Raw genomic sequence first — 56941 nt, 5'->3', positions numbered from 1 at the left:
GGGTCTCAGTCGTCCGCCGCGACGAAGGTCCCGCCCGCCTTGTCGTGCCAGCACTGGCGGAGCGGCCGGTCGAAGAGGCACCACAGCGAGTCCAGGAAACCGCCGAGCAGCACCGCGCCCAGCAGCTGCTGCACCAGCCACCGGCGCACCGAGGCGCCGAGGCCCGGAGGCCGGCGGGACTCCGTGTCCAGCACCCGCACCCGCAGCAGGCGCTTGCCCGGAGTGCGGCCCCAGCGGGCCGTGGGGACGGCCTCGTAGAGGAAGCCGATGCAGAGGACCACCAGCAGGAACAGGCCCGCCTTGCCGAGCACCGTCGGGTCGATCAGCCACACCCGCACGGACCGGCCGGACGCCTTGGCGGCGTCGATCTTCTCCTGCAGGTGGTGCACGGCGGAGGACGCCAGCGGGATGCCCACGGCGGCGGCGAGGGCCGCGACGACGAGGGTGTCGACCGCGCGGGCGCACAGGCGCCTGGCGTACCCGGCCGGCCGGCCCCTGCGGCGCTCCGCGGCGGCCGCCTGGCGGCGGGCCGCGGCCTGCGACAGGGCGGGGCGCGGGGCGGCCGGCGCCGCGTCGGCGGCAGGGGTCCCGGGGGCCTTCGGCGGCGCGGCGTCGGAGGGGCGGGGGGCGGCGTCACGGGTGGGGATCCTCGTCCGGGTCGCCTGGTCGGCGGGAGCGGGTGCGGGGGCGGGAGCGGGGGCCGGGACGGCGGAGGACCGGGTGCCGGAGGAGCGGGTGCCGGAGGAGCGGTCGCGGGGCGCGGCGGGGGAAGGCCGGTCGGCAGCGCCGGCGCTGCCGGTGGCGGGCTTCCCCGGCGCCGGGGCGGTCGGGTTCGCGGACGCCGCGGGTGCGGGCGCGTCGGTCCCGGCGGACGCCCCGGCCCGGCCGGATGCGGACTTCCCCGGCGCGGCGGGGGCAGCGGCGGCGGCCGACGCGTCCTCGGTCCGGGGGGCGGCAGGACGGCCGGCCCCGGCGTCGGCGACCCCCCAGGAGACCCACCGGGGCGCCGCCTCGGACTCCATCAGTCCGCGCTGTCTCAGCGCGTCCGCCTGCCAGCCGGACCGGGCGTCCCGCCCCTCCGGGGAGCCCTGCGCACCGGCCGGGGGCCCCGGTTCGGCCCGGTCGGCGGCGGGGGCCGCCGCTCCGGCCGGGGTCGGGGGCGCGGCTGCGGCCGCGGCTGCGGTGTCGTGCCGGGCGGGGCCGCCGGGGGCCGGGGACGGCTCGGGGGTGGCGGCCCGGGGCCGGGGGGTGTCCGCGGCCGGGGGCGCCGGGGTCGGGGACGCCGGGGCCGCCGCGGCGGGGGACGCCTCCGGCGGCGCGGGCCGGACGACGGGGGGTGCCGCGGCCTCCGGGACGCCGGCCCCGGGGGTGCCGGACCGGGGGGCGTCGGCCGGTGCGGGCCCCGGCTCCTGGACCTGCACGGGGGCCGGGCGGCGGACGACGGGGTGGGCGGGGGTCGCCCAGGGGCTCTGCTTGCGGTCGTGGGCCGGGAACGGCGAGGCCGGGGCGCCCGACGGGAGCGCGGCCGGGACGGGCCCGGTGCCGGGGCCGGTCGTGAACGACGTGCCGCCGGTGGTCTCGTCGAAGAAGACCGGGCCGGACTCGTCGAGCCGGGCCGGTCCGGCCCAGCCGCGGGCGGGGACGGGCGGCAGGGCGGTCCGCCCGGCGGCGGGACCGGCCGCGGAGGCCGCCCGAGGGCCGGAGGACGCCGCCGCCCCCTCGGCCGTCGGGGGGTCCGCGGACTCCCCCGGGCCGGGGGGCTCGGCGGCGGCCGGGGATGCAGCGCCGTCCCGGGGCTCCGAGCCGCCACGCGGCTCCGCGGCGGCCGGGGGCTCCGCGGCGGACGGGGCGTCCTCCTGCGCGGCCCCGCCCTCCGTCCCGCCGGGGACCGCCGGGGGCGGGACGGGCCGCGCCGTCGGCGCCTGCCGCCGCGCCACCACGCGGGGCGGGGCGAGGACCTCCCCCGGCCGGGGCGCCGGCCGGGTGGTGCCCGGGGCCCAGCCGTGCCCGTCCCAGTAGCGGACGAAGCCGGGGATGGACGGGTCCGGGTAGTAGCCGGGCACGGGCGCCCCGGCCGTGGTGCCGGAAGAGGGTCGGTCCGTCATCTGTCCCCTGTCCCGTGGTCCGCTCTGGCTGTCGGGTGGTGGCCCCGCTCCTGGTACGCCCTCCCCCCGCCGCGGGTTCGAGGGCGGCGGCGACGGGGCGCGGGGACCGCCCGGGCACGCATCGGTACGGGACGCACCCGAGCAGTGACAAAGCGTAGTACCCGCACGCCTCCCGGTGGGGTCGTTGCCGAAGGAAGACCCGGTCGGGGGGCCCGCCGCGCCCCCGGTGGACGGCGGCCGTCCGGCGCGGTCCCGCCGGACGGGGGAGGTACCGGACGGCGGAAGGCGTGTAAGAGTGCTCCGTCCGGGGGCTCTCACGTATCACGGACCGGTGGCGGGGCAGACGCGTCATGCCGCCGGGAGGCTCCGGTGCAGAGAGGAAGTCACCCCATGGAGACCTTGGTCGAGCACGAGCTCGAGCTGAACCTCGTGCTCTCGCCCGAGCGGAGTGTCCCCGTGCCCGCCCGCCTGTCGTACGGCGCGCACGACCCCTACGCCGTCCACATCACCTTCCACCTCGGCTCGGAGACCCCGGTGACCTGGGTGTTCGCCCGGGAGCTGCTGGCCGAGGGGACCTTCCGGCCGTGCGGGCAGGGCGACGTCCGGGTGTGGCCGGGCCGCGCCGACGGGCGGGGGGTGCTCAACATGGGGCTGAGCTCCCCGGCGGGCGACGCGCTGCTGGAGGCGCCGCTGGCGGCGGTCACGGCGTGGCTGGAGCGCACGCACCGGCTGGTGCCGCCCGGCAGCGAGGGCGACACGCTGGACCTCGACACGGGGCTGGCGCAGCTGCTGGCCTGACCTGCGGGACGGCCGGGGCCCGCGGGACGGGCCCCGGGGTGCGACGTGCGGCGGCCAGGCCCCGGCCGCGCCGCCGTCAGCGGACGGGGGCGGTCTCGCGGCGCACGCCCGGCCGCTGGGCGGGCAGCGTCGCCGGGGTGCGGCGCAGGGCGGCCCGGCGGCTGCGGACGCGGGCCGCCGCGAGGGCGAGCACGGCGAGGCCGAGCAGCGGGTAGAGGGCGGCCGGGACCTGCTGCCAGACCGGCAGGTACAGGTCGCGCGGCCCGTGGTGCGGCACCAGCCACATGCCGTAGGAGCAGAAGCCGAGGAGGACGACGCCCAGGATCGGGCGCCACCGGAGCCTGCGGACGGCCTCCGGCCGGGACCTCTCGTGGGCGGCCTCGGCGCCGAGCAGGACGGCGAGCGGCACGCACCACACCCAGTGGTGGGTCCAGCTGATCGGGGAGACCAGCAGGGCGGTGACCGCGGTGCAGACGACGCCCCAGGCCTCGGCGCGCGGCAGGTGCGGCGCGCTGCGCCCCGCCCACACGGCGACGGCGAGGCCGAGGACCGCCGCCGCGGCGCCGGCCGCGAGGCCCGCGGTGCCGGGCTCGGCGGTGTGCAGGAGGCGGGCGACGGCGCCGCGCACGGACTGGTTGTCGACGATCTCGGTCTTGCCGACCCGGCTGGAGTCGAAGAGGTAGGTGGTCCAGAAGCCGTGGGAGGCCGCGGGGAGGGCGGTCCAGCCGATCGCGACGGTGGCGAGGTAGGCGCCGAAGGCGGTGAAGGCGGCCCGGACCCGGCCGGTGAGCAGCAGGTACACGGCGAAGAGGCCGGGGGTGAGCTTGATGCCGGCGGCGATGCCGATGCCGACGCCCTTGGCGCGGCCGGCGTCGGACCGGGTGAGGTCCCACAGGATCAGGCAGAGCAGGGCGAGGTTGACCTGCCCGTAGCGCAGGGTGGTCCAGACGGGCTCCAGCCACACGCCGAAGCCGGTGGTGAGCAGGACGGCGGCCGGGCGCAGCTCGCGGCGCGGCCAGCCGGCCAGCCGGCAGGAGAGCCAGGCGGCGGTGCCGAGGAGGAGGACGTTGCCGCCGGTGACGAGGAGGCGCAGCAGGCCGACGCCCGCCCACGCCGTCGGCACGAAGAGCATCGCGGCGAACGGCGGGTAGGTGGCGGGCAGGTCCCACTCGGAGACGCGGATGGTGTAGAGGTCCGTGCCGTCGAGCACGGCCCGGCCCTCCGCCCGGTAGACCAGCATGTCGATCATGGAGGTGCCGACGAGGTGCCGCACCACGGCGTACAGCGCCAGGGAGAGCGCCGCGGCGGCCGCGGCGGCCAGTGTGGGGCGGCGCGGCGCCTCGCGCAGCGCCCGGACGAACGCCGGACCACCGCCCGCACGTCCCGCTCCGGCCGTCCCTGCCGGCCGTTCCTGCTCCACCACTGCCACGTCCGTACTCCGTTCCCACGTCGAACCCCGCGACCCTACCCGATGGCTCCGGCGCACCCCGGGGCCCGTGGGGAGGACGGACAGGCCCCGCGGCCCGGTTCCGGGGCACGTCCGGGGGCGCCTGCCCCGGGGCGGCGGGACGCACACGGCGCCGGACGGGGCGGGCGGGCACCGGAACGGGGTGCCGGTACCCGCGGGCCCCGGCCTGCGGGCGGGCGGGGGCCGGCGGGCGGGCGGGGGCCGGCGCGGGCCGGCGGACCCGGTGCGGGTCCGGTACGGGTCCGCGCGGGCCGGGCCGGTGCGGACGGGTCAGCGGCGGGAGGCGGCCCGGGCGCCGCCGCCGCGGCGGCGGGAGGCGGGGCGGCGGGCGCGGGCCAGGCGGCGGCTGAGGCCCTCGGTGCGGGCCTCGGCGCGGGTACGGAGCCGCAGCCGGATCTCGGTGCCGCCGAGCAGGGCGGACCGTCCCACGGCCATGTCGCCGCCGGTGGCCTCGGCCATCTTGCGCACGATGTCGAGCCCCAGGCCGGTGGAGCCCTCGCCGCCCTGCCCCTCGCCGCGGCGGAGCGCGGCCTCGGGGTCGGCGATGCCGGGTCCGGCGTCGGAGACCATGAGGATGACGGCCTCGTCGCCGGTGTGCACGTCGACGGAGAAGGCGGTGCCCTCCTTGGTGTGCCGGAAGACGTTGCCGAGGAGCGCGTCGACGGCGGCGGCGAAGTCGCCGCGCTGCACGGGGACCGCGGCGGGGGCGTCGGCCCCGGCGAGCTGCCAGGCGCGGCCCTCGTCCTCGGCGAGCGCGGACCAGAAGCCGACCCGCTCGCGGATGACCTCGGCCGCGTCGCAGCCCACCGAGACGGCGGGCTGGTCGTCGACGGTGCGCCGGGCGGCGCGGATGATCTGGTCGACCTCGCGCTCCAGCTGGGCGACGGCGTGCCGGGTGGCCTCGGCGGCGTCGCCCTCGCCCAGGGAGGCGGCGTTGAGCCGCAGCACCGTGAGGGGGGTGCGCAGGCGGTGGGAGAGGTCGGCGGCCATCTCCCGCTCGGCGGCGAGGAGGTGGACGACGCGGTCGGCCATGGCGTTGAAGGCGACGGCGGCCTCCCGCAGCTCCTGCGGGGTGCCCTCGGCGCGGCGGCCCTCCACCGGCACCCGCACGGCGAGGTTGCCGGAGCCGAGCGAGCGGGCGGCGGCGGCCAGGCGGCGGGCGGAGGAGACGATGCGGGCGCCCATCCGGTCGGCGACGGCGACGGAGATGGCGACCAGGGCGAGCGCGACGAGGCTGAGGACGATCCAGGCGGTGGCGACGCCGCGGGTGAGGTCGTCCTCGGGGACGAACACCTCCACGACGGCCTTGCGGTTGATGTCGACCGCGATGGGCTGGAGGAGGGTGAACCCGCCGGGCACCCGGACGGTGAAGGAGCGGCCGCGGCGGATCGCGGTGGCCAGGTCGCCCTCGGCCGCGCGGGCGGTGCCGACGGTGGAGAGCGCCTGCGGGGCGACCGTGCCGCTGGGCGGGGGGATGTGGACGGCGACGCGGCGGTCGGCCCCGGCCTGGGTGGAGGCGACGGCGCGCTGGAGGGCCTCGCGGTCGGTGGTGATGGCGAGCGCGGGGCCGAGCGCGGCGGCCTGCCGCTCGGCCGCGGCGAACGCCCGGTCGCGGGCCGTCTCACGGACCATCAGGCCCAGCGGGATGAGGAAGGCGAGCGCCACCATGGTGGTGCCGGCGATGGCGGCCTTCACCAGGGCCCATCTCACCGGTGGTGCCCCCGGGCGGTGTCGGCGGGGGCGTGGGGGGCGTGCGGGACGGCGTCCGGCGGGGCCTCCAGGCGGACGCCGACGCCGCGCACGGTGTGCAGGTAGCGGGGGCGGGAGGCGGTCTCGCCGAGCTTGCGGCGCAGCCAGGACAGGTGCACGTCGATGGTCTGGTCGCCGCCGTAGGTCTGCCGCCACACCTCGGCGAGCAGCTCCTTGCGGGGGACGACGACGCCGGGCCGGGCGGCGAGGAAGGCCAGCAGGTCGAACTCACGGCGCGTCAGGTCGAGCATCGCGCCGTCGAGGGCGGCCTCGCGCCGCTGGAGGTCGATGTAGAGGCCGCCGACGCGCAGCAGCTGCGCGGTGGGCGACGCCCCGGCCCCGGCGCGGCGCAGCACGGCGGCCATGCGGGCGGAGAGGTGCTCGCCGGAGAAGGGCTTGGTGAGGTAGTCGTCGGCGCCGTCGTTGAGCAGCCGGACGATCTCCGCCTCGTCGTCGCGGGCGGTGGAGATGATGACGGGGACGTTGGTGAGTCCGCGGATCATCTTGAGGGCCTCGCTGCCGTCGAGGTCGGGCAGTCCGAGGTCCAGGATGACCAGGTCGCAGCCGACCTGGGCGACCTCCCTCAGCGCCTCCAGTGCGGTGCCCACGCTGCGGACGGCGTGGCCGGCGTCGGAGAGGTGCCGGATGAGGGCGGAGCGCACGAACGGGTCGTCCTCGACCACGAGCACAGTTGCCATGGCCCGCACCGTACGCCATACGGGTGATTCGCGTGCATGACATCGCGAGGCTCGCGATACGGCAGTATTGCGACGGTGCGGAGAGGGATCCTGCAGACCGGCGCGTGGGCGGCGGCCACCGGCGCGGCGGTGTCGCTGTCCTGGCTCGGTGTGCACGCGGTGCTGTCGGACGGCGCGTTCGACCCGCCGCGGACCCCGGCCGTCCCGGCGCCCGGCGCCCCGGACGGTCCTGACGCGTCGTCGACCCGGCTGCCGGAGGGCGAGCTGGGGCCCGCCACGGCGCGGGCGCCGCAGCCGTCGCGGACACCGCAGGCGCGCTCCTCCCCCTCGCTCGGACGGGCGGGGAGGGTGCCCGGCCCGCGGCGGCCGGGCGCCCCGCCGTCCGCGGGGGGCGCCTCCCCGGGGGTGCCCGGCGGCGACGTGCGGAGCGTGTCGGTGGACGGCGGGCGGGTGGCGGTGGAGTTCCACCCCGACTCGGCGGAGCTGGTGTCGGCGGCGCCCGAGCCGGGGTGGGAGATGCAGGTGTGGCACGGCGACGGGTGGCTGCGGGTGGACTTCTCCCGGGACGGCGTCACCGACTCGGTCTTCGTCACCTGGAACGGCCACCCGCCGGCGGTGCAGACCGTGGAGGGGTGACGGCCCGTCGGTCCCCCGGGTGTCCCGGACGCCCCGGGTGTCCCGGCCGGCCCGTCCCGCCTCGCCGGCCCGGCCGGCGGGGCGTCAGACGACCTTGCCGGGGTTGAGCAGGCCGAGCGGGTCGAAGACGGAGCGGATGCCGCGCTGGAGCTCCAGGCCGACCGGGCCCAGCTCGCGGGCCAGCCACTCCTTCTTCAGCAGGCCGACGCCGTGCTCCCCGGTGATGGTGCCGCCCAGCTCCAGGCCGAGGGCCATGATGGCGTCGAAGGACTCCCGGGCGCGGGCGGCCTCGGCCGGGTCGGCGGCGTCGAAGACGACCACGGGGTGGGTGTTGCCGTCCCCTGCGTGGGCGCAGACGCCGATGGTCAGGCCGTGGCGGTCGGCGATCGCGGCGACGCCGTCGATCATCTCCGCGAGCCGGGAGCGGGGCACGGCCACGTCGTCGATCATGGTGGTGCCGAGCCTCTCCATGGCGGGCAGCGCCTGGCGGCGGGCCTCCAGCAGCAGGTCCGACTCGGCGGCGTCGGCGGCCGGCACGACCTCGGTGGCGCCCGCCGCCCGGCACAGCTCCCCGACCGCGTCGAGGTCGGCGGCCGGGTCCGGGGTGTCGAACGCGACCAGCAGCAGCGCCTCGGTGGTCTCCGGCAGGCCCATCCGGGTCATGGCGTTGACGGCCCGTACGGTCGTGCGGTCCATCAGCTCCATCAGCGACGGGGTGTGCCCGGAGGCCATCACCGCGCAGACCGCGTCGCAGGCGGACGCGGTGGAGGGGAACTCGGCGGCCAGGACGAGCTGCGGCGCCGGGGCGGGCCGCAGCGCGAGGACCGCCCGGACGACGATCCCGAGGGTGCCCTCGGCGCCGACGAAGAGGCGGGTCAGGTCGTAGCCTGCGACGCCCTTGGCGGTGCGGCGGCCGGTGCGCAGCAGGCGCCCGTCGGCGAGGACGACGTCCAGGCCGAGGACGTACTCGGCGGTGACGCCGTACTTCACGCAGCACAGGCCGCCGGAGCCGGTGCCGATGTTGCCGCCGATCGTGCACGACTCCCAGCTGGAGGGGTCCGGCGGGTAGGCGAGGCCGTGCGCGGCGACGGCGCGGGAGAGGACGGCGTTGACGACGCCCGGCTCGACGGTGGCCGTGCGGTCGACGGGGTCGATGTCGAGGATGCGGTCCATCTTCGTGAGGGAGAGGACGATGCAGCCGTCGACGGCGTTGGCCGCGCCGGACAGGCCGGTGCGGGCGCCCTGCGGGACGACGGGCACCCGCAGCCGGGTCGCGGTGCGCATCACGTGCTGCACCTGCTCGACGGTGGCGGGGTGGACGACGACGGCGGGTGCGCCGGCGTCGCAGAAGCCCGCCATGTCGCGGCGGTAGGCGGCGGTGACGTCGGGGTCGGTGGCGACGGCGTCGGGCGGAAGGCCCTCGAGGAGCAGTTCGACCAGGTCGCTCATGGGTGCGTCGCCTCCCGGGCGCGGTGCGTGGGTGTCCCGGAGATCCACTCTTCCGTGCACGGCGGGTCCGGACAAGCCCCCCGGGTGGGCGGCGGGGCCCGGCGGTGTTCCGCCGGGCCCCGCCGCAGGCCGCTCACGCCCGAACGGCCGGCCAGAGGTCGCCGCGCCGACTCCGGTCGCTCGCGCGCGAGCAGCCGGCCAGAGGTCGCCGCGCCGACTCCGGTCGCTCGCGCGCGAGCAGCCGGCCAGAGGTCGCCGCGCCGACTCCGGTCGCTCGCGCGCGAGCAGCCGGCTAGAGGTTGCCGCGCCTCTCCTGCTCGCGCTCGATGGCCTCGAACAGCGCCTTGAAGTTGCCCTTGCCGAAGCCCATGGAGCCGTGCCGCTCGATCATCTCGAAGAAGACCGTCGGCCGGTCCTGGACCGGCTTGGTGAAGATCTGCAGCAGGTAGCCGTCCTCGTCCCGGTCGGCGAGGATCTTCAGCTCGCGCAGCTGCTCCAGCGGCACGCGGGTCTCGCCGACCCACTCCCCCAGCGTGTCGTAGTAGCTGTCGGGGGTGTCGAGGAACTCCACGCCCGCCTCGCGCATGGCCCGGACGGAGGCGACGATGTCGTTGGTGGCGAGGGCGATGTGCTGCACGCCGGGGCCGCCGTAGAACTCCAGGTACTCGTCGATCTGCGACTTCTTCTTCGCGACGGCCGGCTCGTTGAGCGGGAACTTCACCTTGCGGGTGCCGTCGGCGACGACCTTGGACATCAGCGCGGAGTACTCGGTGGCGATGTCGTCGCCCACGAACTCCTTCATGTTGGTGAAGCCCATGACCCGGTTGTAGAAGGACACCCACTCGTCCATGCGGCCGAGCTCGACGTTGCCCACGCAGTGGTCGATCGCCTGGAAGAACCGCTTGGCGGGCGGCGCGGCGATCGGCCCGCGGGCGGTGTAGCCGGGCAGGTACGGGCCGTCGTAGCCGGAGCGGTCGACCAGGGTGTGCCGGGTCTGGCCGTAGGTGGCGATGGCGGCGAGGACGACCGTGCCGTGCTCGTCCTTGAGCTCGTACGGCTCCTCCAGGGAGGTGGCGCCGTGCTCGACCGCGTAGGCGTGGGCGGCGCGCACGTCGGGGACCTCGATGGCGAGGTCGACGACGCCGTCGCCGTGGGCGGCGACGTGCTCGGCGAGGAACCGGCCGTGGTCGGTGTCCGGCTTGATCACCGAGGTGAGGACGAACCGGGCGCCGCCGGACTCCAGCACGTAGGAGGCGGTCTCGCGGGTGCCGGTCTCCGGGCCCGCGTAGGCGGTGCAGCGCATGCCGAAGGCGGTGGAGTAGTAGTGGGCGGCCTGCTTGGCGTTGCCGACGGCGAAGACCACCGCGTCCATGCCCCGCACCGGGAAGGGGTCGGCCTGGCCGGCGTGCGAGGGGCTGGTGAGCGGAGTGGTGTCGGTCATGGCGGCCTCCCTGTGGGGCGTACGCGTTCCGGTACCCGGGTTGTGCAGCTGTGTGCGCTCACCGTGGCGCCGCTCACACGGTTGCGCAACCGTTCGCCGGAGGACTGGTCAGTCTGTACAGCGCTACCGCGGCCGGTGCAGCATTCCTGTACAGGTTGCGCACCGACGGGAGACGCCGTGGACGACACCCCCCTGGACGGCCTCGACGGCCGCCTCATCACCCTGCTCGCCGAGGAGCCCCGGATCGGGGTGCTGGAGTGCTCCCGGCGGCTCGGCGTGGCCCGCGGCACCGTGCAGGCGCGGCTGGACCGGCTGCGGGCCCGGGGGGTGATCCGCGGTTTCGGCCCGGAGCTGGAGCCGGCGGCGCTGGGCTACCCGGTGACGGCGTTCGCGACGCTGGAGATCGCCCAGGGGCAGGGCCGGGCGATCCGGGCCCACCTGGCGTCGGTGCCGGAGGTGCTGGAGCTGCACACCATCACCGGGCAGGGGGACATGCTCTGCCGGATCGTGGCCCGCTCGAACGCCGACCTCCAGCGGGTGATCGACCGGGTCGTGGGGTTCGACGGCATCATGCGCGCCTCCACGGCGATCGCCCTGGAGAACCCGGTGCCGTACCGGGTGCTGCCGCTGGTGGCGCAGGCGTCCGGCACCGGCTGAGGGCGGGAGGGCCGGGGGCCGGAGGAAGGCGCCGGAGGGTCAGCAGGAAGGGACGGGGCCGCCGTTCCGCAGCGCCGCGAGGGCCTTCAGGGCGCCGTCCAGGGTGTCGACCGGGACCAGCCGCAGCCCCTTCGGGGTGTCCACCTTGGCGTCGGAGCACTCGGCGCGCGGGACGAGGAAGACGGTGGCGCCGTCGCGGGCGGCGGCCCGGGTCTTCAGCGCCACCCCGCCGACGGGTCCGACCCGGCCGGCCTCGTCGATGGTGCCGGTGCCCGCGACCACCCGGCCGCCGGTGAGGTCGCCGCCGTGGCCGTCGCCGTCGAGCCTGTCGATGATGCCGAGGGTGAAGAGCAGGCCGGCGCTGGGGCCGCCGACGTCGGCGAGGTCGAGGGAGACCTTCACCCGGCCGGGTGCCAGGTGCAGGTGGCGCAGGGCCACGGCGGTGGCCGCGTCCTGGGACTGCCGCATGTCGGCGGTGTTCTGCTTCTCCACCTCCTCGGTGGAGCGGCCGGAGGGGTAGACGGCCTCGCTGGGCACCACGGCGCGGGCCGGGTCGGGCCACGCGGCGAGGGCGTCGGTGAGACTGATCTCCTCGCCCGGCGCGGTGGCGGCGATCGTGGTCATGCGGAGCTGCCCGCTGGTGCTGCGCACGGGGGCGCCGGTGATGGTGATCACCTGCTTGCCCCGGTACCGGCCGAGGGTGTCGGCGGTGATGCCGGGCTGCATGATCGTGTACGGCAGCGGGGCGAGCGCCGCGACGGCGTACAGCGCGGCGAGCAGCAGGGCGCAGAGGGCGAGGGCACGGACGCGGGGGGAGGGCAGGGCGGCAGGCACGTCCGGCATCAAAACACAGCCGGCGCGGGAGTGTGCACGCGGACCGCCCGGCCCGCCGGTCACGGCGGGGCCCGGCGGCCGGCCGGACGGCCGGGCAGGCGGCCGGGCGCACCCCGGGCGGACGGCCGGGCGCACCCCGGGCGGGCCGGCACCCTGCGGGCCGGGGGCCCGGTGCGGGCGGCCCCGCGGGGGCCGGCGCCGGTCCGGGGCCCGGTGCGGCCCGCGGCGGTGGGGGACGGCCCGGGGGCGGCCCGGGGCCTCAGCGCAGGGCGTCCGCGACCTCGGTGGCGGCCTCGACGACGCGCGGGCCGACGCGCTCGGGGACGAGCCCGCTCAGCATGACCACGCCGACGCTGCCCTCGATGCCGCTGAGCCCCACCAGGGCGGCGGCCGCACCGCAGGCGCCGGACTGCTCCTCGGCCCGGGTGATGACGAACCCCGGGTCGGGCCGGTGCCCGTTGCCGGTGGCGCGGGCGGCGAGGATGGCGCGGCCGGCGGCGCTGTCGTCGAGGGCGTGGCGCAGGCCGGTGCGGTACGCGACGTGGAAGTCGGTCCAGCTGGGCTCGACGACGGCGACGGCGAGCGCCTCGCTGCCGTCGACGAGGGTGAGGTGGGCGGTGGCGCCGAGGTCCTCGGCGAGGCTGCGCAGGGCGGGCAGTGCGGCCTCGCGCAGCAGGGGGTGTACGCGGTGGGCGAGCCGCAGCACGCCGAGGCCGACACGGGCGCGGCCGCCGATGTCGCGGCGGACGAGGCCGTGCTGCTCCAGGGTGGCGAGGAGCCGGTAGACCACGGTGCGGTTGACGCTGAGTCGGCCGGCCAGCTCGGTCACGGTCAGGCCGCGCTCGGAGTCGGCGAGGAGCTTGAGGACTCTGACGCCCCTGTCGAGGGTCTGGGAGGTCTCGGCGGTCACGACGCTCGTTCCTTTCCGCGGCGGTCACCGGTCCCGACGGAGGGACAGGCTCCGTTCGGACGCGCAGGGGCAGGCGACGGCGTCGTCGGCGTCGTCGGCCCCGCGGCGCTTCCCCCGTGGAAGCGTGCACGAAAGGTAGTGAGCCGGAAGCACTCAGCGGAAGTGGTTGTCCAAAATTCGGTCATGATCGTGACACCGCAGCGGTTCCATCACGGACATCCCGGTCGAAACGTCCGGTCACCGAGACCTTTCCGTGTCCTGGGACGGCCCGGGGTCCGGAGTCCGGACAGGCGGCGGGCGGCGGCACGGTCCGCGGGAGGCGGGTCCCCGGGGGCCCGGTCCGCCGGGGACCGGGGTCACAGCAGGTTGCGGAGGACCGTCCAGGCGGCCGCGGCGCCCAGGACGGCGAGAGTGCCGGTGCGGCCGAGCCGCGGCCGGTACCGGCGCCCGCGCAGGCCGTGCCCGAGCCACCGCCCGTACAGGAGGGCGACCGCCGGCAGGGCGGCCAGCAGCGCGGCGTTGTCGTGCCAGGCGGCGGCACCGTGGCCGTGCATCAGGTCGTAGGCCATCCGGGTGCCGCCGCAGCCGGGGCACAGCAGGCCGGTGACGAGGTGCCAGGGGCAGGGCGGCAGGAGCTGCCCGGGGCGGTGGGGGTCGCGGTTCCAGAGGTACGCCGCACCGGCCGCGGCGGCGGCGAGCACGCCGAGCGGCCCGGCGGCGGGGTGGGGCCGCCGGGCCGCTCGGGGGCGCCCCCCGCCCGGCGGGCCGGGAGGGGGCGCGGAGGTGCCGGACACCGGGTCAGCCGCGCAGCACGCGGCCCTGGGCGTCGGTGCGGTCGTTGCTGACGAGGAAGAGGACACCGTCGATCAGCGCCCAGACGCCGAGCCCGCCGCAGGTGAGCAGCTGGGCGATGCCCATGCCCACGTGGCCGGTGTAGAAGCGGCCCACTCCGAAGCCGCCCAGGAAGAGCTGCAGCACGCCCGCGACGATCTTCGACTTGTCGGAGAGCGGGCGGCCGTTGGCGTCGACGGGCTGGGGGGCGCCGGGGGCGGTGGGGTGGGACACGGGGTTCTGGTCTCCTCGGGGTGGGCAGCACGGAGTACCGGACGCGGGTCCGGGCTCCGGGAAGGGTCGTGCCGCGTGGCGGCGACCGGCACACTAGCCGATCATCGGATCGGCTGTCTCCACCGTTTCTCCCCCGGTTCCGCACAGTCCCGCACACGGGCGCCCCGCCGCGCGCCCGGCCCCGTCACCGGCCCCGCCCCCGGCCGCGCCGCCGGTCACCGCGCGGCGGAGGCCCACTCGCGGATCTTGGCGATGCGCCCCTTGAGCTGGCCGGCCGTCGCCTGCGCCGTCAGCGGCCCGCCGCACACCCGCCGCAGCTCGTTGTGGATGGTGCCGTGCGGCTGGCCGGTGCGGTGGTGCCAGGCGGCGACCAGGGTGTTGAGCTCCTTGCGCAGCTCGCGCAGCTCCTGGTGGGTGACGACGGGCCGGTTCTCGGCGGGCACCTCCAGGAGGTCGGCCTCCTCGGCCGGCTTCGCCTTGCTGCGCTGGATCTGCCGGTGCTGCCGCTTCTGCAGCAGCATCTGGACCTGGTCGGGCTCCAGCAGGCCGGGGATGCCGAGGTACTCCTCCTCCTCCTCGCTCCCGGGGTGGGCCTGCATGCCGAACTCCATGCTGTTGTACAGCACCCGGTCGAAGACCGCGTCCGACTCCAGCGCCTCGAAGGAGAACCCCTCCTGCTGGCCGTCCGGCTCGTCCTTGGCCTGGTTGGCCTGGGCGACGAGGGCGTCCTCCTCGTCGAAGAGCCCCTCGCTCTCCTTCTTGGGCCGGTCCAGGACGTGGTCGCGCTGCAGCTCCATCTCGTTGGCGAAGCCCAGCAGCATCGGCACCGACGGCAGGAAGACCGACGCGGTCTCGCCGCGCTTGCGGGCGCGGACGAAGCGGCCGACGGCCTGGGCGAAGAAGAGCGGCGTGGAGATGGAGGTGGCGTACACGCCGACCGCGAGCCGGGGCACGTCGACGCCCTCGGAGACCATGCGGACGGCGACCATCCACCGGTCGTCGCTCTCCGCGAAGTCGGAGATCCGCTGGGACGCCTCGGCCTCGTCGGAGAGGACGAGGGTGGCGCGGTGGCCGGTGAGCTCGCGGATCATCTTGGCGTAGGCGCGGGCGGCGGTCTGGTCGGAGGCGATGACGAGGCCGCCCGCGTCGGGGACGGCCTTGCGGACCTCGGTGAGGCGCCGGTCGGCGGCGCGCAGCACGTTGGGCATCCACTCGCCCTGCGGGGACAGGGCGGTGCGCCAGGCCTGGGCGATGGCGTCCTTGGTCATGGGCTCGCCGAGCCGCGCCTCGACCTCGTCGCCGGCCTTGGTGCGCCAGCGCATGTTGCCGCTGTAGGAGAGGAAGATCACCGGCCGCACGACGTGGTCGGCGAGGGCGTGCCCGTAGCCGTAGGTGTAGTCGGCGACGCTCTTGCGGATGCCGTCGGAGCCCGCCTCGTAGCTGACGAACGGGATGGGGTTGGTGTCCGAGCGGAAGGGCGTGCCGGTGAGGGCGAGTCGCCGGGTGGCGGGCTCGAACGCCTCGAAGCACGCCTCGCCCCAGGACTTGCTGTCGCCCGCGTGGTGGATCTCGTCCATGATCACCAGGGTCTTGCGGCCCTCGGTGCGGTTGCGGTGCAGCATCGGGTTGACGCCGACGCCCGCGTAGGTGACGACGATGCCGTGGTAGTCCCGGGAGAGCGGTCCGGAGGAGTACGCCGGGTCGAGCCGGATCCCTATCCGCGCCGCCGCCTCGGCCCACTGCTTCTTCAGGTGCTCGGTCGGGGCGACCACCGTCACCTGCTGCACCAGGTGGTTGTGGAGCAGGTACGACGCCAGCGTCAGCGCGAACGTCGTCTTGCCGGCGCCGGGCGTCGCGACCGCGAGGAAGTCGCGCGGCTGGGTCTCGACGTACTTGTCCAGGGCCCCCTGCTGCCAGGCGCGGAGCTTCCCCGCCGTGCCCCACGGGGCGCGTCCGGGGAAGGCCGGGGAGAGGTGGTGGGAAGTGGTCGCGGTACTCACGGTCTCCGAGGGGTTCGTCGGGCATCGCCCCAGGTCAGAGGCGCAACACCCAGCCGGTCTGTCGTCGGACAACCCGCCAAGACTACCGGCCCCGCGGGCGTCGGGTGCCCGTCACACCCCGTCGGGCGCCTCCGGGGGCGGCGGCTCCGCCGGCGCACCGGCGGGCGTGCCGGGCACCGTACGGGCGGCCGCCGGGCGGGTGCGGCCGGAGAGCGCCGCGCCGAGCAGCGCGACCGCCGTCATCACGGCGAACACCACGGCGAAGCCGCCGGTGCTGCCCGTGCCCGCCCCCGCGCCCCCGGCGGTCGCGGCGGCCTGGGCGGCGCCGCCGAGCGCGGAGAAGAGCACCCCGGCGAGGCCGACCAGCAGGATGTTGCCGAGGGCGTCGCAGACCTGGAGGGAGGCCGAGTTGGCGCCCGCCTCGTCCGGGGCGGACAGGCTCATCATGAGGACGCTGATCGACGAGACCGCCATCCCCATGCCGATGCCGCCCACCGCCCAGGCGGCGGCGACCACCGCCGGCGGCACCGCCGGGACCAGGGCCAGGGCGGCTCCGGCGATGGCGGCCGCGGTCAGCGCGAACCCGGCCCGGATCATCGCGTGGCGGTGCCGCTGGGCGGCGGGGCGGCCCTGCAGCCAGGAGCCCAGCGCCCAGGTCAGGCCGCCGCTGGTGAGGGAGAGCCCGGCCAGGGTCGGCGTCAGGTGCCGCTCGGTGACCAGCATGAGCGGGATGAACGCCTCGGCCGCGAAGAACGCCCCCGCCGCCACGCCGCGCATCAGGATCACGGTGGGCAGCCCGCGGGCCGCCCGCAGGGTGCCGGGCGGCAGCAGCCGGGTCACGGCGGGCAGGAGCAGCGCGGCGCCCGCGGCGGCGGGCAGCAGTGCGAGCGCGTCTAGGCGCTGTCCGGCGTACTGGAGCAGCCCGGCGCCGACCGAGACGGCGAGGGCGAGGCGGATGCGGCGGCGGTCGAGGTCCCAGGAGGGCGGGGGCGCGTCGCCGCGCTCCCGCTCGGCCCGCTCGGCGCGGCGCAGCGCCGGGCCCATCACGGCGAGCGGCAGCAGCACGAGCACGGGGATGGCGAGGAAGACCCAGCGCCACCCGAGGTTCTCGGTGACGGTGCCGGCGACCGCCGGGCCGACGATCGAGGGCAGCACCCAGGAGGCCGAGAAGGCCGCGAAGACCGAGGGCCGCAACCGCTCGGGGTAGGCGCGGCCGACCACCACGTACAGGGCGACGATCACCAGTCCGGCGCCGAGGCCCTGCACCGCGCGGCCGGCCACGAAGGGCCACATGCCGACGGCGGTGCCGGCGACCAGCAGCCCGGCGGCGAAGACGGCGATGCCGGTGAAGAGCGGCGCCATGGGGCCGCGCCGGTCGCACCACTCCCCCGACACCACCATGGCGAGCAGGCTCGTGGTGAAGAAGCCGGAGAAGGCGAGGGCGTACAGGCCGAGGCCGTGCAGGTGCTGCGCGGCGACCGGCATGGCGGTGTTGACGGCCGTGGCCTCGAAGGCGATCAGCAGGACCACGGAGACGATGCCGAGGGTGAGGGCCCGGTAGGGGCCGGAGAGCACCCCGCCGGCCTCCGCCTCCGGTTCCGCCGCTGTGCCGGGGCCGCCGGAGGGGTCGTCGGGTCGGCGTCCGGTGCGCGGGGAGGAGGCGGTGGTCATGGGGAAAAGGGTAAGGCCTCACTGCACCTTTTGCTCCTGACCTTTGGTCCGGTCGGCTGTCGGTCCGCGGTCCTGGTCCCCCGGGCCGCGTCGGACCGGGACGGGCGGGGAAGACGAGGTCCCATGACCACGGAGCGCTACGCGTCGTACGACGGCACCTCCCTCGCCTACCGCGTGCTGGGCCCCGGGCCCGACGACGGCCCGCACGGCGGCACGGGGGACGGCGGCGGGGGCGCCGCGCCGGTCCTGGTGTGCCTGGCGGGCGGCCCCGGGCGGGACGCCGCCTACCTGGAGGACCTCGGCGGACTGGACCGGGCGCTGACGCTGGTCGTGCCCGACCTGCGGGGCACCGGCGAGTCCCAGGTCGGCGTCGACCCGGCCGGCTACTCCTTCCCCCGGCTGGCCGAGGACGTCGAGGCGCTGCGGGCGCACCTGGGCCTGGAGCGGATCGCCCTGCTCGGCCACTCCGCCGCCGCCGTGGTCGCGCAGGCCTACGCCGCCCGGCACCCGGAGCGGCTGAGCCGCCTCGTCCTGGTCACCCCCGGCACCCGGCTGCAGGACCGCCCGACCGCCGACGCGCAGGAGATCTTCCACAGCCGGTCGGACGAGCCCTGGTACCCGGAGGCGGTGGCGGCCCTGGAGAAGCTGGCGACCGCGCACGAGCTCGCCGAGATCAAGCGGCTGCTGACGCGGGTCGCGCCGGGGACGTACGGGCACTGGGGGCCCCGCCAGCAGGCGCACGCCGCCGCCGAGGGGGACCAGCTGCACCCGGTGCCGCGGGCCGCCTTCTGGCAGGGCGTCGACGACGCGGCGCGGCGCGCGGTCACCGACGCCCTGGGCGGCCTCGCGGTCCCGGTGCTGGTGGTGACCGGCGACCGGGACGGCGCGAGCGGGGTCGCGGCGGGCGGGGTGGTGGCGGCCCAGTTCCCCGACGCCCGCCACACCACCCTGCCCGGCTGCGGCCACTACCCGTGGGTGGACGAGCCGGAGGCCTTCCGGCGGCTGGTGGCGGGGTTCGTCGCGGGCGGGTGAGCCGGGCGCGGGGCGGGCGCGGAGGGCGGACGCGGCCGGCCCGCCGGGCCGCCGTCGAACCGGTGCGGGTCCGGCCGCGTACGTACGGGCAACGGTGTGGTGAAACGACAGTCCCGCAGGTCGGCCGGCGCAACGGTCAGACGACGGCGTCCTGCGGCCGGACAGGAAGGCGGGTGACGGGCCGTCCCGTGGCAGCACGGACGGCGGCGGCCACGGCGGCCGGGGCGACCACGGCGGGTGCAGCCCCGACCGCCTTGGCCCCGAAGCTCGCCACCACGTCGCGCTCCTCCAGCAGCGCCGCGATCCGCACCTCGGGGGTGTCCAGCGCGGTCGGCAGCCGGTAGCCGGTGAAGGACGGGTTGACCAGGCGGCCGTCCTCGGCCTGCAGCTCCTCCAGGAGCGCCAGGCCCACGCCCTGGGTGACCCCGGCCTCGATCCGGGCCTCGATCTGGCGCGGGTTCAGCGCCCGGCCCACGTCCTGGGCCACCGTCACGTCGACCACGCGGACCGCGCCCAGCTCGATGTCCACGTCGACCACGGCCCGCATCGCGCAGAAGGCGACGGAGACGAAGGCGTCGCCCTGCCCCGCGTCGTCCAGGGGCTCGGTGGGGTGGGGGCGGCACTGGGCGGTGGCCCAGAGCTCCTTGCCCTCCAGCGCCTCGGAGACCGGCATGCCGAGCACCCCGTCGTACGAGGTGATCTTGCCGTCGGCGATCTGGAGCAGCTCCGGGGACATGCCGAAGTTGGCCGCGATGGGCTGGAGCAGCTGGTGGCGGACCATCAGGGCGGCCTTCTCCACCGCGCCGCCCGACACCCAGGTCTGGCGGCCGCGGGCGGTGGGCCCGGCGGCGGGCTGGTCGGTGTCGACGGGCGCGATCCACACGTCGGTGACGCCCAGCACGTCCTGCACGACCTGCCGGGCCAGCGTGGCGAAGCCCTGGCCCGCGTCGACGGCGGCGCAGATCACGGTGGCCTGCTCGCCGCTCACGCGGACGGTGGCGGTGGAGACCTCGTCGGCGCCCTCGGCGCCCAGCATGTGCACCATGCCCACGGCGTAGCCGATGCCGCGGCGCACCGCGGCCGGGTCGCCGGCGCCGTGCGGGCCGCCCGGCAGCAGCCACTCGGTGTCGGGCTCGTCCACCGGGAGCGGCGGCAGCGGCTCGGCGGCGACCGCGTCCAGCAGCGCGCCCACGGGGGCGGGGCAGGTGACGGCCTGTCCGGTGGGCATCAGGTCGCCGGTGGCCATGGCGTTGCGGCGGCGGATCTCCAGCGGGTCCACGCCCAGCTTGGCGGCGAGCTTGTCGAGCTGGGACTCGTAGGCGAAGCACGCCTGGAGCGCGCCCTCGCCGCGCATGCGGCCGGCGGGCGGGTTGTTGGTGCGCACGGCCCAGGCGTCGACGAAGACGTGGGGGACGACGTAGGGCCCGGCGGAGAAGGCGGCGGCCGCGGCCAGCGCCTCGCTGGAGACGTCGGCGTAGGCGCCGCCGTCCAGCAGGATCTGCGCCTCCACCTTGACCAGGTGGCCGAGGGAGTCGGCGTGGTGGCGGTAGCGCAGCAGCGCCGGGTGGCGGTGGGCGTGGGCGTGGAAGGAATCCTCGCGGCCGAGCGCCATCTTGACCGGGCGTCCGGTGCGCAGCGCCAGCAGGGCCAGGGTGACCTGGAAGGAGAGGTCCTCGCGGTCGGCGGTGGCGCCGGGCACGCCGGTGACGACCAGCCGCACCCGGTCGGGCTCCAGGCCCAGGCAGGCGGCGGCGCGGTCGCGGTCGCCGTGCGGGTTGGTGGAGGCGACGTGCAGCTCCACGCCGCCGTCGGGGCGGGGCACGGCCAGGCCCGCCTCGGCGCCGATCGGCGCGGGGTCCTGGCGGCCGACCTGGTACAGGCCCTCCACCACCACGTCGCCGACGGCGTCCGGGTCGCCGAAGCGCAGCGGCAGGTGGCGGAAGAGGTTGCCGTCCGGGTGCAGCGGACCGGCGTGGAAGGACTTCTCCGGGTCGGTGACCGGCTCCAGCACCTCGTACTCGACGGCGACGGCGGCCGCGGCCAGCCGGGCGGTGTCGGGGTGGTCGGCGGCGACGGCGGCGACCGGCTCGCCCTGGTGGCGGACGACCTCGGCGGCGAGCACCGGCCGGTCGGCGATCACCGGGCCGTGCGGGGCCCCGGCGGCGCGGCCCCCGTGGTCGGACGGCAGGTCGGCGGCGGTCACCACGGCGTGCACGCCGGGCAGGGCCAGGGCGGCCGAGGCGTCGACGGAGACGATGCGGGCGTGCGGGTGCGGGGAGCGCAGCACGGCGCCCCAGAGCAGCCCCTCGGCCCACAGGTCGGCGGCGTAGGGGTAGACGCCCAGGGCCTTGGGCAGGGCGTCCTGGCGGACCGGGGAGCTGCCGAGGCCGAACGGCTCCGGCTCCGGGGCGGCCTCCTCCGCCGCGGCGCCGGCCGCGGGCTCGGCCGGGGCGGCCGGGGCTCCGAACACGTTTCCGAGGACGCCGCCGGCCGCGCTGCCGGGCTCGGGGGCGGGTCCGGCGCCCGGGGCGCCGGACGCGGTGTCGGTGGGGGCGGTCATGCGCGGTCATCCTGGGGAGTGGGGGTCCCCCCGGCCGGGGGCCGGGGGAGGCTGCCGTCGGGGGCGGGGGTGCCGTACGGCGGCGTCCCGTGGTCGGGGTGCGCGCCGTACTGCGGTCCCAGCCCGTGCGCGGGATCGTAGGCCGCCTGGCCGTCCGGCGTGTAGAGGTCGGGCACGGGGGCGGTGTCCGCGCCGTGGCTCTGCCGGTAGGGGTCGGGGTGGTAGGCGCCGGCGTACGGCTCCTCGGCGTAGACGCCCGTGCCGTAGGGGTCGGGCGCGTAGGTGCCGTAGGCGGCGGGGGCGGGCTCGCCGGCCTGCGGGGCCGCGGCGGCCTCCAGGACGGCGTCGAGGGGGCCGAAGAGGGGGTCGACCTCGGCAGGGGGCGGCGGGGCGGCGGCCGGGCCGCCGGGGGCGGGCTCGAACCCCGGGTGGGGGACGTCCGCGTACACGGGCGGCTCGGCGCCGGGGTCCGGAAGGGGGGCCGCGGGGACATCGGGGGCGTCGGCCGCGGGGGCGGCCGGGGCCGGGTCCGCCGGCGCGGGGGCGGCCGGGCCGCCGTCGGCCTGCGCGGGCGCCTCGGACGCGGGGGCGGTGTGCTCCGGCTCGGCGGCGGCCGCGGCGCGCTCCCCGGCGACCGTGCGGACGGCCCGCAGGACGCCCTGGTAGCCGGTGCAGCGGCACAGGTTGCCGCAGAGCGCCTCCCGGGCCTCCACGTCGCTCGGCCGGTGGTTGCGCTGCAGCAGGTCGTGGACGGCCATGGCGAGGCCCGGCACGCAGTAGCCGCACTGCACGGCGCCGCTCTCCGCCAGCGCCCGCTGCACGTCGGAGGGCACGCCGTCGTCGACGAGCCCCTCGACGGTCTGGATGTCGCCGCCCGCGGCGAGGGCCGCGGGCACGAGGCAGGAGGCCACCAGCTGGCCGTCCACCTGCACCGAGCAGGCACCGCACTCGCCCTGCTCGCAGCCGTCCTTGGCGCCGGCCAGGCCCAGCCGCTCGCGCAGCACGAAGAGCAGGCTCTCGCCGATCCAGGCGTCGGCCACCGGGCGGTCGGCGCCGTTGACCCGCAGCGTGTACGAGGCGCAGGGCCGCTCCGCGCCCCCCACCGGCGTCCCGTACGCGGGCGTGCCGTGCCCGCCGTGCTCCTCCGCGCCCGGCTCCTCCGCCGCGTAGGGGGTGTCGCCGTACGGGGTGTCGCCGTAGGGGGCGTCGGCGAACGGGGCGTCACCGAACGGGGGGGCGCCGTCGTACGGGCCGCCGGGGGCGGGCGTGCCGTACCCCTGCGCCGCGTCGGTGTCCTGCCCGCCGTCCGGGGTCGGGTGGTCCGTCACTTGAGCGCCCTCCCCAGTGCACGTCGGGCCAGAACCGCCACCGTACGCCGGAGCCGCTGGGCCGCGGCGGGCGGCCCCCCGGCGGGGGCCGGTCCGTCGCCCGCCCCGGGGGCGGGGCCGCCGGGGTCGGCCAGGGCCTGCGGGTCGGGCACGCAGGCGCCCGCGACGTACTCGCCGAAGGCGGTGAGGGCGGCCGGGTCGATGCCGCGCTCGCCGTCCCAGTCGATGCAGGTGGAGACCCACGCCTCGGCCTCCAGCGGCCGCAGCGGCACCGGGGCGACGGCGCCCACCGCGCAGCGGACGGCGCGGCGGGCCGGGTCGAGGACGAGGGCGACCGAGGCGGCGGCGCGGGCGGGCCCGCTGCGGCCGGTGGCCTTGAGGTAGACCTGCGGGGCGTGCAGCAGCGGCACCCGCACCCAGCCGAGGAGTTCGCCCGGGCGCATGGGGTCGAGGCCGGTGAGCAGGTGGCTGACCGGGACCTCGCGGGAGCCGGCGGGGCCGGTCAGGGTGACGGCGGCCTCCAGGGCGGCGAGCACGGGGAGGGTGTCGCCGGCCGGGTCGGCGGTGGCGATGTTGCCGCCGAGGGTGCCGGAGTTGCGGATCTGCGGGGGGCCGGCGGTGCGGGCGGCGTCGGCGAGGCCGGGGATGAGGGCGGCGAAGTCGGGGCGGCCCATGCGGGCGTGGGTGAGCCCGGCGCCGAGGACCGCGGTGCCGCCGTCCTCGTAGCGCCAGCCGCGCAGTTCGCTGATCCGGCCGAGGCCGACGAGGGCGGGCGGGCGGAGCAGCCCGGCGTTGACGGCGCCCATGAGGTCGGTGCCGCCGGCGACCGGGACGGCGGCCGGCGCGGCGGCCAGCGCCTCGACGGCCTCCTCCAGCGTGGCCGGCAGCATGATGGTCCGGTTCACCCTGTCCTCACCGCGCTCTGCTCGCTCACGAAGCCGCCCCTTCCCCGCCCGTACGGTACGTGCAAACCCTCCGGGCGGGGCAACTCTGGCACACAATGCACGGTGATCATTGACGGGGTGCGGGGGCGCTCCTCCGCGCCCGGCGCACGCCCGCGCACCAAAGCCCCCCAAGCCGGGCGGACCGGGCACGCCGGCGACCACACCCGTCCTGACGGACGGGCCGCGGCGGAGGTTCCCCGGGCGGGCGGCGCGCCGGTTGACGGCCGGTCGGCCGCGGACCCCCGGCCCCCTGGGCGGTCCCGGGGGGCGGGCGGCGGCCCCGGGCCCCCGCGTCAGACGGCCGGGCGGCCCGCCTCCCCGGGCCGGTGCCGCCACGCGTGCGGGCCCCCGGGCGGCAGGCACTCCACGCCCATCGCGTCCAGGCGGGCCAGGTGGACCGCCAGGCGCCGCCCGAAGCCGTCGAGGTCGCGCTCGGCGGGGTCGGCCGGCAGCTGGGACCAGGCGACCTCGGCGAAGGCCGCGAGGCGGGGGAAGAGGAGGCGGTCCAGGTCGCGGGCGTCCCCGGCCGCCTCGTTCCACAGCTCGGCCCGCACGCCGACGACGCGCCGGGCGGCCTCCGGGTCGGCGCGCAGCCCCGGCGGGACCGGTTCGAGTCGGTAGACGTCGGCGACCGTCAGCACGCGGTCCGCCGTCCCGGGCGCGTCGCGGGCGCCGGACCGCGGGCGGTCGAGGCGCGCCTGCTCCGGGCACACCACCACGTCGCGCCCGGCGGCGGCCGCCGCGGCGGCCTCGGCCGCGGACCGCACCGGGACCGCGCCGCCCTCCCCGTCCGGCCACGACCCGCCGTCCCCGGGCGGGGGGCTCCCGCCGCCGGGGGCGGCGGGGTGCCCGAAGACCTCCCGGACCTCCTCCAGCGCCTCCGCGGCGGGGCCGGGTCCGGGCCCCCCGGCGGGCGCGCCGCCCCCGTCCGCCCCCGGGGGGCCGGTCCCGGGCAGGCCGATGCCAGGGACGACGGCGATCTGCCGCTCGGCGGCGTACGCGGCGATCTCACGGAGGTCGTCACGGCTGTAGCGGCCTCCGTGCGCCGGGCCTCCGTGCGGCAGGCCTCCGTGCGGCACGCCGTCGCGGGCCCCGCCGGGGCCGGCCGGGGCCCCCTCGGCCGGGGCGGCGACGGCGTCGGGGTGGAGGCGGAGCCGGAGCACGTTGAGCTTGTGGGCGGCCATCAGGTCGAGGTACCGCAGCACGTCGCGCCGGGGCAGGAAGCGGCGGGCGGCGTCGAGCAGCAGGCCGCGCCGGGCGAAGCGGGGCGCGTCCTGGATGCGGCAGATGGGCAGGTGCCAGGAGCGGCCGGCCAGCGGGGCGCGCCGGTAGGCGTCCGGGCCGAGGAGCTGCCGCAGGGTCTGGGCGCCCCAGAAGACCCCGGCGGGGCCGCCGCCGAAGACGTCGGCCCCGTTGGGCGACACCATGACCTGGTAGCCCTCCGGTCCCAGCTCCTCGGTGACCAGCGGGTGGACGGCGAGCCTGACCGCGTGGGCGGGCCCGCCGGACCCGCCGGACGCCGCCTCCGGCGGGAGGAGCGGGAGGCCGGTGGCCGCGCCCAGCTCGGCGCGCAGCCACCGCTCGGCCCGCCCGGCGCCCGGCCCGGCCGACAGCGCGGTGCCGGGCCCGAGGGCGATGCACTGGCCGTCCCCGTACCGGTGGGCGTCGAGCGGGTCGGGTAGCAGGTCCATACGGCCATCCTGCCCCGCGGGGCACCGGACGGCAGGGCGGACCGTCAGCCCTTGCCGCCGCCCTTGCCGCCCTTGTCCTTGTCGCCGCCGCCGAGCGGCATCGACTCGAAGATCTCCTTGCACATCGGGCAGACCGGGTACTTCTTCGGGTCGCGGCCCGGGACCCAGACCTTGCCGCAGAGCGCGACCACCGGCGAACCGGAGAGCGCGCTCTCCATGATCTTGTCCTTCTGGACGTAGTGCGCGAAGCGCTCGTGGTCGCCGTCCCCGTTGGACACCTGGGGGGTCGGCTCGACGAGGGTGCCGGTGCCGTGGCCGCGCTCGGGCTCGAGAGTGCTCATACGACCCAAGTCTAGGTGCCGCACCCGGGGTCGCCGCCAGGCCGCCGGGCCGGTCGCGGGCGGATCCGGGGGAGTTCCGGGGAGGGTTCCGGGACGGGGCCCGGGAAGGGCGCCGAGGCGGGGGGCGCGGACCGCGCGGGGCGGGTGCCGGCCGGTGCGGCCCCGGGGCGGCCGCTCAGTTCATCGTCGGGTCGTCCGGATAGGTGGCCATCATGGCCAGCTCGCCGCGCTGGCGGCGCAGGACCGAGCGCCAGAGCTGGTCCGGCTCGGGGCAGGAGACGTCGCCGGGCTCGCACTCCACCACGTACCAGGCGCCCTCGGCCAGCTCGTCCTCCAGCTGGCCCGGGGACCAGCCGGCGTAGCCCGCGAAGACCCGCAGCGACCCCAGTTCGGCGGCCAGCAGCTCGGGCGGCGCCTCCAGGTCCACCAGGCCGATGGCGCCGTGCACCCGCCGCCAGCCCAGGGGGTCCTCCTCGGCGGGCTCGCCCGGGACCACGGCGATCGCCAGGGCGGAGTCCAGCGACACCGGTCCCCCCTGGAAGACCACGGGGGGATCGCCCGCGAGCTCCGCCCAGGGCTCCAGGACGGCGGAGACGTCGACCGTGGTGGGCCGGTTCAGGACGACCCCCAGCGACCCCTCCTCGTCGTGGTCGAGGAGGAGCACCACGGCCCGCTCGAAGTTGGGGTCGGTCAGCGCGGGCGCCGCGACGAGCAGCCGCCCGGTGAGCGAGGAGACCTCGGTCATGGACCCATGATCCCGCATGGGACCGCCGCACGGATAGCCGACGCGGCCGGGGGTAGGTGCGGCCGGTCGGACTCCCCGCGGACGGGCCGGAGTGACATACCTCACATCCGATCCGTCCGTCCGGCGGGTTTCAACCGCCCCCCAGACCGTCCTCGCCACAGGGGAACCGGCCGGACGGCCATTACCATCTTCAGGAAGCGGAGGGCCCGGCCTGAGCCGCGGGCGCCCTCCCCGCCGAGGGCGGCACCTCCCCGCCCGCCGCCCCTCCGTGCGAGCATCACCCCGCACCGACCGCACACCCGGGAATGCGAGAGACATGACCGACGACGTCCTGCTTGTCCACGGCGGCACCCCGCTCGAGGGCGAGATCCGTGTCCGCGGCGCGAAGAACCTCGTGCCGAAGGCCATGGTCGCCGCCCTCCTCGGGCACGAGCCCAGCCGCCTGCGCAACGTCCCCGACATCCGGGACGTCAAGGTCGTCCGCGGCCTGCTGCAGCTGCACGGGGTCACCGTCCGCCAGGGCGAGGAGGAGGGCGAGCTGATCCTCGACCCCTCGCACGTGGAGAGCGCCAACGTCGCCGACATCGACGCCCACGCCGGCTCGTCGCGCATCCCGATCCTCTTCTGCGGCCCGCTGCTGCACCGCCTGGGCCACGCCTTCATCCCGGGCCTGGGCGGCTGCCACATCGGCGACCGGCCGGTCGACTTCCACCTGGACGTGCTGCGCCAGTTCGGCGCCGTGGTGGAGAAGAACGCCGAGGGCCTCTACCTCACCGCCCCGCAGCGCCTGCGCGGCACCAAGATCCGCCTGCCGTACCCGTCGGTCGGCGCCACCGAGCAGGTGCTGCTCACGGCCGTCCTGGCCGAGGGCATCACCGAGCTGAGCAACGCCGCGATCGAGCCGGAGATCGTCGACCTCATCTGCGTGCTGCAGAAGATGGGCGCCATCATCTCCATGGGCACCGACCGCACCATCCTCATCACCGGCGTGGACCGCCTCGGCGGGTACAACCACCGCGCCCTGCCGGACCGCCTGGAGTCCGCCTCCTGGGCCTGCGCCGCCCTCGCCACCCACGGCGACGTCTACGTCCGCGGCGCCCGCCAGCTGGAGATGATGACCTTCCTCAACACCTTCCGGAAGGTCGGCGGGGCCTTCGAGGTCGACGACGACGGCATCCGCTTCTGGCACCCCGGCGGCGAGCTCAACGCGATCGCCCTGGAGACCGACGTCCACCCCGGCTTCCAGACCGACTGGCAGCAGCCGCTGGTCGTCGCGCTCACCCAGGCCACGGGCCTGTCGATCGTCCACGAGACGGTGTACGAGTCGCGGCTGGGCTTCACCTCGGCGCTCAACAAGATGGGCGCCCACATCCAGCTCTACCGCGAGTGCCTGGGCGGCACCCCCTGCCGCTTCGGCCGCCGCAACTTCCAGCACTCCGCCGTCGTCTCGGGCCCGAGCCGGCTGCAGGGCGCCGACCTGGTCATCCCCGACCTGCGCGGCGGCTTCTCGTACCTGATCGCCGCGCTCGCCGCCGAGGGCACCTCCACCGTCCACGGCATCAGCCTGATCAACCGCGGCTACGAGAACTTCATGGAGAAGCTCCGCGCGCTGGGCGCCAAGGTCGAGACCCCGGCCGAGGCGGCCGCCGCGGTCTGACCCGCCCCGCACGCACGCCCCGCACGCACGCCGCGGCCGGGCCCCGGACACGCCGTCCGGGGCCCGGCCGCGTGTCGTCGGGGCCCGGCGGGGGACCGCTCGGCGCCGTGCCCGCCGGAACGGCGCGCACGCCCGGTGGGCAGGTCACCAGCCCAGCGGCCGCCGGTCGCGGAAGAAGCCGCCGCGGGGGCCGTCGTCGGGCAGGGTGGCGGCCCAGACCACGCCCTCGGCGCTCACCGCGGCCGGGCGGGCGCCCGTCCGCTCGGCGCCGGGCCAGGTGGCGGTCAGGCCGGGGCAGACGGCGTTGACCATGACCGGGGTGTCCGCGAGTTCGGCGGCGAGGGTGGCGGTCAGCGCGTTGAGCGCGGCCTTGCTGACGCCGTACGAGGCCGCCGCGCCGCCGCGGGCGGTGAGGCCGAAGGCGGGGTCGGCGTGGGAGCCGGCGCCGCTGCTGACGTTGACGACCCGGGGGTGGGGGCTGGTCCGCAGCAGCGGCAGCAGGGCCTGCGTGAGGCGCCAGGCGCCGAGGAGGTTGACCTCCAGGACGCCGCGGGCCGCCTCCAGGTCGGCGCCGGCCGCCGTCTCGGACCAGTCGACGTACGCGGCGGCGTTGTTGACCAGCACGTCCAGCCGGCCGGGCTCCTCGGCGAGCACCGCCGCGGCCGCGGCGACCGAGGCGGGGTCGGCGACGTCGAGCGGGACGGGCAGCGCCCGCACGCCGTCCGGTCCGGCGGCCGCGGCGGCCGCCCGCGGGTCCCGGGCGGCGATGAGGACGTCGGCGCCGGTCGCGGCCAGCTGCCGGGCCACCTCCAGGCCGAGGCCGCGGGCGCCCCCGGTCACGAGGGCCACGGGGGCCGCGGGGGTCGGGGTCATGGCGTCTCCCTTTGTGACGGATCGGTCCGTACCATGGTCCCATGATGACGGAAGGCAGGACCCGCCGCTCCCGCGAGGAGCGGGAGCGGATCGTCCTCGACAGCGCGGCGCGCCTGTTCTACGCCCGCGGCGTCCACGAGGTCGGCATGGACGAGCTGGTGCGCGACACCGGGCTGGGCAAGGCGACCGTGTACCGGCTCTACCCCACCAAGGACGACCTGGTCGGCGCCTACCTCGGCCGCCTGGCCGGGGAGATCCTCGCCCTGGTCGACGCCGGGTCCGGGCCGGACGCCGACCCGGCCGCGGCGCTGCACCGGGTGCTGGACGCCGTCGAGGAGGACCTGCGCCGCCCCGGGTTCCGCGGCTGCCCCTTCCACAACGCGGGCGTCGAGTACGGCGACGCCGCCCACCCCGCGCGCCGGGCGGCCCGCGACTACCGCGCGGAGCTGCGCCGGCGGCTGGCGGAGCTGTCGGTGCGGGTGTGCGGGGGTCCCCGCGGCCGGGTGCTGGGCGACCGGCTGGCGGTCCTGGTCGACGGCGCGTACACCAGCGCCGCCCACCTGGGACCGGACGGCCCGGCCGCCGAAGGGCTGCGGCTGGCCCGGCGGCTCGTCGACGAGGCGGCCAACGGCGCCGCGGGGGGCGGGGCGGCACGCGGCGGGCCTGCGGGGGGCGGGGCCGGGGAGGACCGGGACGAGGACGGAGGGGCGCCGTGAGCGAGGCGTACGCGAGGGTGCAGGTGGAGTCCCGGGAGGAGTGGCGGGCCTGGCTGTCGGCCCACCACGCGGACACCCCCGGCGTCTGGGCGGTCACCTGGAAGGCCGGGAGCGGGCACCCCCGGGTCCCGTACGGCGACCTGGTCGAGGAGGCGCTCTGCTTCGGCTGGGTCGACAGCGTGCCCCGGCGCGTCGACGACTCCCGGACCAGGCTGCTCGTCACCCCCCGCAGGCCGGGGAGCCGCTGGTCGCGGCTGAACCGGGAGCGTGCGGAGCGCCTCACCGCGCAGGGGCTCATGGCGGAGGCGGGGCTCGCCGCGGTCGCCGCCGCCCGGGCCGACGGCTCCTGGACGGCCCTGGACCGGGTCGAGGACCTGGTGGAGCCCGATGACCTGCGCGCCGCCCTGGACGCCGCGCCCGACGCGCGCCGCCACTGGGACGCCTTCCCCCGCTCGGCCCGGCGGGCGGTCCTGGAGTGGATCGGCACCGCGAAACGGGAGGCCACCCGGGCGGCCCGGGTCCGGGAGACCGTGGCGGAGGCGGCGGTCGGGCGCCGCGCGAACCAGTGGCGGCAGCCGAAGGGGGCGGCGCGGCGGGAGCCGCCGGGCCAGGGGTAGGCCCCGGCCCGGCGCGCGGCGCGCCCCGGCCCGCGGGGCCTCGGGGCCCGGGTGCTCCCGGCCCGCGGGACGGCCCCGACCGGTCTCACGACCCGTGGTAGAGCCGGTCCGGATCGACGAGCAGGGCCTCGCCGCGGGCGGCGGCGGCCTCCAGGGCCGGGGTGAAGCCGGCCGCGCCGTAGAGGGCGGGCAGGGTGCGGGAGGTGTCCTCGCCCCGGGCGGCGAGCAGGTCCAGGGCGCGGCGCAGGTGGGCGAGGTCGGGGAGGTCCAGCGGGCGGTCCCAGGCGGTGGTGCCGACGGAGAGCAGGGCGCCGGGGCGGCGTCCGGCGGGGCCGCGGACGGCGAGGTCGACGGCGAGGGCGGCGCCGTCGCGGCCGGAGTCCGCGGCGGTGCCCGGTCCGGCGGCGGCCGGCTCGCCCGGGAAGGTGCCGGGGCCGGCGTGGTCCAGGACCCACTCGCGGCAGATCCGGGTGAAGTGGGGGCCGACGACCCGCGTGCGGAAGGTGCCGCGCAGTTCCGCCCACACCCGCGCCGCGGGCTCCTGCTCCAGCCGCGAGCGGTGGGGCCGCAGGACGGCGTGCTCGAAGGCCAGCAGCGGCTCCGCGATGCACAGGTGGACCCGGTGCGGCTGGAAGGCGTCCGGCACGGCCTCCAGCAGGCCGCAGTCCTGGAGCGGCACCAGGGCGTGGGAGACGTCCTCCAGCCGCAGGCCGAGGCGGACGGCGACGTCGCCGCGGCCGGTGCAGCCGGCGGCGACGGCGGCGAGCACCGAGTGGCAGACGGCCCGGTCGGTGAGGGCGGGCTCCTCCTCGACGAGGTGCGCGGCCTCGTGGAAGAGCGGGACGCGCGGGTCGAGGACCGTCCGGACGACCCAGGCGTCGAAGTCGCCGGGGCCGGCGGGCGCGTCGTCGCGGACGTAGGCGTACCGGTAGGCGGGGGTGCCGCCGACGACGGAGTGGAGCAGGACCGCGAGGTGCGGGTCGTCGGCGCCCCAGAGGCGGGCGGCCCGGCGGAAGCCGAGCGGGCCGACGGAGAGCCGCAGGGCGGCCAGGCCGTGCAGCGGCGAGGTGGCGCTGAACAGGCGGTTCATCACGGACAGGGCGCTGCCGCTCAGCAGCAGCCGGGCGCGGCCGCGCCGCTGCCCGTCGTGGTCGCGGGTCCAGGCGCGCAGCACGGTGGAGGGCAGCGCGGGGCTCTGCCGGACCAGGTGGGGGAACTCGTCGAGCACGACCGGGACGGGCCGGTCGGCGCCGAGGGCGAGCAGGGCGTCGAGGGCGTCGTCCCAGCCGGTCCAGCGGGCGGGCCGGGCGGCGCCGGTGTGCCGGGCGAGCTCGTCGGCGAGGCGCTGCAGGGACTCGGACTCGGCGGCCTCCTGGGCGGCGAAGTAGAAGCCGTCCGCCGCCCGGGTGAGGGCTTCGAGGAGGAAGGTCTTGCCCTGCCGGGACCGGCCGGAGACGACGCCGAGGGTCGAGCCGGGCCGCGGGTCGCGGGCGAAGTCCGCCAGCGCCGCCCACTCGGCGTCGCGGTCGAAGACCTCCGGCGGCTTGGGGAGGGCCGGTCCGGGGGTCCGGGGGGCATCGGGGACCCCGGGCGCGTCGGGGGTCCCCGGGGCCTCGGGGTGGTGGACGTCCATGGGCCCGTCCCGTCGTCGGTGGCTGCTCCTCACTCCGGAGTACACCCCGGGGGCGCCGGACGCGCGACCCGGGGCGGTCCGGGGCCGGGCCGTGCCGGGCCGTTGCCGCCCGTCGGCGGGCGGGAGGGTCCCGCGTGCGCCTGACCGGCGCGCACGGCCCGGCACGGCCTAGCCTGGGGTGGGGGCTGCCGGCCCGGACCGCCGCGGGACGCCGCCCGGCCGCCGCCGGAGGTGGGTGGGCATGGGCCACTGGTGGTACCGGAACATCGTCGAGCCGGGCAAGCTGCCGCTGCTGCTCTGCCTGCTGGCGTTCGTGCTGACCTTCCTGGCCACCCGCACCGTCACCCGGCTGATCCGGGCCGGGCGCGGCCCCTTCCGCAACGTCAGCAGCGGAGGCGTCCACATCCACCACGTGGTGCCGGGGATCCTGCTGGCGGTGGCGGGCGGGTTCGCGGCCGTGGCGGCGCCGGGCCAGGGGGCGGGGAAGGCCGCGGCAGGGGTGGTGTTCGGCGTGGGCGCGGGGCTGGTCATGGACGAGTTCGCGCTGGTGCTGCACCTGCAGGACGTCTACTGGACCGAGGAGGGCCGCCGCTCCGTGGAGATGGTGGTGCTGACCGCCGCGGCCGTGGGGGTGGTGCTGCTCGGGGCGGTTCCGCTGGGGGTGGACGAGGTGGGGCAGGCGGAGCGGGCCGACCGGGCGTCGCTGGTGTCGACGGTGGCGGTCAACTTCCTCTTCGTCGTGGCCGCGCTGGCGAAGGGGAAGTACCGGCTGGGGGTGATCGGCGTGCTGGTGCCGGTGGTCGCCCTGGTGGGCGCGGTGCGGCTGGCCCGGGTGGACTCGCCGTGGGCGCGCCGCCTGTACCGGTCGGAGCGCAAGCGGGAGCGGGCCGCCGCCCGGCAGGCGAGGCACGACGCGCGGTGGGGCGGGGTGCGCCGGCGGCTGGAGGACTGGCTGGGCGGCACGCCCCGGGGCTGAGCGGGGCGGCGCGGGGCCGGCGGGCGGGGCCGGGCGGCGTGGGGCGGGGCAGCCGTGCGGCCGGGCCCCGCAACGGCCCGGGAACGCCCGGGGCCGGGGCGGGCGGCCTCGTGGAGAGCCGCCCGCCCCGGCCCCGGGGTGGTGCGTGGTCCGGCAGGGCGCGGGCCCTGCCGGTTCACTTGCCGGAGGCGGAGGCCTTCAGCTTGGAACCGGCGGAGACCTTCACGCTGTAGCCGGCCGGGATCTGGATCGGGTCGCCGGTCTGCGGGTTGCGGGCGGTGCGCGCCGCGCGGTGGGTGCGCTCGAAGGTCAGGAAGCCGGGGATGGTGACCTTCTCGTCGCCCTTGGCGACGATGTCGCCGACGACCTCGGCGAAGGCGGCCAGGACGGCGTCCGCGTCCTTGCGCGTCACCTCGGCGCGCTCGGAGAGCGCGGCCACCAGCTCACTGCGGTTCATGTGTACTCCTGTGGTCTGATCGCGTGGCGGCTCCCGGAGGGCCCGGCAAGCGGGGTCCGGTCCGGCAGCCGCTCCGCACGTTGCGGCGGGCAGGGGTCCGGCTCCGCTGTCCCAAGCCGCTTCCACCGCCTGCCCGGTAACGAATCCTGCCCCCACCAGCACCGAGAAAGCCAATCCGGCACCCGGGAGGGTCACACGGACAGCGCCGCCCGCCGGAGCGGTGACGGGGCCGTCCGCGCCGTCCGAGGCCGGGAGGGCGCTCGGCGGACTCTCGCCGGGCACCTGGGGGACGTTCCGGGGCGTGTCGGACGTTTCCGCACGTGTCCGGCACGTCTCACCGGTGCAGGGCTACCGTACGCCCTGGCACCGACAACCCCAAACAGGCCCCTGCCCTTGTGTCGCAAGGGCAGGGGCGCCCCGCGGGCCCCGGCGGGCGCGGGTGCGGGGGCGGCGGTCAGAGGACCGGGTGGGTCCCGTCGCCGCCCTCGGTGATGCCGACGGTGCCCGCCGGGACGTGCGCCGGGGCGCTGCCGGTGGCCAGGGCGGCCTCCCGGACGGCGGCGGCGACCGTCTTGGCGACGTCCGGGTGGAAGACGCTGGGGATGATGTAGTTGGCGTTGAGCTGGTCCTCCTGGACGGTGGCGGCGAGCGCCCGCGCGGCGGCCAGCATCATCTCGGTGTTGACGTTGCGGCTCTGCGCGTCGAGCAGGCCGCGGAAGACGCCGGGGAAGACCAGCACGTTGTTGATCTGGTTGGGGAAGTCGCTGCGGCCGGTGGCGACCACCGCGGCGGTCTGCCGGGCGACGGCCGGGTCCACCTCGGGGTCGGGGTTGGCCAGGGCGAAGACCACCGCGTCGTCGGCCATCGCGGCGACGTCGTCGCCGTCCAGCACGTTGGGGGCGGAGACGCCGATGAAGACGTCCGCGCCGCGCACCGCGTCCTTGAGGGTGCCGGTGATGCCCTCGGGGTTGGTGTGCTCGGCGATCCAGCGCAGGGCCGTGCCGTCGGCGACCTCGCCGAGGTCGCCGCGGCCGGTGTGGACGACGCCGTGCACGTCGGCGACAACGGCGTGCTCCACGCCGGCCGCGAGCAGCAGCTTGAGGATGGCGGTGCCGGCGGCACCGGCGCCCGACATCACCACGCGGACCTGCGAGATCTCCTTGCCCACGACGCGCAGCGCGTTGGTGAGGGCGGCGAGCACGACGATGGCGGTGCCGTGCTGGTCGTCGTGGAAGACCGGGATGTCCAGGGCCTCGCGCAGCCGGGCCTCGATCTCGAAGCAGCGGGGGGCGGAGATGTCCTCCAGGTTGATGCCCGCGAAGCCCGGGGCGATGGCCTTGACGATCTCCACGATCTGGTCGGTGTCCTGGGTGTCCAGGCAGAGCGGCCAGGCGTCGATGCCGGCGAACCGCTTGAAGAGGGCGGCCTTGCCCTCCATGACGGGCAGCGCGGCCTTGGGGCCGATGTTGCCGAGGCCCAGCACCGCGGAGCCGTCGGTGACGACGGCGACGGTGTTGCGCTTGATGGTGAGGCGGCGGGCGTCCTCGGGGTTCTCGGCGATCGCCATGCAGACCCGGGCGACGCCGGGGGTGTAGATCATGGAGAGGTCGTCGCGGTTGCGGATGGGGTGCTTGGCGGACATCTCGATCTTGCCGCCGAGGTGCATGAGGAAGGTCCGGTCGGAGACCTTGCCGATGGCGACGCCGTCGATGGCGCGCAGCTTCTCGACGATCTCCTCGCCGTGGGCGACCGAGGAGGCGGCGACGGTGACGTCGATGCGCAGGCGCTCGTGGCCGGAGGCCGTGACGTCGAGGCCGGTGACCGATCCGCCGGAGGACTCCACGGCGGTGGTGATCATGCTCACGGCGTTGCCCCGGGCGGGCAGCTCCATCCGCACAGTGATCGAATTCGACACGCTCGGCACCGTCGCCATCGACGTCCTTCTTCCCTGCACTCGCTTCGCACACCGTCTGTGCTGTTCAGGGATCCGATGCTGCCACCTACCGGCGGGTAGCCGTAAATACGGTCTCGAACACCGGGACGGGCGGCGGGACGGACGGGTGCGCCGGGCGTCGCGCGGACGGCCCCTCCCCGCTGCCCCGAACGGGGGTTCCCCGGAAAATCCCGCGCGACGGGAATGGCCTCCGGGGCCCATGGGTTAGTCTGGATACGGCACCGGCCCGATCCAAGCCCCCGGGCCCAACCTTAGTCGCTTCGAGCGACCACTTGCCGCGAGGCGAGCATGGCGGGTCGGTGTCGCAGACCAGGCGGAGGCCGGGTCCCCTCGGGGACCCGGCCTCCGTGCTCTCCCCGCCCCTCCCCGCAGCCCCCGCGGACGACACCCGCGGACGGCGGCCCGGCGCGGCGGGCGCCTCAGCGCAGCAGCGCCGGCACGCCCTCGCTGTCGGGCAGGTCGTCCGGCCCCGACAGCACGGTGAGCCGCTGGGTGGCGCGGGTCAGCGCCACGTACAGCACCCGCAGCCCGGCCTCGGACTCCCCCGCGATGCCCGTCGGGTCGGCCACCACCGTCGCGTCGTACTCCAGGCCCTTGGCCTCCAGGCTGCCCAGCGCCACGGCGCGGTCGCCCAGACCCTCGATCCAGGCCGCCGCCTCGGCCCGCCGGTCCATCGGGACCACCACCGCGACCGTGCCGTCCACCTCGGCGAGCAGCCGCTCCACCTCGGCGCGGGCCGCGGCCGCGAACGCACCGTCCGCGCCGCCCGCCGCCGTGAAGCGCGGCGCCACGCCGGTCGAGCGGACGGCCTCCGGCGACGGCGTGCCCGGCGCGGCCAGCGCCAGCACCCGCGCGGCGACCTCCGCGATCTCGGCCGGGTTGCGGTAGTTGGTGGTGAGGGTGTGGCGGCGGCGCGGCTTGCCGCCCAGCACCTCGTCCATCGCCTCCCGGGCCTCCTCCGGGCTCGGCCAGGAGGACTGCGCAGGGTCGCCCACGATGGTCCAGGTCGCGTACCGGGCCCGGCGGCCGACCATCCGCCACTGCATGGGCGTGAGGTCCTGCGCCTCGTCGACGATGACGTGGGCGTACTCGGTGCGCTCCGCCGGCCCCTCGCGGCGGGACCGGGAGCGGGACATGCGGTCGGCCTGGGTGGTGACCTCGTCCAGGCCGGTGAGCTGGTCCAGGGGGTCGGCCTCGCGGACCCGCGGCCGGGCGGGCTCGCCGAGCAGCAGCCGCAGCTCGTCGGCGAGGGCGGCGTCGTGCGCGGAGAGCGCGCCGGTCCCGTCGTCGGCGAGGTGCCGCCAGGAGGCCGCGAGGACCCGGACCTCCTCCGGGGAGAGCAGGCGCCGGGCGAGCCGCCCCAGGGTGCGGGTGCTGCGCAGCACCGCGAGGACCCGCCGCGGGGTGAGGTCGGGCCACCAGGCGGCGAGGAAGTCCTGGAAGGAGTCCAGGTCGGCGACGTACTCGTCGAAGGACTCCCGCTCCTCCTGCCGGCGCTCCCGCTCGGCCCGGTCGGCGGGCTTCGGCCGGTGCCGGGTGGCCTCCGACCACAGGGCGTCCAGCAGCAGCCGGCGGGCGCGGGGGCGCAGCAGGTTGACCGGGGTGGTGCCGCCGAGGACGGTGCGGCGGACGTCCCGCAGCCGGGCGGCGTCCAGCCGCAGCACCTCGCCGAGCGCGACCACGCGCAGCTCGGACGGGGTCGCCGGGCCGTCGAGGGCGGCGCGGGCGGCGCGGCGCAGCAGCGGCACCATCCGGGAGGAGCCCTTGATGCGGGCGGCCTCCGGGGTGTCGTAGGTGGTGGCCTCGACCCCGTCCACCAGGCTGCCGACCGCCCGGATCGCGACCTGCCCCTCCTCGCCGAGCGACGGCAGGACGCCCTCGGTGTAGGAGACCAGCAGCGGGGTGGGGCTGACGACGAGGATGCCGCCCGCGTAGCGGCGGCGGTCCTGGTAGAGGAGGTACGCGGCGCGGTGCAGGGCGACGGCGGTCTTGCCGGTGCCCGGGCCGCCGGTGACCAGGGTGGCGCCCGCGGCGGGGGCGCGGATGACCTCGTCCTGCTCGCGCTGGATGGAGGAGACGATGTCCCGCATGGTGTGCGAGCGGGCCCGGCCCAGCGCCGCCATGAGCGCGCCGTCGCCGACGACGGCGAGGTCGGTGGGCAGGTCGGGGCGGAGCAGGTCGTCCTCGACCCCGATGACGCGGCGGCCCTTGGAGCGGATGACGCGGCGGCGCACCACCCGGCCGGGCTCCCGGGGGGTGGCCCGGTAGAACGGCGCGGCGGCGGGGGCCCGCCAGTCGATCACCAGCGGGCCGTACTCGGCGTCGAGCACGCCGAGGCGGCCGATGTGCAGGGTCTCGGCGATGGCCGGGTCGTCGGGGTCCAGCGGGGTCTGGGAGGGGATGCCGTGCTCCTCGGGCCGGTCGGCCTGCTGGAGGTCGATCCGCCCGAAGAGGAAGTCCTCGAACTCGCTGTTGAGCCGGTGCAGGTGGGCGCCCGCGCGGTACACCTGGGCGTCGCGCTCGGCGAGGGCGCCGGGCGTGCCGACCTGGACCCGCTTCGCCGCGTCCTCCAGCAGGTACTCGGCCTCGGCGAGCTTCTCCTCCAGCCGGCGGTAGACCACGTCGAGGTGCCGCTGCTCCTCCGCGATCTCGCGGTCGCGGACGGTCTCGTGCGGGGCGGCCGGGGTCGCGGCCGCGGCCGGGTCCGTGCCGGCGGCCCCGGGTGCGGCCGTGCGGGCGGTCGTGTCGACGGTCGTGGTGGTGTGCCGGGCTGTGCCGTGCGCGCCCAAGGAGCCCCCTGTCGTACGCGTCCTGCGGACTGTGCTGTGCCGATGGTGGTGTGCGGCGGTGCCGCGCCGGGTGGTCAACGCGCGGCCGACCGCCCGGATTCCCCCCGTTCGTCCGCCGGGTGCGGAAGCAGCGGACGGAAGATCTTACGCCGCGCAGGGGCCCGACACCGCACCGGGCCCGGCCGCGGCCCGCCGGGGCGTGTGCGGCGGGCGGGTCCGTGCCGGGGGGACGGGCGGCGGGCGGACGGCGTGCGGCGGGCGGGAGCGGTCAGGCGGGCCCCAGGGCGCGCCGCCGGTGGCGGGCGACCCGCTCGCGGTTGCCGCAGGCCGCGCCGGAGCACCAGCGGCGGCGGTGGCCGCGGGAGGTGTCCACGTACACCAGGTCGCAGCCCTCGCCCTCGCACTGCCGCAGCCGCGCCACCGTCGCCGGGTCCGTGAGGAGGTCCGCCGCGTCGCGGGCGACCGCGGAGAGCAGCCCGCCGCAGCCGGCCGGCGCGGCGAGGCGCCGCACCGGCTCCCCGTGCGGCCCCAGCACGAGCCGGGGGACGGGCGTGGGGGGCAGGCACAGGACGTTGAGGCGCTCCACGTCGGCGGGGTCGGTGCGGCCGTCGAGGGCGGCGTGCACCATGCGGTGCAGCAGGGCGCGCAGGGCGGTGAACCGCTCCAGCCAGCGGTCGTCGACCGCGAGGGGCGGGTCGCCGCGCGGCACGAGCCCGGCGCCGACCAGCCACCGGGCGAGGCCCGCCGCGCTGCCCAGCAGGTCGGCGGGCCCGGGTCCCGGTCCGCGGCCGGCGGTGGTGAGCAGGTCGAGGCAGGTCCGGCCGGTGTCGAACCGCAGTCCGTACGACGACGCCGCCATGGCTCACCGCGTCCTTCCGCCCGCCGGTGGTCCCTCCCGTCCAGCGTGCCCGACGGAGGCGCGCCGGGCCAGCAGGCGGACGGAGGCGGGGGCCCGGGGACGGGCGCCGCGGCTCGCGGGGGGCTCACGGGGGCCTGCGACGGCTTCCGAGGGAGGAGCGGGGGGCGTACGGGCGGCGGCCAGGACCCGCCGTGCGCCGGGCGCGCACAGGTCGGGCGCGCCGGGCCCGGGTCAGGGGCGGTGTGCCGGGCGCGGACCGGTGACGGCGGGCGCGGACCCGGCGTACTTGCCTCCGCCCGGCCCGCACGCCTCCCCCGTCTCCCCCGGGTCGGCGACCGGGTCGACCGCCAGCCGGTAGCCGCGCTTGACCACCGTGGCCACGATCCCGGGCACGCCCAGGGCCGCCCGGAGCCGGGCGACGGCGGTCTCCACGGCGTGCTCGTCGCCGCCCGCGCCGGGCAGGGCGCGCAGCAGCTCGGCCCGGGGCACGACCCAGCCGGGCCGCCGGGCGAGGACGCGCAGCAGGGCCATGCCGGCGGGCGGGACGGGGCGCAGCACGCCGTCGACCAGGGCGGCCCGGCCGCGCAGCTCCAGGCGGTGCCCGGCGGCGGAGAGCCGGCGGGCGCGGGCGGGCAGCTCGGCGGCCAGGGTCTGCACCATGGCGCCGAGCCGCATCCGCCCCGGCCGCACGGCGGGCACGTCCAGGGCGTCCAGCGGGGCCGCGGTGACCGGTCCGACGCAGGCCGGGAGGACGTCGCGGCGCAGCGCGTGCAGCAGCCCGGCGGTGAGGCCCCGCTCCCGGGCCCGGTCGAGCAGGCCGAGGACGGCGGGCGCGCTCGTGAAGGTGACGGCGTCGAGGGCGCCGGCGCAGCAGGCGTCGAGCAGCCGGTCCAGCGGCGCCGGGTCGGCGGGCGGCTCCCAGCGGTACACGGGGACGTCGACCACCTCGGCGCCGGCCGCCCGCAGCGACGCGGCCAGGTCGGGGAGCGGGGCGCCGTGCAGCTGCACGGCGATGCGCCGGCCGTCGACGCCCTCCGCCAGCAGCCGCTCCAGCACCTCGACGGAGGACTCCGAGGAGGGCGACCACTCCTCGCGCAGGCCCGCGGCGCGGATGGCGCCGCGGGCCTTGGGGCCGCGGGCCAGCAGCTCGGCCCGGCCGAGCCGGTCCAGCAGGCCGTCGCCGAGGCCCCAGCCGTCGGCGGCCTCGATCCAGCCGCGGAAGCCGATGCCGGTGGTGGCGACCACCACGTCGGGCGGGTCGTCGACCAGGTCCCGGGTGGCGGCGAGCAGCCGGGCGTCGTCGGGGAGCGGGACGATCTGCAGCGCCGGCCCCCGCAGGACGGCGGCGCCCCGGCGCTGGAGGAGGGCGGCCAGCTCGTCGGCGCGCCGGGCGGCGGTGACCCCGACGGTGAACCCGGCGAGCGGCGGGACGGCCGGGCGCGCCTCGTCGGCGGGGGGCGGCGGTGGGCGACCGGGCATCGGGGCTTTCCCATCGGTACGGGTCCCTGGCGGTCGTACGCCTCAGGAACGGCGGTCTTCCGGCGGTGGGCCTGCGCGCATCGTGCCCCGCGTCGGTGTCGCGGGCGGGTCGCCGTGGTTTCACGGCTGTTTCACCGCTGCGCCCGGGCGGGGCCCGTACGGCGGGAGGGGTCCGCCGTACGGGCCGCGGGCGGGGACGCGCCCCGGCGGGCCGCGGCCCCGGGGTCCGTGGGCCGCGGGGTCCGTGGCCCGGTGCCCCGGGGCGGGGGCCCTCTCAGACCTCGGCGAGGGCGGGGCGCGCCGGGTCGGCCCCCTCCCCTGCGGCGGGCGCCGGGGAGGCGGCCGGCCTGCGGAGGTAGACCGCCCAGGTGAGGGCGGAGCAGACGGCGTAGGCGGCGAGGAAGGACGCGAACGCCGGGGAGCCGGTCCCCTCCGTGAGGAAGGACTGCCGGAAGGCGAGGTTGATGAGGAGGCCGCCGAGGGCGCCGACCGCGCCGATCACCCCGATCGCCGCCCCGGACAGGCGGCGGGCCCGGGCGGCGGCCTGCGCGGCGGTACCGCCGTCGGCGAGGGCGCGGGCGTCGGCCTCGGCCCGGAAGATGCCGGGGATCATCCGGTACGTCGAGCCGTTGCCGATCCCGGAGAAGACGAAGAGGCCGGTGAAGCCCGCCAGGAAGACCGGCAGCGACCTCACCGAGGAGGCGTACAGCACCGTGCCGGCCGCGGCGGCCATCGCCCCGAAGGTCCAGAAGGTGACCCGGGCGCCGCCCCGGCGGTCGGCCAGCCGGCCGCCGACCGGGCGGACCAGCGACCCGAGCAGCGGGCCGACGAAGGTGAGCTGGGCGGCCTCCAGCGGGGTGCGGCCGAACTGGTTCTGCAGCACCAGGCCGAAGGCGAAGCTGAAGCCGATGAAGGAGCCGAAGGTGCCGACGTAGAGCACCGACATGATCCAGGTGTGCCGCTCCCGGACCACCTCGCGGAGGGCGCCGGTGTCGGCCCTGACGGGGGCCAGGTCGTCCATGAAGAGCGCGGCGCAGACGGCGGCGACCACGATCAGCGGGATGTAGACCCCCAGCACGATGCGGGGGTGCCCGGCCCCTGCGGTCGCGATCACCGCGAGGGCGACCAGCTGGACGACCGGGACGCCGATGTTGCCGCCGCCCGCGTTCAGGCCGAGCGCCCAGCCCTTGCGGCGCAGCGGGAAGAAGGCGTTGATGTTGGTCATGGAGGAGGCGAAGTTGCCGCCGCCGAGGCCGGTGAGCGCGCCCACCAGCAGGAAGACGGTGTACGGGGTGCCGGGCTCCATCACCAGGGCGGCGGCGCCGGCCGGCAGGAGCAGCAGCAGCGCGGAGACGACCGTCCAGGTGCGGCCTCCGAAGCGGGCCACCGCGAAGGTGTACGGGATCCGCACGAAGGAGCCGACCAGGGTGGGCACCGCGACCAGGAAGAACTTGCCCGCCGGGTCGACGTGGTAGGCGGGCCCCATGAAGAGGACCATCACCGACCACAGGCTCCAGACGGAGAAGCCGATGTGCTCGGAGAGGATGGAGAAGGCCAGGTTGCGGTGGGCGGTGCGCCGCCCGGTGCGCTCCCAGAACGCCTCGTCCTCCGGGTCCCACTCCTGGATCCGGCGGCCGCCGCGGCGCGCCGCCGGCGTGCCCGCGGCGCCCGCGCCCGCCCCTGTGTCCGTACTCGTGCCCGTGCCCGTGGTCATGAGCGTCTCCCGTGTGCGTCCTGGGCGTCCTCCGACGCTCCGACGCTAGGAGCCCGCCGTTTCGGGCCCGTGGCGGCGTGTGAAGCCTGCGGAACCGTCCGTTCACCCGCCGCCCGCACCGCCTGTGAGCCGGGCGCGCGGGGAAAAGCGCGCGGCGGCCCCGGGACACGCGAAGGCCGCCGTCCGGAGCGGACGGCGGCCTTCGCGTACATGGGTGTGGTGGAGGTGCCGGGAATCGAACCCGGGTCCTGTGGAGTTGATTCAGGGCTTCTCCGAGCGCAGTCCGCTGTGCTTTTCTCAGCCCCGGCAGTCACACGGACAAGCTGCCGACGGGCTCAGTCACTGTTTGTTGTCCCGAACTACCCCGCGACCGGGAAGAACGGTGAGTTCCCTAGCTGATGCCAGGATCCGGGGCGGGAACAGACCCGGTCTGACACCTTCAGGCTCGCTGCTCAGGCAGCGAGGGCGAAGGAATCGCGCTTGGTGTTGGCGATTATTTGTTTGCGGCAGATGGTTAACGAGATCATTGCCGCGTTCCTCGGCTCGCTTCCCCTGTTTCGACATCCCCAGTCGAAACCGATCACCCCCATGTTGACTTCTCAAAGAGCTCCGGCGGACCCTCGCGGGACCTCCGGCGCACTGCCATCGTACGGGTCAACGCCGGAGGGGTCCAGCGCATTCCCCGCCGGCGGCGGGCCGCGCCCGGCGCTCCCCCGCAGGCCGGGGGCGCGGACGGCGGTGCGGCGCCGCCGTCAGCCGGTGCGCCGGTTGGCGCGGGCGACGGCGCGGGCGGCCTCGCGCTTGTCCTGCTTCTCGCGCAGCGCCTGCCGCTTGTCGTACAGCTTCTTGCCGACCGCGACCGCGACCTCCAGCTTGGCCCGGCCGTCCTTGAAGTAGAGTGACAGCGGGACCAGCGTGTGGCCGGTCTCCTTCGTCTTCGCCTCCAGCTTGCGGATCTCGTCGCGGTGCAGCAGCAGCTTGCGCTTGCGGCGCGCCGCGTGGTTGGTCCACGTCCCCTGGGTGTACTCGGGGATGAAGAGGTTGTCGACCCACGCCTCGTGGCCGCTGATGTAGGCGTACCCGTCGGTGAGGTTCGCCCTGCCCTCGCGGAGCGACTTCACCTCGGTGCCGGTGAGGACCATCCCGCACTCGTAGGTGTCGAGGATGGTGTACTCGTGCCGGGCGCGCTTGTTCTGCGCGACGAGCTTGTGTCCCTTTTCCTTTGCCATAGCGCGCACATTGTCGCATCCGGCGGGGCCGGACGGGAGTCCATTACCGCCGGGTCCGCCGCCACCGGGCCTGCGGCGGGGTCGGCCGCCACCGGGCCCGCTACCGGCGGCCCCCCGGGCCGCCGAGGCCGGAGAGGACGGCGAGCGCCAGCTCGTCGGCCCGGCCCGGCCCCTCGCCGGCGGGGACGGAGACGTCGGGCTCGATGCCGGTGCCGTCGGGGGAGCGGCCGCCGGGGGTGTACCAGCGGCCGACGGTGAGCTCCAGGACGGAGCCGTCGGCCAGCCGGCTGGGCTCCTGCACGGTGCCCTTTCCGAAGGTGCGGGACCCGACGACCACGGCGCGGCAGCGGTCCTGGAGGGCGCCGGTGAGGAGTTCGGCGGCGCTCATGGTGCCGCCGTCGACCAGCACGACCAGCGGGGTGCGGGTGTCGCCGCCGGACTCCGCGACGAGGTCGCGGTCGCTGCCGCGGACCCGGTAGGTGCCGACGGGGCCGCCGTCCAGGAAGGCGGAGGCGGCCCTGACCGCCTCGGCCACCAGGCCGCCGGAGTTGCCCCGCAGGTCGAGGAGGAGGCCCCCGCCGTCGCGGGCCGGCCGGGCCGCGGCGCGGCGGACGGCGGCGACGACCTCGTCGCCGACGCCGGAGGTGAAGGCGTGGACGGCGATGCGGGTGACGCCGGGCCCCGGGTGGTCGACCGCGACGTCGTGGGCGGCCAGTAACGTCCGGCGCAGGACGACCTCGCGGACGGGCGCGTCGCCGCGCCGCACGGCCAGGGTGACGGTGGAGCCCACCCGGCGTCCGGCGGGGGCGGCGAGGTCGGCGCTGCGGCCGGCCGGGTCCTGGCGGCTGGCCCGCCCCGCCGCGGCGTCCGCGCCGCCGTGGCGGCCCGCGCCGTCCGGGCCGTCGGCGGTGTCCGTGCCGGCGGTGCCCGTACCGGCAGGGCCCGCGTCGTCGGCGTCCGTGCCGGCGGTACCCGTCCCGTCGGCGGTGCCCGCCCCGTCGGCGGTGTCCGTGTCGTCGGCGTCCGTGCCGGCACCGGTGCTGCCGCGCAGCCGGGCGACGACCTCGGTCACCGGCATGGCGCCCGCTGGCTCGCCGTCGATGCGCAGCAGGCGGTCGCCGGGGCGGATGCCCGCGCGGTCGGCGGAGGTGCCCGGCCCGACGCGGGTGACGGCGACGCCGCCGTCCTGCTCGCGGTGCACCCACAGGCCGACGCCGACGTACTCGCCGTCCAGGCTCCGGGAGAAGTCCGCGTACTCCTCGGGGCTGTAGTAGGCGGCCCACCGGTCGCCGCTCTCCTCGACCAGGCGGCGCGCCTGCGCGGGCGGGACGGCCTGCCCGGCGAGTCCGCCGGCGAGCCCCACGGGGTCGGCGGGGCGCGCCGGGGCCCCCTGGCGGGGGGCGGGGATGCCGCCGGGGGCCTGCCCCCAGGCGCCGGTGGCGGCCCCGGTGGCGAGCACCGCGCCGAACACCAGCGACAGGGTGGCCCCCTGGCGCATCCGTCGAGACGTACCGGACATGGATCTGGAGTGTAGGCCAGGAAAAGGCCCGTATCGGGGCACTGCGTCACGGAAGGTGGGGAACGTCACCGTACGTGACCGGGCCCGGACCGCCGGCACGGGCGGCCCGGGCCCGGTGGGGCGCCTGGGGCGGGTGCGGGGGTGAACCCCCGGGGGTCAGACCTTCAGGTACTTCCGCAGGGTGAAGAACGCGGCGACCGCGGCCATCGCCATGCCGATCACCACCAGCAGCGGGATGACCCGCATGACCTCGGGCAGGCCGATGAAGTGGATGAACTGCACGCGCTGCTGCAGCCAGGAGTGCACGAAGACGTTGCCCAGGAGCAGCAGGCCGGAGGCCAGGCCCGCACCGAGCAGCGCGGCGAACGCCGCCTCCGCGATGAACGGCATCTGCACGTAGAAGTTGGAGGCGCCGACCAGGCGCATGATGCCCGTCTCCCGGCGCCGGCTGAAGGCGGACACCCGGACGGTGTTCACGATCAGCAGCAGCGCCACGCAGACCATCAGCGACATCACCCCGAAGGCCACCGTCTGCAGGCCGTTGAGCAGCCCGAAGAGGTTGTCGAGGATGCGGCGCTGGTCGGAGACGGACTGCACGCCGGCCTTGCCGGCGAAGGCGCTGGCGATGACGTCGTACTGCTCGGGGTTCTTCAGCTTGACCTGGTAGGACTCGGGCAGGCCCTCCGCGCCGACGACCTTGGCGAGGGGGTTGTCCGGGTTCATCTCCTTCCAGTGCTGGTAGGCGCCCTGCCGGTTCTCGAAGATGACCTTCTCGACGACCGGGAGCTTCTCCAGGTCGGCCTTGATCTGGGCCTTCTGCTGGTCGGTGGCGGCGCCGCCCGCGCAGGAGGCGTAGGTCTTGGCGTCCCCCTTGTTGCAGAGGTACACCGCGACCTGCACCTTGTCGTACCAGTACCCCTTCATGGAGTCGACCTGGTCGCGGACGAGGAGGCTCGCACCCGCGAGGGCGAGCGAGAGCGCCACACTCACCACGACCGCGATGGTCATCGTCAGGTTGCGTCGGAGTCCTACACCGATCTCCGAGACGACGAACTGGGCTCTCATGATGTCCTTTGCTGCTTGCGGTCAGTGCTGGTAGCCGTACACGCCGCGCGACTGGTCGCGGACCAGGTGGCCCTTGTCCAGCTCGATGACGCGCTTGCGCATCTGGTCGACGATGGCCTGGTCGTGGGTGGCCATGAGCACGGTGGTGCCGGTCCGGTTGATGCGGTCGAGCAGCTTCATGATGCCGACCGAGTTCTGCGGGTCGAGGTTGCCCGTGGGCTCGTCCGCGATCAGCAGCATGGGCCGGTTCACGAAGGCGCGGGCGATGGCCACGCGCTGCTGCTCGCCGCCGGAGAGCTCGCCCGGCATGCGGTCCTCCTTGCCGGCCAGGCCGACCAGGTCGAGGACCTCGGGCACCACCTTGCGGATGGCGCCCTTGGGCTTGCCGATGACCTCCAGGGCGAAGGCCACGTTCTGAGCCACCGTCTTGTTCGGCAGCAGGCGGAAGTCCTGGAACACGGTGCCGAGTTGACGCCGCATGTGGGGGACCTTCCAGTTGGAGAGCTTCCCCAGGTCCTTGCCGAGCACGTGGACGTCGCCCTGGCTCGGACGCTCCTCGCGGAGGATCAGCCGCAGGAAGGTGGACTTCCCGGAGCCGGACGACCCGACGAGGAAGACGAACTCGCCCTTCTCGATCTCCAGGGAGACGTTGTCCAGGGCCGGTCGGTTCTGCTTCGGGTAGGTCTTGGAGACGTTGTCGAATCTGATCACGGCTGCATCACGGTTCGCCAGTCTAGGAGGACAGGAGCGGCGTCCACCGCTCCCCCGGTGGTGGACCATACGCGAACGGCGCGGGTGAGTGCAGGCGCGGCCGAGGCAAAGGTGGGGGAGTTCACGGTCAAAAAGGGAGGAAAACCGCCTTTGCCCCGCAGGCCTGCGGGCCGTGCGGCGCACGCCCCCGGCGCCCGCCCCCGGAAGGTGCGGGGCAGGGGGGCTCCGGGCGCCGGAACCTGGCACAGTGGAGGGGGTGAACCGAAGGGTCCTCCCAGCCGTCTCCGGGGAAGACAGGGAACAGAACCGGCTGCCCGGCGCGTTGGCAGGATGAGGAGGAGATCGCATGACATGCGACCGTCTGGTGTGCGCCAACTGCGCGGGACCGGTGAGCGAGGGGCGGTGCCCGGTGTGCCGGGCCAACCGCGCACGGCTGCAGCAGCAGCAGAACCCGTTCGCGGCCGTCTCCCCCGCGACCCTGGTCGCCCTGCTGGCGGCGATGATCGCCGTCCTGGTCGTGGCGCGGCACGCCTTCGCCTGAGCCCGCCCGACCCCCGCCGACGCCCGCCGGGCGTCCCCCTCCCGTGCACGCCGAAGGCCCCGGGGCATCCGCCCCGGGGCCTTCGCCACGTCCACCGCCCGCACCGGCCCACCGCCCTCGACCGGGCGGGAGGCCTCGGTCAGGCGGAGACCTCCTGCTGCTTGCGCCAGCGGATGCCCGCCTCGATGAAGCCGTCGATGTCGCCGTCCAGCACGCTCTGCGGGTTGCCGACCTCGAACTCGGTGCGCAGGTCCTTGACCATCTGGTACGGGTGCAGCACGTAGGACCGCATCTGGTTGCCCCAGGAGCTGCCCTCGCCCTTGAGGGCGTCCATCCTGGCCTGCTCCTCCTGGCGGCGCCGCTCCAGCAGCTTGGCCTGGAGGACGTTCATGGCGCTCGCCTTGTTCTGGATCTGGGAGCGCTCGTTCTGGCAGGAGACCACGATGCCGGTCGGGATGTGGGTGATCCGCACCGCCGAGTCGGTGGTGTTGACGCCCTGGCCGCCGGGGCCGGAGGCGCGGTACACGTCGACCCGCAGCTCGGACTCGTCGATGTCCACGTGGTCGCTCTGCTCGACCACCGGCAGCACCTCGACGCCCGCGAAGGACGTCTGGCGCCGGCCCTGGTTGTCGAAGGGCGAGATGCGGACCAGGCGGTGGGTGCCCTGCTCGACGGAGAGGGTGCCGTAGGCGTACGGCGACTTGACGGCGAAGGTCGCCGACTTGATGCCGGCCTCCTCCGCGTAGGAGGTGTCGTAGACCTCGGTCGGGTAGCCGTGGCGCTCGGCCCAGCGCAGGTACATGCGCATCAGCTGCTCGGCGAAGTCCGCCGCGTCGACGCCGCCGGCCTCGGCGCGGATGTTGACCAGGGCCTCGCGGGCGTCGTACTCGCCGGACAGGAGGGTCCGGACCTCCAGCTCCTCCACCGCCTTGCGGACGGCGGCGAGCTCGTTCTCGGCCTCGGTGCGGGTGTCGGCGTCGTCCTCGGCCTCGGCGAGCTCGAAGAGCACCGAGACGTCGTCGATCCTCCGGCGCAGCGTCTCCACCCTGCGCAGTTCGCCCTGCAGGAAGGAGAGCCTGCTGGTGACCTTCTGCGCGTTCGCCAGGTCGTCCCAGAGGTCCGGCGCGGCGGCCTCCTCCTCGAGGCGCGCGATGTCGGCCCGGATCTTGTCCAGGTCGAGGACGGCCTCGATCGACCCCATGGTCGACTCGAGGGACTTGAGCTCTTCGGAAGGATCGACTGCTGCCACGCCCCCAGCGTAATGGCTCCGCGGCCGAACCGGCCGCCGACCACCCCGGCCGGGTCCGCGGGGGCGGCCCGGCAGGGGCGGGGCGCGCCGGGGCGCCGCGGTGGTCAGACCGTGCGGACGTACCGCAGGGTGCCCTTCCCGGTGCGGGCGAACAGGCCGATCCGCCCGCCCTCCGCGACGGGGCCGGGGGCGTACCGCCCGGCCGCGCCGGGGCCCGGGACGGCGCCGGTGCGCCAGGCCCGCCCGCCGGAGTGCGAGGCCGCGACGGCGAGGCCGCCCGACGTGCCGCGGCCGAAGACGTACAGGCCGCCGTCGTCGGCGACGGCCGGTTCGGCGCGCTCCCCGCCGCCGAGGCCCGGCACGGGCTCGGCGGGGTGCCAGGCGCCGCGCAGCGCGGTGACCCGGAGCACGGCCGAGTCGGCGGCCCGCACGACGAAGGCGTCCAGCCGCCCGGCGCGGCCGGCGGCCAGCCCGGGGGTCCCGGTGATCCGCCCGGCGGTCGGCACGGTGGCCCAGGCGCTCCAGGTGCGGTGCACGTAGGAGGCGGTGGCCAGGTCGGAGCCGATCCTGGCGACCAGGTCGATCCGGTCGTCGGAGTCGTCGGCGGCGGCCGCGGGGGGCGAGTCGAGCCGGGTGCGGCCGTCGAACTGGATCCACGGGGACCAGCCGCCGCCCGCGTAGGTGCGCTGGTAGAGCAGCCGGTCCGTGCCCAGGGCGAAGAGCACGATCCGGCCGTCGGACATGGCCACCGGCGCGGGGTCGCCGGTGACGTGGATGCCGGTGAGGAGCCGCCAGCCGCCGAAGCTGCTGCCGCCCCGGGTGATGTACCGGACGCCGCCGTCGCGGTCGGTGGCGAAGGCGAAGGTGAAGCCGTCGACCCGCACCGCCCGCACGCCCCCGGTCAGCGGGGCCGGCGGGGCCGGGACGGTCTGCCAGGACGCCCACCGGGGCAGGTCCGCGGTCTCGTCCCCGGAGCCGGCGTCGGAGGCGCCGGCAGCCGCGGGCGCGGTGGGCAGGCCGGGACCGCGGCGGCCCTGGCCGGAGTCGTTGTTCGGGGCGGCGGCGCCGGTGGCCGTGGCCCCGGTACCGGGCCGTCCCGCTCCGTTCCCGTCGTCGCCGCCGCCGGAGAGGGCCGCGTAGGCGCCGACCGCCCCGGCCGCCACCAGGACGGCGACCACCGCGGCCAGCAGCCGGCGGCGGCGCATCACGACGGAGCCGGGTCCGGCGGGGTGGCCGCGGTGGCTGCGGGCCCGGCCGGGAGCCGCGCCCGCCGCGCCGCGGCGCTCGCGCTCGGCCCGCGAGGCGGCGGCGAAGGAGGCCAGCTCGTCGGCGCTGGGGCGGCGCAGCGAGGTGTGGGTGTCGCGGGTGGAGTCGGGCTGCGGGCCGGGGACCAGGGGGACGGCGGCGCCGCGCCGCCGGGGCCGGGCGGCGGGCGGCTCGGCCTCGGGCGCGGCCTCCTCGGCCGGGGCGGCGTCCGCGGGGTCGCCGCCGGGCGAGGCGACGGCCAGCGGGGGCAGTCCGGCGAGGGAGGGCAGCTGCTCGCGGAGCCGGTCGGCCATCTCGGTGGCCCGCAGCCGGGAGGCCGGGGCCTTGGACAGGCACTCGGCGATGATCCGCCACAGGCCGTCCGGCAGGCCGGGCAGCGGCGGGACGGTCTCGGTGACGTGGCGGCGCAGCACCGCGCCGGTGTGGCCGCCGCCGAAGGGGGTGAAGCCGGCCAGCAGCTCGTACAGGACGGTGGCCAGGGCGTAGATGTCGACGGCGGCGCGCGGCTCCAGGCCCTCGATGATCTCGGGGGCGAGGTAGTCGGGGGTGCCGATGATCCGGGTGGCCCGGGTGCGGCGGGGGGCGTCGACGAGCCGGGCGATGCCGAAGTCGGTGAGCTTGGCGCGGGGGGCGCCGCCGGGGCCGGGCGAGGAGGCGAGGTCGAGGAGGACGTTCTCCGGCTTGACGTCGCGGTGGACGATCCCGGCGGCGTGGGCGACCGCGAGGGCGTCGGCGACGTCGGCGGCGATCGCGACGGCGGCCTGCGGGGCGAGGACCCCGTCGCGCTCCAGCCGGGAGCGCAGGTCGGTGCCGTGGACGAGCTCCATGACCAGGGCGAGGTCGCTGCCGTCCACGACGAGGTCGCGGATGCCGACGACCCGGGGGTGGTCGAGGCTGGTGAGCGCGGTCCGCTCCTGGACGAAGCGGCCGACGAGGACCTGGTCGGAGGCCAGGTCCTCGCGCAGCAGCTTGACGGCGACGGGCCCGTCCGGGCCCTCGCCGAGCCACACGGTGCCTGCGGATCCCCGGCCGATCACCTGGTGGACGGTGTACCGGCTGCCGATCTTGCGTGCCAATGCTGCTCCGTGAGCCGAGGGTTCGGTGCGTCAGCGACCAAAGTACGCGGAGAACCGCCGCCCGGGTCGCGCCGCGGCGCGGTTGACCGGGCGTAAGTCGACAAAGCGTCAATATCGACGCCCGCGGTCACTTCCCGGAGGACGCCCCGGAGGACGCCCCGGTGAGGCTGTCCCAGTGGTCGCTGATCCAGGTGGTCGTGTCGTGGACGTACAGCCGCCCGGTCTGCCACCACTCGGGCAGCGGGGTGAAGTTCCAGAGCGCGGCCGCCGCGATGGCCAGGATGAGCAGCACCATCAGGCAGCCCTTGAGGCAGCCGAGGCCCGGGATGTACATCCGGTTGCGGCTGCGCGGCCGGGGCTCGCGGCGCGGGGCGGGCTCGCGCGGAGGCGCGGGCTCGGGCCGGCGCGCCGGGGCCGGCTCGGCACGGCGCGCGGGGGGCTGCCGGCGCTCCGGCGCGGGGGCGGCCTCGCGGGGCTGCCGGTACGGCGGGGGCGCCGCCTGCGGCTGCTGCCGGTACTGCGGCGCGCCGCCGCGGCGGGGGTCCCCCTGCGGGGCGGCCCCGCCCCGGGGAGGGCCCTGGGGGGCGCGCCGGGGGCCGCCGTCCTGCCGCGGACCGCCCTGGTACGGGGGCGGGGCGACCTGGGGCTGCCGCAGCTGCTGCATCTCCTCGGGCTCGAAGGACCCGATCTCGGTCTGCTGGTTGCGGTCGCGGGCTGCGCGCAGCTGGGTCTGCCAGGGGTGCGGCCGGTCCTGACCCGGACCGCCCGGTCCCTGGGGGCCGTCCGGGCCGCCGTCCGGGCCGACCGGCGGCATGACCCGGGTGCGGTCGCCCTGGCCGCCGCCCTGCCCCTGCCCGTACCCCTGGCCCGGCCCGTACCCCTGGCCCTGGCCGTACCCCTGGCCCTGGCCCGGCCCGGCCGTGGGCATGGCGCGGGTGCGGTCCTCGGAGCCGTGGGCCGCCGCGGCGCCCGCCGCGCCGGTCGCGCCCATCAGGCGCGTGGCCGCCGCCGGGTCGTACTGCACGCCGTCGCCCACGGTCGGGTCCTCGGCGCCCGGCACGCCGGGGCGGCCGAGCACCCGGGTCGGGTCGGCGTCGGGGCCGCCCCCGGCCGGCGGGCCGCCGAAGGGCGCGCCGGTCGCGGGCACCGGCGCCGGGTCGGGATCCGGCAGCAGCAGTGCGCCGACCGCCAGGGCCTCGTCGATCCGCGCCGGGGAGGAGTGGACGCCGACACCGGCCGCCACCACCCGCAGCGCCCGGGCCAGGGAGGTGGCGCCGGGCCGCTGCCGCGGGTCCTTGCGCAGGCAGCGCTCGACCACCGTCCACAGCGGCTCGGGCATGCTGCGCGGCCGCTCCGGGTCCCGGGAGAGGTGGGCGTGGAGGATCTGCAGCGGGCCGTCGCCCTGGAAGGGCGGGCGGCCGGTGACCAGCTCGTACAGCATGATGCCGGCGCCGTAGACGTCGACCGCGGAGGTCTGCGGACGGCCCTCGGCGGACTCCGGCGCCACGTAGGCGGGGGTGCCGACGAACTCCTGGGCGCGGGTGATGCCCGGGGAGTCGGCGAGCCGGGCGATGCCGAAGTCGGTGAGCATCGGGTGCATCCGCTCGCCGCCGCGCGGGTCGGCGGCGGTGGCCAGCAGCACGTTGGCGGGCTTGAGGTCGCGGTGGACGACCCCGTCGGCGTGGCTGGCGGCGAGGGCGTCGGCGACCTGGGCCATGAGCAGGGCGCCCGCGACCGGGCTGAACGGCCCGTGGGAGCGCAGGTACCGGTGCAGGTCGGGGCCGTCGACCAGGTCCATCACCAGGGCGAGCAGGTCGCCCTCGACGACCAGGTCGCGGACCCGGACGATGTTGGGGTGGGTCAGCCGCAGCAGGACGGAGCGCTCCCGCAGGAAGCGCATCACCACGTCCGGGTCGCTGGCCAGCTCCTCGCGGAGCACCTTGACGGCCACCCGCTGGCCCGGGACGGTGCCGGGCACGGCCGCGTCGTCGCGGACCAGGCCGCGCCAGACGGTGCCGGTGGCGCCCCGTCCGAGCGCCTCCTCTAGCAGGTACTTGCTGCCTACCGGACGCACTGGTGCGCTCCTCGCCGTGCCGACTCCGCGGGGCCGGCGCACTCGGCGAGTGCGGAGGCGGCCCGTGTTCCCGGCAACTCTAACCGTGTCCGACGCCGCGGGAAGGCCGGGACCGGGCCGTTCTCCCCGGCGCCCCGGGAAGGCCGCCGGGCCGGTCCGGTCGCGCGCCCGCCCGGGTACCAGGACGCACGGGGGCGCGTTCCGGTTGACGTGCGCCGGGGGAAAGTCCGGCCGTCCCCCCGGGGCGCACCCCGGCGCCACCGCCCCGGGGCGCCGGTCCTCGAACAGGAGGCCCCCCGGACCGCCGGCGTCTCGAACAGCACGTGAAGCACCGCGTGAGAATGGTCGCAAGATCATCAAATCCGGTACCGGCCGCGTACTGTCCGTGGCGGGTGGGAGGATGCTGCCACCACCCGTGCGGGAGCAGCCCGTTGGAGGCGCCGCTCCGCACCGCCGCACCGCGGCGGGCGGCGGCCCGGCCCACGGACCCCGCCCGGGCGGTCATGAGGGCCTGCGCCGTGCCGACGGGGCAGCGCCGCACGACCAGAAGGGACCGCGGACGACATGCAGATCCGGCTGACCGTCCTCCGGCCGCGCGGCGGGCCGTCCACGGACGGGCCCGCGGCCGATGTGCTCGTCACCGCGCCGGCGGGCACCACCCTCGGCGCGGTCGCCGGGGCGCTGGCGGGCGCGGTCGGGGTGCGCGGCGGCCGCACCGCCACCCACGTGCACCTGTACGCGGGCCCGCAGCGGCTCGACGAGCGCACCCCGCTGGGCAGCCCCCCGCTGGTCGACGGCGCCGTCCTCTCCGTCGACGGGCCCGCCGCCGGCCACGGCGCGGAGGGCGGCCCGGCCGCCGCCGAGCTGCGGGTCGCCGGGGGCCCCGACGCCGGCGGGGTGCACCTGCTGCACCCCGGCCGGGTCCGGGTGGGCCGCTCCGGCGAGGCCGACGTGCCCCTGGACGACCCCGACGTCTCCCGCCTCCACCTGGAGCTGCACGTCTCCCCCGACGGCTGGGTCACCGCCGCGGACCCCGGCTCCACCAACGGCACCACCCTGGACGGCGCGCCCGTGGGCGCCGAGCCGGTGCCCGTGCCCGTCGGCGGCCTGCTGCGGGTCGGCGAGTCCTCCCTGGTCCTGGCGGCGCGCACACCGCTCGCGGAGGCCCTGCGCCCGGCCACCCCCGACGGCCAGGGGCACCTGCAGCTCGCCCCACCGCCGCCGCACCGGCCCCCGGCCGCACCGGGCGCCCCGCCGCAGGCCCCCGCCGCCGCACCGGATCCGGACCCCGAGCCGGCCCGCGGCCGCGGCCTGCGGCGGATCGGCGACACCCTGCGCCGCGGCGGCCGCGGCGCGGCGGAGGAGGCCCGCACCGCCGGCCGGGCCGCCGCCCAGGAGCGGGCGCGGGCCCGCACCCGCGAGGCGGCCGCCCTGCGGGCCCGGCAGCCCGACCCCGCCGCGCTGCTGCTCGCCGCCCTGGACCGCGGCCCGCTGCTGTGGGAGCGCGGGCCGGCCCACCCCGGCTTCCTCGCGCTGCGGCTCGGCACCGCCGACCGCCCCGCCGACCACGGCGGGGTGCTCCCCGCCGTGCCCGTCACCGTGGACCTGCGGGCGGCCGGCAGCCTGGGCCTGGCCGGCCCGCGGCCCCGGCTCGCCGGGCTGGCGCGCGCCGCCGTCGCCCGCCTGGCCGCCCTCCACTCCCCCTCGGCTCTGGAGATCGTCCTGGTCAGCGCCGATCCGGGGCGCCCGGCGGAGGCCCGCACCGAGGAGTGGTCCTGGGCGTTCTGGCTGCCGCACCTGCGGCCGTCGCAGGGCCAGGAGTGCCGGCTGCTGGTGGGGCTGGACGCCGCCCAGGCCGCCGCCCGCCTCGCCGAGCTGGCGTCCCGCCTCGACGGGCCCGTACGGCACGGCGGCCCCGCCGCGGTGCTGGTGCTGGACGGCGACCCCGGCTCGGACGCGGCCCGGCGGGACGCCGCCCTGCTGGCCGCCCGGGGCGCGGCCGCCGGGGTGCACGTGCTCGCCCTGGCCGAGGAGGCCGGGGGGCTGCCGCCGGGCCTGGGCGCGACCGCCGTCGTGAGCGGCGAGGTCGGCACCCTGCTGCGGGTGGAGCGGCCGGTGCGGGGAGCGGCCGGGCCGCGGCGCGAGACCGTCGACGGGGTGGCGCTGGACGCCGTCTCCGCCGCCTGGGCCGAGCGGCTGGCCCGGGCGCTGGCCCCGCTGCGGGAGTCCGCACCCGCCGCGCGCGGCCCGCTGCCCGCCGCGCTGCGGCTGCTGGACCTGCTCGACCTGGACATGGTCACCCCCGCCAAGATCTCCGGACGCTGGGCCGAGCCGCCTGCGACCGCCGGCCCGGCCCCCGCCGTCCTGGGCACCGCCCGCGACGGCCGGTGCGCCGTGGACCTCGCCGACCGCGAACTGCTCGGCCCCGGGCTCTCCGGCGGCCCCCACCTGCTGGTCGGCGGCGCCCCCGGCTCGGGCAAGACGGAGCTGCTGCGCACCCTGGTCGCGTCGCTGGCCGTGGCCGAGCGGCCCGACCGGCTGTCGGTCGTGGTCGTCGAGGGCCGGGAGCCCGCCGACCCGGCGCTGGGGCTGTACGCCTGCACCGACCTGCCGCACGTCTCCACCTACCTGGGCGCCGACGTCGACCCGGTCCGCACGGCCGAGGCGGCCGAGGCGCTGCTGGCGGAGCTGGACCGGCGCGAGGAGCTGCTCCGGGGGAGGGACTTCGGCGCCTGGTACGCGGACGGGATGCTGCGGGCCGCCGGGGCGGGCCGCCCGGCCGGCGGTGTGCGGCTGGTGCCGCAGCGGACCGCCCCGGACGGCCGCGACCCCGGCACGGGACCGGGCACGGGCACGGGCGCGGGCGCGGGGCTCGGCCGCGAGCGGGACCGGGCCGCCGTCCGGACGGCGGCCGGGCCGGTGCGGGCGGTGGCCGCGTCCGCGGGCGCCCCGAACGGCGCCGGCGCACCCGCCGCCCTGGCCCAGGCCCCGACCGGCCGCCTGCTGGTGGTGGTGGACGACGTCGACGCCCTGGTCGGCGGGGAGGGGGCCGGACGGGCAACCGCCGACCCGTCCGCGCGGGCACGCGCGGCACTGGGCCGGGCGCTGGCCGCCGTCGCGGTGCGCGGCGGGCGGCTCGGCGTGCACCTGGCGGTCTCCACCGGCCGCCCGGAGCGGACCGCGGGCACGGAGGTGGACGAGGCGGCCCTGCTGCGGATCGCGCTGCGCACCGACGACCCGGACCTCTCCCGGCTGCTGGTGCACGTGGAGGACGCGGCGGCGCTCGGGGAGGACACCCCCGGCCGCGGCTACCTGCGCCTGCCCGACGGCAGGGTGACGGCGTTCCAGGGGGCCCGGGTGAGCGGGCGCATCCCGCGCACGGCCACGCTGCGGCCGACCGTGGTGGCGCTGGACTGGTCCCAGGCGGGGGCGCCGCCCGGCCGGCGGCCGGTCCGCGAGCTGGGCAACGGTCCGACGGACCTGGCCCTGCTGGCGAGCGCCCTCCAGCGCGCGGCGGACTCCCTCGGCGCCGCGGCGGCACCGCCGCTGGTCTGACCTCCGCGGCCCGCAGCCACGGCCGTCCGCCCCCGCCGGCGCCCCCCTGCCGGGCGCCGGCGAGGGCAGACGTCCCGTCAGCCCGCCTTCCGGGCGGCGCGGGTGGACGGCACGGGCGGGCGGCGCGGGCCGGTGGAGCGGGCGGCGGAGCGGGCGGGCCGCCGCAGGGGCATGATCCCGCCGCGGCGGGGTAGGTCGGGTGCGCACGGCCCCTGGGGCCGGGCGTCACGTTCGGGTCACGGAGGGCGCGAGCCCCCGTGCGCGCCCTTGCGACGGCCCCGGCCCCGGCGTAGGACCGTGCGGGGACGCGACGGTCCGCGCCGCTCCCGCGCGTCAGTGCCGACGCCACTCCCGTCGGCCGCGCGCTGCCGCGGTACGGGCCACGGGAGGAGCCTGTCATGAACCGAACGATTCGTCCGCACGCCGGCCGCGCCAGAGGCCGTACCGGGGGCCGCACCCGAACCGTGCTGGCGGTCACGGCCGCCACGGCCCTGGCGCTCACGGCGGCCGGCTGCAGCAGCGGCGGCGGCGGGGGAGGCACCGGGGGGAGCGGCGCCCCCAGTGCCGCCGGGACGGCGCCGTCGTCCTCGCTCGGCCTCCCCGACCTGCACGGGAAGAGCCTCTCCGTGGCCGCGATCTGGACCGGTCCGGAGCAGGCGACGTTCAAGAAGGTGCTGGACGATTTCGCGAAGCGCACCGGCGCGACGGCGACCTACGTGCCCACCGGCGACAACGTCTCGGCGTTCCTGGGCAGCAAGGTGCAGGGCGGCGCCGCGCCGGACGTGGCGTTCCTGCCCCAGGTCGGGGTGC

The 56941-nt window shown here is 77.3% G+C and carries 42 protein-coding genes, 1 other RNA gene and 2 pseudogenes; 11 read left to right on the top strand and 34 right to left on the bottom strand.

What is annotated here, in order from left to right:
* Positions 1–5: 5 nt before the first annotated feature.
* Positions 6–2105: an RDD family protein gene (locus LO771_RS22715; protein ID WP_230745650.1), complete on the bottom strand. Its 2100-nt coding sequence runs from the start codon at positions 2103–2105 to the stop codon at positions 6–8.
* Positions 2106–2495: 390 nt separating this feature from the next.
* On the opposite strand from LO771_RS22715, the gene LO771_RS22710 reads away from it, so the two are divergent.
* Positions 2496–2903: an SsgA family sporulation/cell division regulator gene (locus tag LO771_RS22710; protein ID WP_230745648.1), complete on the top strand. Its 408-nt coding sequence runs from the start codon at positions 2496–2498 to the stop codon at positions 2901–2903.
* Between the two features lie 76 nt (positions 2904–2979).
* Here the strand turns inward: LO771_RS22710 and LO771_RS22705 are convergent, their stop codons facing one another.
* The 3 genes from LO771_RS22705 to LO771_RS22695 form a co-directional block, all read right to left on the bottom strand.
* Positions 2980–4332 carry a glycosyltransferase 87 family protein gene (locus LO771_RS22705; protein WP_230745646.1) on the bottom strand — a complete coding sequence of 451 codons (1353 nt, stop codon included), beginning with the start codon at positions 4330–4332 and terminating at the stop codon, positions 2980–2982.
* 309 nt (positions 4333–4641) lie between these two features.
* Positions 4642–6081, bottom strand: coding sequence for a HAMP domain-containing sensor histidine kinase (locus tag LO771_RS22700; protein WP_230745644.1), 1440 nt, complete (start codon positions 6079–6081; stop codon positions 4642–4644).
* Positions 6078–6818 carry a response regulator transcription factor gene (locus LO771_RS22695; RefSeq protein ID WP_230745642.1) on the bottom strand — a complete coding sequence of 247 codons (741 nt, stop codon included), beginning with the start codon at positions 6816–6818 and terminating at the stop codon, positions 6078–6080. The genes LO771_RS22700 and LO771_RS22695 overlap by 4 nt, the downstream gene beginning before the upstream one ends.
* Positions 6819–6893: 75 nt before the next feature.
* Between LO771_RS22695 and LO771_RS22690 the strand changes: the two genes are divergently transcribed.
* Positions 6894–7454 (top strand): hypothetical protein, encoded by a 561-nt coding sequence (locus LO771_RS22690; RefSeq protein ID WP_230745640.1) that lies wholly within the window; start codon positions 6894–6896, stop codon positions 7452–7454.
* An 84-nt stretch (positions 7455–7538) separates the two neighbouring features.
* On the opposite strand, the gene LO771_RS22685 is transcribed toward LO771_RS22690, so the two are convergent.
* On the bottom strand, positions 7539–8903 hold the full coding sequence (locus tag LO771_RS22685) for an FAD-binding oxidoreductase (RefSeq protein WP_230745638.1): 1365 nt from the start codon (positions 8901–8903) through the stop codon (positions 7539–7541).
* 292 nt (positions 8904–9195) lie between these two features.
* Positions 9196–10344, bottom strand: coding sequence for a 4-hydroxyphenylpyruvate dioxygenase (gene hppD / locus LO771_RS22680; protein ID WP_230745629.1), 1149 nt, complete (start codon positions 10342–10344; stop codon positions 9196–9198).
* A gap of 177 nt (positions 10345–10521) precedes the next feature.
* Here hppD and LO771_RS22675 point away from each other — a divergent pair, with 177 nt between their 5' ends.
* On the top strand, positions 10522–11001 hold the full coding sequence (locus LO771_RS22675) for an Lrp/AsnC family transcriptional regulator (RefSeq protein WP_230745627.1): 480 nt from the start codon (positions 10522–10524) through the stop codon (positions 10999–11001).
* Positions 11002–11040: 39 nt separating this feature from the next.
* Here the strand turns inward: LO771_RS22675 and LO771_RS22670 are convergent, their stop codons facing one another.
* The 6 genes from LO771_RS22670 to LO771_RS22645 all read right to left on the bottom strand — a co-directional run bounded on the left by LO771_RS22670 (position 11041) and on the right by LO771_RS22645 (position 17481).
* Positions 11041–11844, bottom strand: a complete 804-nt coding sequence (locus LO771_RS22670) for a S16 family serine protease (protein WP_230745625.1) — start codon at positions 11842–11844, stop codon at positions 11041–11043.
* A 250-nt stretch (positions 11845–12094) separates the two neighbouring features.
* The gene (locus tag LO771_RS22665) at positions 12095–12745 is read right to left on the bottom strand and encodes an IclR family transcriptional regulator (RefSeq protein WP_230745623.1); all 651 of its coding nucleotides are present in this window, start codon (positions 12743–12745) and stop codon (positions 12095–12097) included.
* Positions 12746–13101: 356 nt separating this feature from the next.
* Complete coding sequence (locus LO771_RS22660; protein ID WP_230745621.1) at positions 13102–13539, bottom strand: DUF2752 domain-containing protein; 438 nt, start codon at positions 13537–13539, stop codon at positions 13102–13104.
* 4 nt (positions 13540–13543) lie between these two features.
* Positions 13544–13810: a TM2 domain-containing protein gene (locus LO771_RS22655; RefSeq protein ID WP_374228223.1), complete on the bottom strand. Its 267-nt coding sequence runs from the start codon at positions 13808–13810 to the stop codon at positions 13544–13546.
* 215 nt (positions 13811–14025) lie between these two features.
* The gene (locus LO771_RS22650; protein WP_230745612.1) at positions 14026–15810 is read right to left on the bottom strand and encodes a DEAD/DEAH box helicase; all 1785 of its coding nucleotides are present in this window, start codon (positions 15808–15810) and stop codon (positions 14026–14028) included.
* Positions 15811–15921: 111 nt separating this feature from the next.
* Positions 15922–17481, bottom strand: a complete 1560-nt coding sequence (locus LO771_RS22645) for an MFS transporter (RefSeq protein ID WP_230745610.1) — start codon at positions 17479–17481, stop codon at positions 15922–15924.
* 123 nt (positions 17482–17604) lie between these two features.
* Here LO771_RS22645 and LO771_RS22640 point away from each other — a divergent pair, with 123 nt between their 5' ends.
* Positions 17605–18513: an alpha/beta fold hydrolase gene (locus LO771_RS22640; protein ID WP_230745608.1), complete on the top strand. Its 909-nt coding sequence runs from the start codon at positions 17605–17607 to the stop codon at positions 18511–18513.
* 136 nt (positions 18514–18649) lie between these two features.
* Here the strand turns inward: LO771_RS22640 and LO771_RS22635 are convergent, their stop codons facing one another.
* The 6 genes from LO771_RS22635 to LO771_RS22610 all read right to left on the bottom strand — a co-directional run bounded on the left by LO771_RS22635 (position 18650) and on the right by LO771_RS22610 (position 26122).
* Entirely contained in the window at positions 18650–21073 is a 2424-nt protein-coding gene (locus tag LO771_RS22635) for a xanthine dehydrogenase family protein molybdopterin-binding subunit (RefSeq protein WP_230745606.1), read from the bottom strand.
* Positions 21070–22401, bottom strand: a complete 1332-nt coding sequence (locus LO771_RS31705) for a 2Fe-2S iron-sulfur cluster-binding protein (RefSeq protein WP_374228222.1) — start codon at positions 22399–22401, stop codon at positions 21070–21072. Before LO771_RS31705 ends, LO771_RS22635 begins: the two co-directional genes overlap by 4 nt.
* Positions 22398–23291: a xanthine dehydrogenase family protein subunit M gene (locus LO771_RS22625; protein ID WP_230745787.1), complete on the bottom strand. Its 894-nt coding sequence runs from the start codon at positions 23289–23291 to the stop codon at positions 22398–22400. Before LO771_RS22625 ends, LO771_RS31705 begins: the two co-directional genes overlap by 4 nt.
* A gap of 347 nt (positions 23292–23638) precedes the next feature.
* Positions 23639–25036 carry a beta-N-acetylhexosaminidase gene (locus tag LO771_RS22620; RefSeq protein ID WP_230745605.1) on the bottom strand — a complete coding sequence of 466 codons (1398 nt, stop codon included), beginning with the start codon at positions 25034–25036 and terminating at the stop codon, positions 23639–23641.
* Between the two features lie 44 nt (positions 25037–25080).
* Positions 25081–25377, bottom strand: coding sequence for a DUF3039 domain-containing protein (locus tag LO771_RS22615; protein WP_230745603.1), 297 nt, complete (start codon positions 25375–25377; stop codon positions 25081–25083).
* Positions 25378–25552: 175 nt separating this feature from the next.
* On the bottom strand, positions 25553–26122 hold the full coding sequence (locus tag LO771_RS22610; protein ID WP_230745601.1) for a YqgE/AlgH family protein: 570 nt from the start codon (positions 26120–26122) through the stop codon (positions 25553–25555).
* Between the two features lie 316 nt (positions 26123–26438).
* Here LO771_RS22610 and murA point away from each other — a divergent pair, with 316 nt between their 5' ends.
* Entirely contained in the window at positions 26439–27779 is a 1341-nt protein-coding gene (gene murA / locus LO771_RS22605; RefSeq protein WP_230745599.1) for a UDP-N-acetylglucosamine 1-carboxyvinyltransferase, read from the top strand.
* A 144-nt stretch (positions 27780–27923) separates the two neighbouring features.
* Here murA and LO771_RS22600 read toward each other — a convergent pair whose 3' ends face one another.
* Positions 27924–28652, bottom strand: a complete 729-nt coding sequence (locus tag LO771_RS22600; RefSeq protein ID WP_230745597.1) for an SDR family NAD(P)-dependent oxidoreductase — start codon at positions 28650–28652, stop codon at positions 27924–27926.
* 41 nt (positions 28653–28693) lie between these two features.
* On the opposite strand from LO771_RS22600, the gene LO771_RS22595 reads away from it, so the two are divergent.
* Positions 28694–29368 carry a TetR/AcrR family transcriptional regulator gene (locus tag LO771_RS22595; RefSeq protein WP_230745595.1) on the top strand — a complete coding sequence of 225 codons (675 nt, stop codon included), beginning with the start codon at positions 28694–28696 and terminating at the stop codon, positions 29366–29368.
* The gene (locus tag LO771_RS31430) at positions 29365–29985 is read left to right on the top strand and encodes a YdeI family protein (RefSeq protein WP_230745593.1); all 621 of its coding nucleotides are present in this window, start codon (positions 29365–29367) and stop codon (positions 29983–29985) included. Before LO771_RS22595 ends, LO771_RS31430 begins: the two co-directional genes overlap by 4 nt.
* Before the next feature lie 85 nt (positions 29986–30070).
* On the opposite strand, the gene LO771_RS22585 is transcribed toward LO771_RS31430, so the two are convergent.
* Positions 30071–31618 (bottom strand): ATP-binding protein, encoded by a 1548-nt coding sequence (locus LO771_RS22585; RefSeq protein WP_230745590.1) that lies wholly within the window; start codon positions 31616–31618, stop codon positions 30071–30073.
* A gap of 241 nt (positions 31619–31859) precedes the next feature.
* Between LO771_RS22585 and LO771_RS22580 the strand changes: the two genes are divergently transcribed.
* Positions 31860–32594: a hypothetical protein gene (locus LO771_RS22580; protein ID WP_230745588.1), complete on the top strand. Its 735-nt coding sequence runs from the start codon at positions 31860–31862 to the stop codon at positions 32592–32594.
* 175 nt (positions 32595–32769) lie between these two features.
* Here LO771_RS22580 and LO771_RS22575 read toward each other — a convergent pair whose 3' ends face one another.
* From LO771_RS22575 to ftsE, 11 genes are all read right to left on the bottom strand, one after another.
* On the bottom strand, positions 32770–33051 hold the full coding sequence (locus LO771_RS22575) for an HU family DNA-binding protein (RefSeq protein ID WP_055585110.1): 282 nt from the start codon (positions 33049–33051) through the stop codon (positions 32770–32772).
* Between the two features lie 454 nt (positions 33052–33505).
* Complete coding sequence (locus LO771_RS22570; protein ID WP_230745586.1) at positions 33506–34984, bottom strand: NAD-dependent malic enzyme; 1479 nt, start codon at positions 34982–34984, stop codon at positions 33506–33508.
* 440 nt (positions 34985–35424) lie between these two features.
* Entirely contained in the window at positions 35425–37794 is a 2370-nt protein-coding gene (locus tag LO771_RS22565; RefSeq protein ID WP_255744720.1) for a UvrD-helicase domain-containing protein, read from the bottom strand.
* A 268-nt stretch (positions 37795–38062) separates the two neighbouring features.
* Positions 38063–38653 carry an ABATE domain-containing protein gene (locus LO771_RS22560; RefSeq protein WP_230745584.1) on the bottom strand — a complete coding sequence of 197 codons (591 nt, stop codon included), beginning with the start codon at positions 38651–38653 and terminating at the stop codon, positions 38063–38065.
* 231 nt (positions 38654–38884) lie between these two features.
* Positions 38885–40132: a uroporphyrinogen-III synthase gene (locus tag LO771_RS22555; RefSeq protein WP_230745582.1), complete on the bottom strand. Its 1248-nt coding sequence runs from the start codon at positions 40130–40132 to the stop codon at positions 38885–38887.
* Positions 40133–40406: 274 nt separating this feature from the next.
* The gene (locus LO771_RS22550; RefSeq protein WP_230745580.1) at positions 40407–41846 is read right to left on the bottom strand and encodes a NarK/NasA family nitrate transporter; all 1440 of its coding nucleotides are present in this window, start codon (positions 41844–41846) and stop codon (positions 40407–40409) included.
* Between the two features lie 217 nt (positions 41847–42063).
* Positions 42064–42434, bottom strand: a transfer-messenger RNA (tmRNA) gene (ssrA, locus tag LO771_RS22545).
* A 164-nt stretch (positions 42435–42598) separates the two neighbouring features.
* Entirely contained in the window at positions 42599–43075 is a 477-nt protein-coding gene (smpB, locus tag LO771_RS22540; protein WP_230745578.1) for an SsrA-binding protein SmpB, read from the bottom strand.
* 100 nt (positions 43076–43175) lie between these two features.
* Positions 43176–44594, bottom strand: a complete 1419-nt coding sequence (locus LO771_RS22535; RefSeq protein WP_230745575.1) for a S41 family peptidase — start codon at positions 44592–44594, stop codon at positions 43176–43178.
* Between the two features lie 156 nt (positions 44595–44750).
* Positions 44751–45659 (bottom strand): permease-like cell division protein FtsX, encoded by a 909-nt coding sequence (ftsX, locus tag LO771_RS22530; protein ID WP_230745573.1) that lies wholly within the window; start codon positions 45657–45659, stop codon positions 44751–44753.
* 21 nt (positions 45660–45680) lie between these two features.
* A complete protein-coding gene (ftsE, locus tag LO771_RS22525) occupies positions 45681–46370 on the bottom strand; it encodes a cell division ATP-binding protein FtsE (RefSeq protein ID WP_230745571.1) in 690 nt (229 codons plus the stop codon).
* A gap of 346 nt (positions 46371–46716) precedes the next feature.
* Here ftsE and LO771_RS22520 point away from each other — a divergent pair, with 346 nt between their 5' ends.
* Positions 46717–46911 carry a hypothetical protein gene (locus tag LO771_RS22520; protein WP_230745569.1) on the top strand — a complete coding sequence of 65 codons (195 nt, stop codon included), beginning with the start codon at positions 46717–46719 and terminating at the stop codon, positions 46909–46911.
* Positions 46912–47050: 139 nt separating this feature from the next.
* Here LO771_RS22520 and prfB read toward each other — a convergent pair whose 3' ends face one another.
* The 3 genes and pseudogenes from prfB to LO771_RS22505 all read right to left on the bottom strand — a co-directional run bounded on the left by prfB (position 47051) and on the right by LO771_RS22505 (position 52576).
* Positions 47051–48160, bottom strand: coding sequence for a peptide chain release factor 2 (gene prfB / locus LO771_RS22515; RefSeq protein WP_230745567.1), 1110 nt, complete (start codon positions 48158–48160; stop codon positions 47051–47053).
* Between the two features lie 1076 nt (positions 48161–49236).
* Positions 49237–50502, bottom strand: a pseudogene (locus LO771_RS22510) (serine/threonine-protein kinase); the annotation flags it as partial.
* A gap of 127 nt (positions 50503–50629) precedes the next feature.
* Positions 50630–52576, bottom strand: coding sequence for a serine/threonine-protein kinase (locus tag LO771_RS22505; RefSeq protein WP_230745565.1), 1947 nt, complete (start codon positions 52574–52576; stop codon positions 50630–50632).
* Positions 52577–53140: 564 nt separating this feature from the next.
* On the opposite strand from LO771_RS22505, the gene LO771_RS22500 reads away from it, so the two are divergent.
* Both LO771_RS22500 and LO771_RS22495 read left to right on the top strand, forming a co-directional pair.
* Entirely contained in the window at positions 53141–56131 is a 2991-nt protein-coding gene (locus LO771_RS22500; RefSeq protein WP_230745564.1) for an FtsK/SpoIIIE domain-containing protein, read from the top strand.
* 398 nt (positions 56132–56529) lie between these two features.
* Positions 56530–56941: pseudogene (locus LO771_RS22495) on the top strand (carbohydrate ABC transporter substrate-binding protein); the annotation flags it as partial.

Source organism: Streptacidiphilus sp. ASG 303 (assembly GCF_020991365.1).
Classification (GTDB): Bacteria; Actinomycetota; Actinomycetes; order Streptomycetales; family Streptomycetaceae; genus Peterkaempfera.
The sequence above is the reverse complement of the archived record's forward strand: the minus strand, read 5'-3'. Positions and strand labels throughout refer to the sequence as shown.

What these genes read in the sequence shown, in the direction of transcription:
- ftsX (WP_230745573.1), bottom strand. Translation starts at nt 45,659, where the DNA reads ATGAGAGCCCAGTTCGTCGTCTCGGAGATCGGTGTAGGACTCCGACGC.
- LO771_RS22575 (WP_055585110.1), bottom strand. Translation starts at nt 33,051, where the DNA reads ATGAACCGCAGTGAGCTGGTGGCCGCGCTCTCCGAGCGCGCCGAGGTG.
- LO771_RS22685 (WP_230745638.1), bottom strand. Translation starts at nt 8,903, where the DNA reads ATGAGCGACCTGGTCGAACTGCTCCTCGAGGGCCTTCCGCCCGACGCC.
- LO771_RS22585 (WP_230745590.1), bottom strand. Translation starts at nt 31,618, where the DNA reads ATGGACGTCCACCACCCCGAGGCCCCGGGGACCCCCGACGCGCCCGGG.
- LO771_RS22535 (WP_230745575.1), bottom strand. Translation starts at nt 44,594, where the DNA reads ATGTCCGGTACGTCTCGACGGATGCGCCAGGGGGCCACCCTGTCGCTG.
- LO771_RS22600 (WP_230745597.1), bottom strand. Translation starts at nt 28,652, where the DNA reads ATGACCCCGACCCCCGCGGCCCCCGTGGCCCTCGTGACCGGGGGCGCC.
- LO771_RS22570 (WP_230745586.1), bottom strand. Translation starts at nt 34,984, where the DNA reads ATGGCGACGGTGCCGAGCGTGTCGAATTCGATCACTGTGCGGATGGAG.
- LO771_RS22635 (WP_230745606.1), bottom strand. Translation starts at nt 21,073, where the DNA reads ATGACCGCCCCCACCGACACCGCGTCCGGCGCCCCGGGCGCCGGACCC.
- LO771_RS22610 (WP_230745601.1), bottom strand. Translation starts at nt 26,122, where the DNA reads ATGACCGAGGTCTCCTCGCTCACCGGGCGGCTGCTCGTCGCGGCGCCC.
- LO771_RS22560 (WP_230745584.1), bottom strand. Translation starts at nt 38,653, where the DNA reads ATGGCGGCGTCGTCGTACGGACTGCGGTTCGACACCGGCCGGACCTGC.
- murA (WP_230745599.1), top strand. Translation starts at nt 26,439, where the DNA reads ATGACCGACGACGTCCTGCTTGTCCACGGCGGCACCCCGCTCGAGGGC.
- LO771_RS22500 (WP_230745564.1), top strand. Translation starts at nt 53,141, where the DNA reads ATGCAGATCCGGCTGACCGTCCTCCGGCCGCGCGGCGGGCCGTCCACG.
- LO771_RS22615 (WP_230745603.1), bottom strand. Translation starts at nt 25,377, where the DNA reads ATGAGCACTCTCGAGCCCGAGCGCGGCCACGGCACCGGCACCCTCGTC.
- hppD (WP_230745629.1), bottom strand. Translation starts at nt 10,344, where the DNA reads ATGACCGACACCACTCCGCTCACCAGCCCCTCGCACGCCGGCCAGGCC.
- LO771_RS22520 (WP_230745569.1), top strand. Translation starts at nt 46,717, where the DNA reads ATGACATGCGACCGTCTGGTGTGCGCCAACTGCGCGGGACCGGTGAGC.
- LO771_RS22710 (WP_230745648.1), top strand. Translation starts at nt 2,496, where the DNA reads ATGGAGACCTTGGTCGAGCACGAGCTCGAGCTGAACCTCGTGCTCTCG.
- LO771_RS22625 (WP_230745787.1), bottom strand. Translation starts at nt 23,291, where the DNA reads ATGCTGCCGGCCACGCTGGAGGAGGCCGTCGAGGCGCTGGCCGCCGCG.
- smpB (WP_230745578.1), bottom strand. Translation starts at nt 43,075, where the DNA reads ATGGCAAAGGAAAAGGGACACAAGCTCGTCGCGCAGAACAAGCGCGCC.
- LO771_RS22580 (WP_230745588.1), top strand. Translation starts at nt 31,860, where the DNA reads ATGGGCCACTGGTGGTACCGGAACATCGTCGAGCCGGGCAAGCTGCCG.
- LO771_RS22595 (WP_230745595.1), top strand. Translation starts at nt 28,694, where the DNA reads ATGATGACGGAAGGCAGGACCCGCCGCTCCCGCGAGGAGCGGGAGCGG.
- LO771_RS22645 (WP_230745610.1), bottom strand. Translation starts at nt 17,481, where the DNA reads ATGACCACCGCCTCCTCCCCGCGCACCGGACGCCGACCCGACGACCCC.
- LO771_RS22555 (WP_230745582.1), bottom strand. Translation starts at nt 40,132, where the DNA reads ATGCCCGGTCGCCCACCGCCGCCCCCCGCCGACGAGGCGCGCCCGGCC.
- LO771_RS22550 (WP_230745580.1), bottom strand. Translation starts at nt 41,846, where the DNA reads ATGACCACGGGCACGGGCACGAGTACGGACACAGGGGCGGGCGCGGGC.
- LO771_RS22695 (WP_230745642.1), bottom strand. Translation starts at nt 6,818, where the DNA reads ATGGCAACTGTGCTCGTGGTCGAGGACGACCCGTTCGTGCGCTCCGCC.
- LO771_RS22670 (WP_230745625.1), bottom strand. Translation starts at nt 11,844, where the DNA reads ATGCCGGACGTGCCTGCCGCCCTGCCCTCCCCCCGCGTCCGTGCCCTC.
- LO771_RS22640 (WP_230745608.1), top strand. Translation starts at nt 17,605, where the DNA reads ATGACCACGGAGCGCTACGCGTCGTACGACGGCACCTCCCTCGCCTAC.
- LO771_RS22620 (WP_230745605.1), bottom strand. Translation starts at nt 25,036, where the DNA reads ATGGACCTGCTACCCGACCCGCTCGACGCCCACCGGTACGGGGACGGC.
- LO771_RS22715 (WP_230745650.1), bottom strand. Translation starts at nt 2,105, where the DNA reads ATGACGGACCGACCCTCTTCCGGCACCACGGCCGGGGCGCCCGTGCCC.